This window comes from Azonexus sp. (genome assembly GCF_047638095.1).
In the GTDB taxonomy this organism is placed as follows: Bacteria; Pseudomonadota; Gammaproteobacteria; order Burkholderiales; family Rhodocyclaceae; genus Azonexus.
On record NZ_JBLJBW010000012.1, the window covers coordinates 1 to 57,553 of the forward strand.

General features: G+C 58.8%; 48 protein-coding genes and 1 tRNA gene (1 of these 49 cut by a window edge). 22 read left to right on the forward strand and 27 right to left on the reverse strand.

What is annotated here, in order from left to right; genetic code table 11:
* Positions 1-121: 121 nt before the first annotated feature.
* The 3 genes from ACM62Q_RS04675 to ACM62Q_RS04685 form a co-directional block, all read right to left on the reverse strand.
* Positions 122-1,057, reverse strand: a complete 936-nt coding sequence (locus ACM62Q_RS04675; protein ID WP_415034074.1) for a Wzz/FepE/Etk N-terminal domain-containing protein — start codon at positions 1,055-1,057, stop codon at positions 122-124.
* Positions 1,058-1,104: 47 nt separating this feature from the next.
* Positions 1,105-3,219 (reverse strand): YjbH domain-containing protein, encoded by a 2,115-nt coding sequence (locus tag ACM62Q_RS04680; protein ID WP_415034076.1) that lies wholly within the window; start codon positions 3,217-3,219, stop codon positions 1,105-1,107.
* 95 nt (positions 3,220-3,314) lie between these two features.
* Entirely contained in the window at positions 3,315-6,092 is a 2,778-nt protein-coding gene (locus ACM62Q_RS04685; RefSeq protein WP_415034078.1) for an SLBB domain-containing protein, read from the reverse strand.
* Positions 6,093-6,184: 92 nt separating this feature from the next.
* On the opposite strand from ACM62Q_RS04685, the gene ACM62Q_RS04690 reads away from it, so the two are divergent.
* Entirely contained in the window at positions 6,185-6,847 is a 663-nt protein-coding gene (locus tag ACM62Q_RS04690; protein ID WP_415034080.1) for a YjbF family lipoprotein, read from the forward strand.
* Positions 6,848-7,079: 232 nt separating this feature from the next.
* On the opposite strand, the gene ACM62Q_RS04695 is transcribed toward ACM62Q_RS04690, so the two are convergent.
* On the reverse strand, positions 7,080-7,379 hold the full coding sequence (locus ACM62Q_RS04695; RefSeq protein WP_415034082.1) for a hypothetical protein: 300 nt from the start codon (positions 7,377-7,379) through the stop codon (positions 7,080-7,082).
* A gap of 181 nt (positions 7,380-7,560) precedes the next feature.
* On the opposite strand from ACM62Q_RS04695, the gene alaS reads away from it, so the two are divergent.
* Entirely contained in the window at positions 7,561-10,188 is a 2,628-nt protein-coding gene (alaS, locus tag ACM62Q_RS04700) for an alanine--tRNA ligase (protein ID WP_415034084.1), read from the forward strand.
* A 186-nt stretch (positions 10,189-10,374) separates the two neighbouring features.
* Here alaS and ACM62Q_RS04705 read toward each other — a convergent pair whose 3' ends face one another.
* The 6 genes from ACM62Q_RS04705 to ACM62Q_RS04730 all read right to left on the reverse strand — a co-directional run bounded on the left by ACM62Q_RS04705 (position 10,375) and on the right by ACM62Q_RS04730 (position 14,625).
* Complete coding sequence (locus tag ACM62Q_RS04705; protein ID WP_415034086.1) at positions 10,375-10,758, reverse strand: type II toxin-antitoxin system VapC family toxin; 384 nt, start codon at positions 10,756-10,758, stop codon at positions 10,375-10,377.
* Complete coding sequence (locus tag ACM62Q_RS04710) at positions 10,755-10,961, reverse strand: AbrB/MazE/SpoVT family DNA-binding domain-containing protein (RefSeq protein WP_415034088.1); 207 nt, start codon at positions 10,959-10,961, stop codon at positions 10,755-10,757. Before ACM62Q_RS04710 ends, ACM62Q_RS04705 begins: the two co-directional genes overlap by 4 nt.
* A 330-nt stretch (positions 10,962-11,291) precedes the next feature.
* Positions 11,292-11,450, reverse strand: a complete 159-nt coding sequence (locus ACM62Q_RS04715) for a hypothetical protein (protein ID WP_415034090.1) — start codon at positions 11,448-11,450, stop codon at positions 11,292-11,294.
* Between the two features lie 182 nt (positions 11,451-11,632).
* Positions 11,633-12,505, reverse strand: a complete 873-nt coding sequence (locus tag ACM62Q_RS04720) for a spermidine synthase-like protein (RefSeq protein ID WP_415034092.1) — start codon at positions 12,503-12,505, stop codon at positions 11,633-11,635.
* A 42-nt stretch (positions 12,506-12,547) separates the two neighbouring features.
* Positions 12,548-13,444 carry a 50S ribosomal protein L3 N(5)-glutamine methyltransferase gene (prmB, locus tag ACM62Q_RS04725; RefSeq protein ID WP_415034094.1) on the reverse strand — a complete coding sequence of 299 codons (897 nt, stop codon included), beginning with the start codon at positions 13,442-13,444 and terminating at the stop codon, positions 12,548-12,550.
* The gene (locus ACM62Q_RS04730) at positions 13,441-14,625 is read right to left on the reverse strand and encodes a PilT/PilU family type 4a pilus ATPase (RefSeq protein ID WP_415034096.1); all 1,185 of its coding nucleotides are present in this window, start codon (positions 14,623-14,625) and stop codon (positions 13,441-13,443) included. Before ACM62Q_RS04730 ends, prmB begins: the two co-directional genes overlap by 4 nt.
* 109 nt (positions 14,626-14,734) lie before the next feature.
* Between ACM62Q_RS04730 and smc the strand changes: the two genes are divergently transcribed.
* From smc to ACM62Q_RS04760, 6 genes are read left to right on the forward strand one after another with little or no spacing between them, the layout of a single operon-like run.
* Positions 14,735-18,232, forward strand: a complete 3,498-nt coding sequence (smc, locus tag ACM62Q_RS04735) for a chromosome segregation protein SMC (protein ID WP_415034098.1) — start codon at positions 14,735-14,737, stop codon at positions 18,230-18,232.
* Positions 18,229-19,539 (forward strand): cell division protein ZipA C-terminal FtsZ-binding domain-containing protein, encoded by a 1,311-nt coding sequence (locus ACM62Q_RS04740; RefSeq protein ID WP_415034100.1) that lies wholly within the window; start codon positions 18,229-18,231, stop codon positions 19,537-19,539. Before smc ends, ACM62Q_RS04740 begins: the two co-directional genes overlap by 4 nt.
* The gene (gene ligA / locus ACM62Q_RS04745) at positions 19,539-21,917 is read left to right on the forward strand and encodes an NAD-dependent DNA ligase LigA (RefSeq protein ID WP_415034102.1); all 2,379 of its coding nucleotides are present in this window, start codon (positions 19,539-19,541) and stop codon (positions 21,915-21,917) included. Before ACM62Q_RS04740 ends, ligA begins: the two co-directional genes overlap by 1 nt.
* On the forward strand, positions 21,914-22,477 hold the full coding sequence (locus ACM62Q_RS04750; RefSeq protein WP_415034104.1) for a hypoxanthine-guanine phosphoribosyltransferase: 564 nt from the start codon (positions 21,914-21,916) through the stop codon (positions 22,475-22,477). Before ligA ends, ACM62Q_RS04750 begins: the two co-directional genes overlap by 4 nt.
* The gene (locus ACM62Q_RS04755; protein ID WP_415034106.1) at positions 22,474-23,214 is read left to right on the forward strand and encodes a hypothetical protein; all 741 of its coding nucleotides are present in this window, start codon (positions 22,474-22,476) and stop codon (positions 23,212-23,214) included. The genes ACM62Q_RS04750 and ACM62Q_RS04755 overlap by 4 nt, the downstream gene beginning before the upstream one ends.
* Positions 23,215-23,218: 4 nt before the next feature.
* The gene (locus ACM62Q_RS04760; protein ID WP_415034108.1) at positions 23,219-23,989 is read left to right on the forward strand and encodes an S-methyl-5'-thioinosine phosphorylase; all 771 of its coding nucleotides are present in this window, start codon (positions 23,219-23,221) and stop codon (positions 23,987-23,989) included.
* A 98-nt stretch (positions 23,990-24,087) separates the two neighbouring features.
* Here ACM62Q_RS04760 and ACM62Q_RS04765 read toward each other — a convergent pair whose 3' ends face one another.
* Both ACM62Q_RS04765 and ACM62Q_RS04770 read right to left on the reverse strand, forming a co-directional pair.
* Positions 24,088-25,620 carry a fumarate hydratase gene (locus ACM62Q_RS04765; RefSeq protein WP_415034110.1) on the reverse strand — a complete coding sequence of 511 codons (1,533 nt, stop codon included), beginning with the start codon at positions 25,618-25,620 and terminating at the stop codon, positions 24,088-24,090.
* Positions 25,621-25,634: 14 nt separating this feature from the next.
* A complete protein-coding gene (locus tag ACM62Q_RS04770; protein WP_415034112.1) occupies positions 25,635-26,171 on the reverse strand; it encodes a TIGR00645 family protein in 537 nt (178 codons plus the stop codon).
* Positions 26,172-26,465: 294 nt separating this feature from the next.
* Here ACM62Q_RS04770 and acs point away from each other — a divergent pair, with 294 nt between their 5' ends.
* The 10 genes from acs to ACM62Q_RS04820 all read left to right on the forward strand — a co-directional run bounded on the left by acs (position 26,466) and on the right by ACM62Q_RS04820 (position 39,403).
* Complete coding sequence (gene acs / locus ACM62Q_RS04775) at positions 26,466-28,430, forward strand: acetate--CoA ligase (protein ID WP_415034114.1); 1,965 nt, start codon at positions 26,466-26,468, stop codon at positions 28,428-28,430.
* 127 nt (positions 28,431-28,557) lie between these two features.
* Positions 28,558-28,752, forward strand: coding sequence for a hypothetical protein (locus ACM62Q_RS04780; protein ID WP_415034115.1), 195 nt, complete (start codon positions 28,558-28,560; stop codon positions 28,750-28,752).
* A complete protein-coding gene (locus ACM62Q_RS04785; RefSeq protein WP_415034116.1) occupies positions 28,752-31,463 on the forward strand; it encodes an ATP-binding protein in 2,712 nt (903 codons plus the stop codon). Before ACM62Q_RS04780 ends, ACM62Q_RS04785 begins: the two co-directional genes overlap by 1 nt.
* Positions 31,464-31,479: 16 nt before the next feature.
* On the forward strand, positions 31,480-31,848 hold the full coding sequence (locus tag ACM62Q_RS04790) for a response regulator transcription factor (protein WP_415034118.1): 369 nt from the start codon (positions 31,480-31,482) through the stop codon (positions 31,846-31,848).
* Positions 31,849-31,890: 42 nt separating this feature from the next.
* Entirely contained in the window at positions 31,891-34,047 is a 2,157-nt protein-coding gene (locus ACM62Q_RS04795; protein WP_415034120.1) for an exonuclease domain-containing protein, read from the forward strand.
* A 53-nt stretch (positions 34,048-34,100) separates the two neighbouring features.
* A complete protein-coding gene (locus tag ACM62Q_RS04800; protein ID WP_415034122.1) occupies positions 34,101-36,068 on the forward strand; it encodes a DUF294 nucleotidyltransferase-like domain-containing protein in 1,968 nt (655 codons plus the stop codon).
* Position 36,069: 1 nt separating this feature from the next.
* The gene (locus ACM62Q_RS04805) at positions 36,070-36,732 is read left to right on the forward strand and encodes a hypothetical protein (protein ID WP_415034124.1); all 663 of its coding nucleotides are present in this window, start codon (positions 36,070-36,072) and stop codon (positions 36,730-36,732) included.
* A gap of 55 nt (positions 36,733-36,787) precedes the next feature.
* Entirely contained in the window at positions 36,788-38,818 is a 2,031-nt protein-coding gene (locus tag ACM62Q_RS04810; protein ID WP_415034126.1) for a sodium:solute symporter family protein, read from the forward strand.
* A gap of 10 nt (positions 38,819-38,828) precedes the next feature.
* Positions 38,829-39,089 carry a DUF4212 domain-containing protein gene (locus tag ACM62Q_RS04815; protein ID WP_415034128.1) on the forward strand — a complete coding sequence of 87 codons (261 nt, stop codon included), beginning with the start codon at positions 38,829-38,831 and terminating at the stop codon, positions 39,087-39,089.
* A 17-nt stretch (positions 39,090-39,106) separates the two neighbouring features.
* Positions 39,107-39,403, forward strand: a complete 297-nt coding sequence (locus tag ACM62Q_RS04820; protein WP_415034130.1) for a hypothetical protein — start codon at positions 39,107-39,109, stop codon at positions 39,401-39,403.
* Positions 39,404-39,495: 92 nt separating this feature from the next.
* Here ACM62Q_RS04820 and ACM62Q_RS04825 read toward each other — a convergent pair whose 3' ends face one another.
* A complete protein-coding gene (locus tag ACM62Q_RS04825) occupies positions 39,496-39,819 on the reverse strand; it encodes a hypothetical protein (RefSeq protein ID WP_415034132.1) in 324 nt (107 codons plus the stop codon).
* Positions 39,820-39,889: 70 nt separating this feature from the next.
* Positions 39,890-40,045: a hypothetical protein gene (locus ACM62Q_RS04830; protein ID WP_415034134.1), complete on the reverse strand. Its 156-nt coding sequence runs from the start codon at positions 40,043-40,045 to the stop codon at positions 39,890-39,892.
* Positions 40,046-40,260: 215 nt separating this feature from the next.
* Between ACM62Q_RS04830 and ACM62Q_RS04835 the strand changes: the two genes are divergently transcribed.
* Positions 40,261-41,718, forward strand: coding sequence for a DEAD/DEAH box helicase (locus ACM62Q_RS04835; RefSeq protein WP_415034136.1), 1,458 nt, complete (start codon positions 40,261-40,263; stop codon positions 41,716-41,718).
* 169 nt (positions 41,719-41,887) lie between these two features.
* Here the strand turns inward: ACM62Q_RS04835 and ACM62Q_RS04840 are convergent, their stop codons facing one another.
* Positions 41,888-42,673 carry a PP2C family protein-serine/threonine phosphatase gene (locus tag ACM62Q_RS04840; protein ID WP_415034138.1) on the reverse strand — a complete coding sequence of 262 codons (786 nt, stop codon included), beginning with the start codon at positions 42,671-42,673 and terminating at the stop codon, positions 41,888-41,890.
* 108 nt (positions 42,674-42,781) lie between these two features.
* Here ACM62Q_RS04840 and ACM62Q_RS04845 point away from each other — a divergent pair, with 108 nt between their 5' ends.
* The gene (locus ACM62Q_RS04845) at positions 42,782-44,080 is read left to right on the forward strand and encodes a diguanylate cyclase (RefSeq protein WP_415034140.1); all 1,299 of its coding nucleotides are present in this window, start codon (positions 42,782-42,784) and stop codon (positions 44,078-44,080) included.
* Between the two features lie 3 nt (positions 44,081-44,083).
* On the opposite strand, the gene otnI is transcribed toward ACM62Q_RS04845, so the two are convergent.
* Entirely contained in the window at positions 44,084-44,857 is a 774-nt protein-coding gene (otnI, locus tag ACM62Q_RS04850; protein ID WP_415034142.1) for a 2-oxo-tetronate isomerase, read from the reverse strand.
* Positions 44,858-45,064: 207 nt separating this feature from the next.
* Here otnI and ACM62Q_RS04855 point away from each other — a divergent pair, with 207 nt between their 5' ends.
* Both ACM62Q_RS04855 and ACM62Q_RS04860 read left to right on the forward strand, forming a co-directional pair.
* Positions 45,065-45,682, forward strand: a complete 618-nt coding sequence (locus ACM62Q_RS04855) for a cob(I)yrinic acid a,c-diamide adenosyltransferase (RefSeq protein ID WP_415034144.1) — start codon at positions 45,065-45,067, stop codon at positions 45,680-45,682.
* A 99-nt stretch (positions 45,683-45,781) separates the two neighbouring features.
* The gene (locus ACM62Q_RS04860) at positions 45,782-46,000 is read left to right on the forward strand and encodes a hypothetical protein (protein WP_415034146.1); all 219 of its coding nucleotides are present in this window, start codon (positions 45,782-45,784) and stop codon (positions 45,998-46,000) included.
* A 27-nt stretch (positions 46,001-46,027) separates the two neighbouring features.
* On the opposite strand, the gene ACM62Q_RS04865 is transcribed toward ACM62Q_RS04860, so the two are convergent.
* The 11 genes from ACM62Q_RS04865 to ACM62Q_RS04915 form a co-directional block, all read right to left on the reverse strand.
* The gene (locus tag ACM62Q_RS04865; RefSeq protein WP_415034148.1) at positions 46,028-46,729 is read right to left on the reverse strand and encodes a Crp/Fnr family transcriptional regulator; all 702 of its coding nucleotides are present in this window, start codon (positions 46,727-46,729) and stop codon (positions 46,028-46,030) included.
* 132 nt (positions 46,730-46,861) lie between these two features.
* Positions 46,862-47,800 carry a tRNA (adenosine(37)-N6)-dimethylallyltransferase MiaA gene (gene miaA, locus ACM62Q_RS04870; protein ID WP_415034150.1) on the reverse strand — a complete coding sequence of 313 codons (939 nt, stop codon included), beginning with the start codon at positions 47,798-47,800 and terminating at the stop codon, positions 46,862-46,864.
* Between the two features lie 21 nt (positions 47,801-47,821).
* Positions 47,822-48,091 carry a hypothetical protein gene (locus tag ACM62Q_RS04875; RefSeq protein ID WP_415034152.1) on the reverse strand — a complete coding sequence of 90 codons (270 nt, stop codon included), beginning with the start codon at positions 48,089-48,091 and terminating at the stop codon, positions 47,822-47,824.
* A 125-nt stretch (positions 48,092-48,216) separates the two neighbouring features.
* Positions 48,217-48,960: a fused MFS/spermidine synthase gene (locus ACM62Q_RS04880; RefSeq protein ID WP_415034154.1), complete on the reverse strand. Its 744-nt coding sequence runs from the start codon at positions 48,958-48,960 to the stop codon at positions 48,217-48,219.
* A 12-nt stretch (positions 48,961-48,972) separates the two neighbouring features.
* Positions 48,973-50,028, reverse strand: a complete 1,056-nt coding sequence (gene selD, locus ACM62Q_RS04885; RefSeq protein ID WP_415034156.1) for a selenide, water dikinase SelD — start codon at positions 50,026-50,028, stop codon at positions 48,973-48,975.
* A 310-nt stretch (positions 50,029-50,338) separates the two neighbouring features.
* Positions 50,339-51,523, reverse strand: a complete 1,185-nt coding sequence (locus tag ACM62Q_RS04890; RefSeq protein ID WP_415034158.1) for a DUF3322 domain-containing protein — start codon at positions 51,521-51,523, stop codon at positions 50,339-50,341.
* Positions 51,520-54,912: an ATP-binding protein gene (locus tag ACM62Q_RS04895; RefSeq protein ID WP_415034160.1), complete on the reverse strand. Its 3,393-nt coding sequence runs from the start codon at positions 54,910-54,912 to the stop codon at positions 51,520-51,522. The genes ACM62Q_RS04890 and ACM62Q_RS04895 overlap by 4 nt, the downstream gene beginning before the upstream one ends.
* Positions 54,905-55,582: a DUF4194 domain-containing protein gene (locus ACM62Q_RS04900; protein ID WP_415034162.1), complete on the reverse strand. Its 678-nt coding sequence runs from the start codon at positions 55,580-55,582 to the stop codon at positions 54,905-54,907. The genes ACM62Q_RS04895 and ACM62Q_RS04900 overlap by 8 nt, the downstream gene beginning before the upstream one ends.
* An 18-nt stretch (positions 55,583-55,600) precedes the next feature.
* Positions 55,601-57,055, reverse strand: a complete 1,455-nt coding sequence (locus ACM62Q_RS04905) for a DUF3375 domain-containing protein (protein ID WP_415034164.1) — start codon at positions 57,053-57,055, stop codon at positions 55,601-55,603.
* Between the two features lie 128 nt (positions 57,056-57,183).
* A tRNA-Arg gene (locus ACM62Q_RS04910) sits at positions 57,184-57,258 on the reverse strand.
* A 62-nt stretch (positions 57,259-57,320) separates the two neighbouring features.
* On the reverse strand, positions 57,321-57,553 hold the 3' portion of the coding sequence (locus tag ACM62Q_RS04915) for a hypothetical protein (protein ID WP_415034166.1). It continues 103 nt past the right edge of the window; the window shows 233 of its 336 coding nt (coding positions 104-336); its start codon lies off the right edge, out of view — the gene reads right to left on this strand; the stop codon is at positions 57,321-57,323.

Here is a 57,553-nt window from a genome sequence, read left to right on the forward strand (position 1 = left end):
AAGGTAGGGGTAGCGCGATTCCGGCGCTGTCCATGCGGCGGCGAGCCAGAGCAGAAGGAATGAAGCAATGAGAGCGGATGCCGTGATTTTCATGGGATACCTTGCCGTTTTGTCGATGCAGTTACACGTTGTTTTCTGAGGGGTTGGCTTGAAGCTGCATCGCCTGGTTCTTGTGGTTTTTGAAGGCTTTGCGGATGAAGACAACGACCACACCTAGAAACAGACCGCCCATGAATCCAAGGGCAATGATCAGTGGGCGCTTTGGTTTGACGTAGGCATTTTCATCAACCGGCATGGCGGGGTCAATGACCTTGAAGGCAAACTCATCCTGGGTATTGGCCATCATCATGGTTTTGATCTGGTTTTCCATGACTTTGAAGATGGTGTTCTGTACGTCCACCACGCTGGTTTTGGCGAGTTCCTGGTTAAGGTAATCTAGGCTGCGCTGGGTTTCCTCTATGGTGCGTTGGCGCAAGGTTTCATTTGCTGCTTTCATCAAGCCATTGGCCCAGGCAACGGCCTGTTCGCGATCTTTCCACTGTACGGTCAACGTGATGATGCTGGTTTTTTTGTCCTGGCTGACGCTGAGGATTTTTTCCGAGAACAGTGAGTAGGCGTTCCAGAGAGAGGGCTCGCTGTCACCTTCCTGCCAGAACTTCCAGGCGGGAGGCGCTTTCCAGCGTTTGGCTTCTTCATCCCAATTGCTGGCGAAAAGTACCGGGAGAAGCTGGTTTTCGGTAATGAATTTTTCAATGAAGCCACGCGAGGTCAGGTAGGCATAGTTGGCGCTGCTGTCACTGCTTCCGCCGAGGCTGACGCCCGCAAGCTCAAATTGACCGGCGAGCAGGCTGCCGCCGCTTTTTTCCTGGCCGGCAAAACTGGCGGTAACCTTGGCCTCATATTTCGGAGTCATCAGGAATGCTGCAGCGGTCGCCAGCAAGGCGAAAATGATGCTGCAGCCGATGATGAGCATTTTGCCGTCAACCAGGGTTGCCCAGAGTTCAAACAGGTCGATTTCGTCATCATTCATCTGATTCTGCATTGGGTTCTGTTCCATGATTTTGTCCTGCGTAAGGTTTGGATTCATTTGTCAAACAACAATCATCAATCAAGTACTTCCGACCAGTCGCGTAACAGATTTTCGCGGCCTGTGCCTGCAACCAGCGGGTAGAGTCGTTTGTTCTGGATCAGGCGCTGGCCGCCATCGCGGGTCAGTGGGCGCCAGCCGATGCCGAAGGTGCTGCGGTTGGAAAATACACTCAGGAAGTCGAAGGGAATAGAAATGAAGGCGCCTTTGTCAAACGAGCCTTCACCAAAATCTTTCGCAGAGACATTGGTTTTTGTGGCGAAAACGCCTACTTCAGCACCACTATCGAAGCGTCTGGTCAGGGTGAATGTGGCGCCACGGTCACCAGCAAGGTATTGCCCCAGGCTCAACTGAGCCGTGATGTTGTAGAAGGGCAGACGGTAATAAAGATCGACGTGGCCGGTAGTGACTTCGTAATCCCTGAAGGAAAAACGTTTGTCGTAGTCGCGCTGGCGCACCCGATAGATGTCGGCGCCGATGGCCCAGCGTTTGCCAAAAGGTTGGTGGAGAATTTCGCCACCGAAGCCACCAAACATGTCTTCAAAGAGGCCTGCCGAGGCGCGGGCCCAGGTTTGTGAATTGAGATTGGTCAGGTAGTCCAGTTGCAGCGAAGTAATTCCGTTCTTGCCTTCTTTGAGGTATTCCTTGATATCGCTGCGAACATGCGGCAAAACACTGTTGGACGAGAGTTTAAGGTCGTCGAAATTGTTGGTGAGGTTGATGCCGATTTCCCCGCTCAGGCTCAGGTGTCGGCTGAGTTGCAGATCGCTCCAGCCGCGTAGATAGATCTGGTAAAAATAGGGGTCATCCGGGCCGCCGATGTGGTGGCGCATTGCGGGTGCCCAGCCCCAGTCCAGCTTGGGATAGAGTGTGTCGTTCTCTACGGCGGACGAATCGGTTTCAGGAGGACGGACTTGCAGGTTGCTCGACATTTCTTCTGGACTGCCTTCGTGGCGTGTGGCTTTTTCCAGATCCTTGCGCAGGATGGAGACGAGTTGCGTGTCGAGTCCATTCTGGCGGTCAAGCACCGTCAGAACTTCAACTTCTGGCGGAGCTGCATTGGCCATGGCGCGAGCGGCGCGTCCTATGGCTTTGGCACGGTTGCGGAAAGTGGATTGGCTGACGGCGGCAACCATTTCCTTGTCCTTGATTGCTACGGACTCGATTTGATAGTCGAGTGACTCCAGCGAATAAGACATCCGGCCGATAAACTCTTGGGGTGTATTGTTCTGGTGTTGTCGGCGATATTCAGCGATATCAGCGCTTAGGTCGCGTGGTTTGATCGCTTCTGGAGCAGGGTCGGACTTTGGTAAGCCGCGGTCGGTCTGGAGATTGCCTTTCAGGCTGATCTGCGCCATGAATTTGTCGCCACGCTCATAACCGAGGGAAAAATCCAGCCAGTCAGCGTAGGCGTAGGTGAGGCCGAAGTTGAGAGGCGAACGAACTTTTTGGCGGTTGTTCATCGCTTCCTGGCGGTAATCGTTGCCGTCGTACTCCAACTTGAGCGTCAGCCCCGGCAGCGGGGTTTGGTAGCTGATGCCACCAAACAGGGAAATATATTCGCCTTTGAAAAAATTGATGCTGGAAACCGCACCTGGGGTGCCTGCCGTATTGGGTCGATTGCGAAATCGATCCGAAATGCGTGCGAAAGGGTTTTTGATATGCCCGCGCGACCCCATGTTGCCCCAGCCAAGGCCGAAGGTGAAATCGAAATCGTAATAGCGTTTGCTGAAGGCGAGATATTCGCTGGAAAAGAGGCCGGTACCGCCAATGTCACGCATGCCGAGCGCAACCTGGGGTTGGTATTTCGACTCTTCGATCAGCTTGATCTTGATGTCAACGCCCCGATCCTTGTAATTCTGGTTGCCGGAGAAGTTAGGGTCATTGCTGTAGAGACGGTTACGGACAGCGGTATAGCGCAGAACGCCTTCCAACCAGGGGAGGCCCTGAATGGTGATGGCTGTACGTTGGTATGGTTCAACAAGGCTGGTACTGACTCCGATTTGCCCTTGTGGAGCAAATCGCGCCGTGGGCATTTGTAACAGACCGACGCCGCCGAAATCACCGTAGCTGTCAAACTTTGGTGGTGCCGGCACAAACTGCGCGCTGGCCTGTGTAGGCATGAGCAGCATGCAGGCAGCGATTGGCAGCAGGCGAAGCACACTGGGGTGAGGCGCCCAGCGTGCCGGCTTGGTCAAGGACATCTGTGTTGATTCGGTGTTGTCGATTACTTGTTGCCGATGACGCTGAGAGAGGCAGCCGTCAGGGCGAGATCCTTGACGATCTGCATGGTCAGTTTGAGGATGTCGATCTTGGTCGTGGTGATGGGCTCACGAGCGACGTAGATGGCTGAACCCGGTGGTAGCAAGGTTGGCGTGAAGTTCCAGCTTGATAGTTTGATCGGTTCGGCACGGCCATTCGGGTAAACCGCGATGATGTAATCTTCGTCCGCAAACTGGTTCAGGCCACCCGCTTCGCGGATGTAGTCGTCAGCTTTTTTGCCGGATACAAACTGCACAGCGCCGGGATTGAGCACTTCACCCATGACCAGGATGTTGCTCGGGCGTCGTGGGATGATGATTTCATCTCCGGGCTGCAACATGACGTCGAGTTCGGGTCGGACCTGCAGGACGGTTGGGTCGCTTTCAACTACCATCCGGCCAATTGGGTCGGTCGCCTTGATTTGTTCTGCAATTTGCAGGATGCCCGAGGTGGCGCTGGCGCTTTGTCCGCCACCATCGGCACGGTCCCGGCTCAGCGCGAACAGTGCGTTCTGCATGATCTCGTTGGCGGCTTTGGCGTAATACTGGCGCTTTTCTTCCTTGACGCTCGGACGCAGGAAGACGGTACCTTGCGGATAGGCAAATTGCGTCAGACCGCCGGCGCGAGCGAGGAGCTCCGAAAGTTTTTCACCTTTGCGAATTTCGTAGGCTCCTGGGTGGGAAAGCTCTCCGCTGACACGAACCAGGCCGCGATCTTGCTCGGTGGCGCGTTTGCGAACCTGGACGATGTGGCCGGGCTGGAGCACGATTTCACCGAGAACGGCGCTGCTGGCAATGCGCTCCCGGACGACCTTGGTTTGCTTGTCCCCCTGCTCCAGTTTGTTGATTTCGATGCCGCCGAGGTCGGCGGCGCGGGTCAGGCCGCCGCGGCTACGCAGGGCAATGTCGAGGGGGAGTTCTTCTGGGATGGGGAGAATACCGGGGTCCCGGACTTCGCCGCGCAGGGCGATCGCATTTTCGAGAAGAAAAGGCAGGAGAGGCGGGTTTCGTTCAAAGATATCGGGGCAGGGGATCGATTTGACCAGTTGTCGCCCGTCTTCGGCGTAGGCACCGGCAAAGATGGCAGAGCGGAAACGGTCATTGCCTTCGTTGGCGATGATGTGTGAAAGCTCGATCAAGCTGCGGCAGGTATCGCTGGCGGTAGCGATCTTGCCACTGGCTTTGATGTCGCGCCCGCCAGCGTCAAATGACGTTTGGGTTGTTTCGAGTGCTGACTTGTTGGCGCTGGCGGCCTGGGCGTCGATGATAACGCCGGGGGTATTGATTTTTTTGGGGGCCAGCCGGCCTGAGAGCACCTGCTGGACCTGGGCACCGGAAAGGAACTCGATTTCTCTCTGGCTGAAGGTAAAGACACGGTCGTCACGCTGCAGCGGGACCTTGGCCTTGTTGATGATGACGTCGATCAGGTTGACGGTTTTGTAGTAACGGGCACCGGTGAGCGGGTCGAGGCGGTCGATGACGGCAAGCGGACGGTAGGTGTCGAGGTCGAGTTGTTCGTAGCGAGGTATCAACTGGCTGAGATGGCTGTCTTCAGCCCAGGCGTACGTGCCGCTGGACAAAAACTGGCCTTCGAGCGTAATCGTTGGGAAACGATAATCGGCCGGGGAGGGGGATTGGGTCTGTACGACTGGGGGAATTTCGAAGATGTCACCATCGTGAAGTGGCAGGCCTTGTTCCTTTGGGGTATTCAGTGAGAGAAGGGAGGTACTTCGTTCCCAGCCTGAGCCGATGCGGTTCATCTTGCTCGACTTTGCGTAGGCGGTGGGCTTCAAACCTCCGGCGAGGCGAATCAGGTCGCCAGCAGTCTTTTCGTTGAGCAGTTCGTAAATTGCCGGGCGCTGGACTTCGCCGTCAATGGCGGCCCGCTTGCCGACTGTGGGGACGAATATGACGTCGCCGGATTGCAGGCGTAGCTCTCCGGCATCGCTGCCCTTGAGCAGGCTGTTGTAAAGGTCAATGCGGGAAATCACCTTGCCCTGGCGGCGGATTTCGACCCGGCGCATTGAGCCTGATGTCTTGATGCCGCCCCCGTACATCAGGGCATTGGAAATGGTGGTGAGGGCGTCTGTGGTAACTGCGCCGGGGAAATTGACATCCCCCATGAGGAAGATCTGGATCGAGCGTAGCGGCCCCATGCTGACCGTGGCTTCGACGCCAATTTTCTGCTTGGCAATGCGTTCGAGCAGCATTGTCCCCATGTTTTCCAAGGTCAGGCCGGCGACTGAGATGGAGCCGATTTCCGGAATGGTGATGCTGCCATCACGCTCAACGGGCAGGCGCATGACCCGGTTTTCTTTGCCGAAATAGCGGACTTCGACCGTGTCGCCAATGCCGACGATGTAGTCAGCAGGGACAGGTAGGTCGGTAGGGGAGACGTATTTGTTGCGTGAGCGAGAAAAAAGCTGGGCACCGAAGGGCTGCAACTTCGCACCGAATTCCGGAATGCCCGTAAGTTTGGAATCTGCCGCATCTCCAGGGGCTTCAGAAAGCGGGGCGTTTTTTGCACTAACTTGGCCGTCGGTTCTTTGCGTTTGCTGTATGGCATCAACATTGATGCCTTGTGCCTGGGCGGCGGAGATTGCCGCAGCCATTGCGGCTCCGTTCATTTCTTGTGCCAGCAACTGTCCAACAGGCAGGGCAAACGCTGCCAAGGACAGCGAAATTCCTGATAGAGGAATTTTTTTGAGCCAGTTTTTGGTCGTCGGAAATTGTGCAGCGTGCATGGCGAAAATTCTCGTCGTTGGCAAACCGGCGATTGTAATCTTTCTTGCTGTTTCTGTCATAATGTTCACATGTTTATCTATTTGGTATAGCCATGACTTTGTGTCGCCGCCATTTTTGTGCTGCTTTGGGTGCAGTTTTCGTCAGCGTGGGGTGCGGCAAAAATCTGTCTGTCAAGACGGTGGAGGTGGCACTTGAAAACTTTTCGGGGCGAGATGCTTTTGATGCGGATTATCCGGACCGTTTGCCTTATGCCAGCATGGCGGTGCTGTTGCCCAATTTGAAGCGTGGTCTGGTCATTCTGGGCAAAGTGGACGGTGACGAGTTGCACTGGATAACAGCGGATCGCGGTGTATTGGTAACCCGCTTTGGGCGGCTGGTTCGCAGTGCTGGGTTTCCAGAGAATGTGGCGAGAACCGAATTTATCGACCCGGACTTTCTGGATCCTGCGGTGCCTTTACGCGATGGCATGACTTGTCGTCGGCAAGTGGATTTCGTGCCCGGCAATTATTACGGGGCAATAGTAAACTCGACGTTGCGTGTGGCGGGCGAGCATCAGCTGATTGTGGGTAAGCGTCAGATGAACTTACGCTTATTTGAGGAAACGGTGTCAGTGGACAGCTTGGGCTGGAGTTACACGAATCGGTTCTGGGTAGATAGCAAGCGTGCAGTCTGGCGTAGCGAACAGTTTCTGGCCCCAGGGCACCCGCCAATGACGATCGATGTGATGAAACCTTATGCTGGGGTGCAAGGCTGAGTGAAGGCTGAGTATTGGGCCGAGGGATGAGGGGCTGAGGCTGAATTTGCTGCTTGTTCTGTGTGGCGTCGGGATGGGGCTGATCGGGATGCGCTAGATCATGTAGTGTTTCTGGCGCGCGTGCTGGGTGTTTTTGCCAAAAACAGTGTCAAGGTTTGATGTTGGATTTAGGGTGTGGCGATATGAAAAAAGCTGCCAATGGGCAGCTTTTTTGAATTGAGGTTTGTTTTGCTTATGGCGTGGTTGCCGTAGCAGTAGAGGTCGAGCCACCGCCACCACCGCCGCCACCCGCTGCGGCAGCAGCAACGCCGGCTGCTACGGCAACGCCCACTGCAATTTGAGTGGCAGTCATGCCGCCAAGAGCGGATTTTCCTGCGACACTGGCGTCAGCAGCGCCGCCAGAGGCACTATTTCCTGCATTGCTGGCCTGGTTGTTATTCGCATTTTGCGCGTTATCTTGTGCAAAAGCAGGCGCTGCGGAAGTGACCGCCAGTAAAGTGCTTGCCAGCAAAGCGATGAGTTTTTTCTGCATGAATGAGGCCTCCTGAAATTTGTGTTGCTGAAGATCTGATGTTTTTCAGCCCTCGATTCTCTTTACATATTGTGCGCTTGTCAAGGTTTTTTGCAGGGGAGACTCTCTTGGCTGGGTTTAAGTGCCCATCCCGCCTGCCTTTGATTTAGAATTGCGGGTTTCGTCTTTACGCTGGACCATCATGAAAAGCGCCGAAATTCGCCAGAAATTCCTTGATTTTTTTGCTGCCAAGGGTCATCAGATCGTGGCTTCCAGTTCGTTGGTGCCGCATGAGGATCCGACGCTGTTATTCACCAACGCCGGCATGAACCAGTTCAAGGATGTGTTTCTCGGTTTCGACAAGCGTCCCTACAACCGCGCCACTTCTTCGCAAAAATGCGTGCGGGCGGGCGGCAAGCACAACGATCTGGAAAATGTCGGCTATACCGCGCGCCACCACACCTTTTTCGAGATGCTGGGCAATTTCAGCTTCGGCGATTATTTCAAGCGCGACGCCATTCAATACGCCTGGGAGCTGCTGACCGAGGTCTATAAGCTGCCCAAGGAAAAACTCATGGTCACGGTGTATGCCGAAGACGATGAGGCCTACGACATCTGGCACAAAACGATCGGTCTGCCCGCGGAAAAGATCGTGCGCATCGGCGACAACAAGGGCGGCCGCTACGCTTCCGACAATTTCTGGATGATGGGCGACACCGGCCCTTGCGGCCCCTGTACGGAGATTTTCTACGATCACGGCCCGCAACACTGGGGCGGCCCCCCGGGATCGCCAGAAGAAGACGGCGACCGTTTCATCGAAATCTGGAACAACGTTTTCATGCAGTTCAACCGCGACGAGGCGGGCGTCATGCATCCGCTGCCCAAGCCCTCGGTCGATACCGGCATGGGGTTGGAGCGCATCTCCGCCGTTTTGCAGGGGGTGCATGCCAACTACGAAATCGATTTGTTTCAGACCTTGATTGCGGCGGCAGCACGCGAAACGAGCGGGGCGGACATGCATTCGCCTTCGCTCAAAGTGCTCGCTGACCATATCCGCGCCTGCTCTTTTTTGCTGGCCGACGGTGTCATCCCGGGCAACGAAGGGCGCGGTTATGTGCTGCGCCGCATCATTCGCCGCGCCATTCGTCACGGTTACAAACTGGGCGCGCGCGCTGCCTTCTTTTACAAAATGGTGCCCGACCTGGTGGCGGAAATGGGCGAAGCCTATCCGGAATTGAAGGAAAACCAGGCCAAGTTGACGGCGACCTTGAAGCAGGAAGAAGAGCGTTTCTTCGCCACCATCGAAAACGGCATGGCGATTCTGGAGGCAGAGCTGACCAGCATGGCGGCCAGCCAGCTCAAGGTCTTCAATGGCGAAACGGCGTTCAAGCTGCACGACACCTATGGTTTCCCGCTCGATTTGACCGCGGATATTTGCCGTGAGCGCACTGTCACCGTCGATGGTGCTGCCTTTGATGCGGCCATGGCGCGCCAGAAAGAGCAGGCGCGGGCGGCAGGTAAATTCAAAATGGCGGCCAACCTGGAATACGCCGGGGCGGAAACGGTGTTTCATGGTTACGAGGTTTTGGAAACCCGCGCTGCGGTGCTGGCGCTTTATAAAGACGGCGCAGCGGTCGATGCTCTGCACGAAGGCGATTTGGGCGTCGTGGTGCTCGATGACACACCTTTTTACGCCGAGTCTGGCGGCCAGTGCGGCGATCGGGGCGAATTGAAGGGCGGCGGCGGTATTTTCGCCGTGGAAGATACGTTGAAGATTCAGGCTGCGGTTTTCGGCCACCACGGTGTGGTGAAAACCGGCACGCTCAAGCTCGGCCAGGAAGTCAGTGCGCGGGTGGATGCCGCGGCGCGCTCGGCAACGGCGCGTAACCATTCGGTCACCCACCTGATGCACAAAGCCTTGCGCCAGGTGCTCGGCCAGCATGTGCAGCAAAAAGGCTCGCAGGTCGATCCCTTGAAAACCCGTTTTGACTTTGCCCACGCCGCGCCCATGAGTGCCGAGGAAATTCGCGAGGTGGAAGAAATCGTCAATGGGGAAATTCTTGCCAACACCGCCTGCGTTGCCGATGTAATGGATTTTGAAGCGGCCCAGAAATCCGGAGCGATGATGCTTTTCGGAGAAAAATATGGCGATGCCGTGCGCGTTTTGAGCATAGGCAGTTCCAAGGAATTGTGTGGCGGTACGCACGTTGGTCGCAGCGGCGACATCGGTCTGTTCAAGATCGTTTCTGAAGGCGGTGTGGCGGCGGGCGTGCGCCGGGTGGAAGCGGTGACAGGCATCAATGCCTTGACCTGGGTGCAGGAACAGGCGACACGCGTGGCCGGGGTTTCGGCCTTGTTGAAAGCCCAACCCGAAGACATCGCCGAGCGTATCGTTGGTTTGCAGGAGAGCCAGCGGCAGCTGGAAAAAGAACTCCATCGTCTGAAATCCAAGCTGGCCAGCGCCCAGGGCGATGATCTGGCAGATCAGGCGCTCGCGCTGGGCGAAATAAAGCTTCTGGTCGCCCGTCTGGACGGTGCCGACATCGGCGCACTGCGCGAAACTCTGGATAAGCTCAAAGACAAGCTGCAGCGCGCCGCCATCGTGCTGGCCAGTGTTGCCGAGGGCAAGGTGACGTTGATTGCCGGGGTGACGACCAAGGAAACGCAGCGTTTGAAGGCCGGCGAACTGGTCAATTTCGTCGCCCAGCAAGTCGGCGGCAAGGGCGGTGGCCGCCCCGACATGGCGCAGGCCGGCGGCACCCAGCCAGAAAACCTGCCGGCAGCGCTGGCTTCGGTACGCGCCTGGGTGGAAGGCAAGCTGGCCGGTTAAAAGGCCGGGGCAAGCGCATGAACGGGGATGTTTTGCCCTTCAAGGGCGGCAGGCGGGATTGTGCGGAGCGCCGCTCCGCGCGGTCTGCCTTGACGCGTTAAGCCGACGTTTTCGCGTGGTGTCAGATACCCGGCGTCAGATACTCGGTGTCAAATGCGCGCCTTCCCGCCCTTTTTCCCCCGAGTTTTATTGATTCTTGGGCAGGAAGTGCACGTCTTCGATGGCTGCGAAGTGCGCATCCTGTGTCCATAGCCGCGCTCCGTGGTGACGGGCAGAGTAGAGGATGATGCTGTCGGCGAGCGGCAGTTTCATCTCGAATGAAAGGCGCGCCGCGCCCACGGCCAGAGTATCGGAAAGTTCGATCAGCCGAGCCTGTCGCATCAGGGCGATGGCGCGCAGGGCATCCGCTTCACTGCGCTGTTGCAGGATGCGTTTGAACACCTCGAACAGGGTGAGGCTGGGTACCAGCAAATCTGCGGTGGCTTCGATGGCGGGCGCAAAAAAGTCGGCATTGGTGCCATTGGCGAAATATTCCAGCCAGCCGCAGGAATCCACGACATTCAAACTCATGTGCGATCTGCCTCGCGCGGCACGTCGGTGGCAATGCCCGCCAGAAAGCCGCGCAAGGCTTGCGGGCTTTCCATCGGCAGCAATTCGATGCGCTGCCCATAGGTCAGTACCTGTAGTTTTTGCCCGGCTTCGATATGCAATTGTTCACGCACGGCCTGCGGAATGACGACCTGGAATTTTGGGGAAACGGTCACGGCCAGCACGGCAAACTCCTCGTGTGCAAAAGATTTGATCGATATTGTATGCGTAATACGATCGATGGATCAATCAAGTCTGAGGTCAGCGCCCGCGCAATTCCTTTGCGTGGTTGTTCAGCCAGCGCCAGCGCGGCTCGAAACCAATCCATTGCAATCCAAGAAACCATTTGGACGCGGATGGCGCGGATTAAATCGGATTAAACCAAGCGAAAAATTAGGCTTCTGCGCCAAGCAGCCGATTTTTTCGCCTTTATCCGCGTTCATCTGCGCCTATCCTTTTCAATCCGCGTTCAAAGCAGTTCTGAGTAAATCCAAACTGTTCACGCCAAGCGAGTTTTACCGCCCGCGCAAAGCCTCGCGCTGGGCGTAGTTGAGTTTGCTGGCGCGCTCCATTTTGTGCGCGAAAGCCGGAAAATCCAGCCCCAGGCGGGCGCGCAGTTCCTTGGCGTGGTTGTTCAGCCAGCGCCAGCGCGGCTCGAAACCAATCCATTGCAATCCAAGAAACCATTTGGACGCGGATGACGCGGATAAAATCGGATTAAACCAAGCGAAAAACCAGGCTTCTGCGCCAAGCAGCCGATTTTTTCGCCTTTATCCGCGTTCATCTGCGTCTATCCTTTTCAATCCGCGTTCAAAGCAGTTCTGAGTAAATCCAAACTGTTCACGCCAAGCGAGTTTTACCGCCCGCGCAAAGCCTCGCGCTGGGCGTAGTTGAGTTTGCTGGCGCGCTCCATTTTGTGCGCGAAAGCCGGAAAATCCAGCCCCAGACGGGAACGCAGCTCCTTGGCGTGGTTGTTCAGCCAGCGCCAGCGCGGCTCGAAATGGCGCTCTTTGAAGGCGTAGAGGATGTGGTTGCCATCGTCCGGTACGGAAATGACGATGACCTGATCGTCAAACACATTCATGATGCGTCCAATCACGCCGGTGTACATTTCCTGATCGCCGGCCAGATTGGCGACCAAAACGCCATTGCCGGAGAGCTTGGCGTAGGCGGTGGCAAAGAAATCCTGACTGGCGAGTGCCGGGGCAAAACCGTTGCGGTCAAAAGCATCGAGCAATAAGGCGTCGATGCCTTTCTCGGCGGTGTCGATGAAATCCGCCCCGTCGCCCTGGACGATATGCAGGCGCGCATCGTCGGGCGGCACGAAAAACGCCTCGCGCAGCGCGATCACGTCCGCATCGAGTTCGACGGCGGTGATGTGCACGCCGGGCAGGCGGCGGTGGCAGAACTTGACCAGCGAACCGCCGCCCAGGCCGATCTGTACGATGCGCCTTGGGCGCGGATGAAAGAGCAGGAAGCCCAGCATCTTCTGCGTGTAACGTAAAACCAGATCGTGCGGCGTTTTGAGCGCCATCTGGCTTTGCATCAGGCGCACGTTGAAATAGAGGTAGCGGAATTCGCCGTCGTCGATGACGAAGGGCTTGGCATAGCTTTCATCGAGCAGTTGCGCGCGCAACTCGCCCGCCCGCGCCCATTCGGGTTCGAGCATCAATACCGTGCCGGTTTCGATCTCGAAGGGGCTGGGCAGGGCGTAGAGTTTTGGGGGCAAGGTGTGCGTGGGGGGCGTGCCGGGAAGGGGCGAAGTCGCGAATTACCCCGGCAAATCTTCCGCCCGCAGCATGAAGACGTATTCATCGCCTGCCGCCGTGTCGAGCCAGGTGAAGGGCAGGGTGGGGTAAGCCGCTTCGAGCGTGGCGCGGTTGTGGCCGATTTCGACGATGAGCAGACCGTTCTCGGTCAGGTGTTTTTTGGCTTCGGCGAGGAGGACGCGGGTGAAGTCGAGGCCATCCTCGCCCGAGCCGAGCGCCATTTCTGGCTCGTGCCGGTATTCCGGCGGCAGCGCCGCGACGGACTGAGCATCGACGTAGGGCGGGTTGGAGACGATCAGGTCGTAACGCTTGCCGGAAAGCGCGGCGAAGGCGTCGGAGTGGATGGGGTGTACGCGTCGGCTTAATTGGTAATCGGCGATGTTGCGGCGGGCGACGTCGAGGGCATCCGGCGAGAGATCAACGGCATCGACCTGGGCGTGAGGAAAGTTGAGCGCCAGCTTGATCGCCAGACAGCCGGAGCCGGTGCACAGATCGAGCGCCTGCTCAACTGCCCAGGGGGCGTCCACCCACGGAGCCAGTTGTTCGTCGAGCAGTTCGGCAATGAAAGAGCGCGGCACGATGACGCGCTCGTCGACGTAGAAACGATCCTCGCCCAGCCAGGCTTCCTGGGTGAGATAGGCGGCGGGCAGGCGTTCCTGGCAGCGGCGGCTATAAATGTCGAGCAGGCGGCTGCGCTCGTCCGGCAAGAGGCGGGCATCGAGAAAAGGTTCCAGGGAATCGAGCGGCAGGTGCAGGGTGTGCAGCGTCAGATAGACCGCCTCGTCCCAGGCGTTGTCGCTGCCGTGGCCGAAGAACAGGCCGGCGGCGGTGAAGCGGCTGACCGCGTAGCGCAGAAAATCGCGCAGGGTGTGCAGTTCGGTGAAGGCGGCGGTGCTCATTGCGCAGGGGTTTCGTCGTCGAGATTGAGCTGGAATTCCTTGAAGGAGGCACCTTCTTCATCGGTACTGTCGAAATCCATGGCGACATCGCCGAGTTTTTCTTCCTTGCCGCTGTTGATGTTGAATTCGGCGTTGTTGATCAGCCACGACAGGTTGGTCGGCGAATCGGAATTGGCCAGCGCCTCGTCGATGGTGATCGCGCCTTCGTGGTAGAGGCGGAACAGATCCTGCTCGAAGGTCTGCGAGCCGGGGGCAAGGGTTTGCTCCATGGCGTCCTTGATCGCCTGCACTTCGCCGCGTTCGATCAATTCGCTGATGTGGCGGGTGTTCAGCATGATTTCGCAGGTCGGGAAGCGTTTGCCGTCAGGTTTTTTGACCAGGCGTTGTGAAACGATGGCGCGCATGGCAACGGAAAGATCGAGGAAGAGCGCCGGACGATTTTCCAGCGGGAAGAAATTGATGATGCGGTTGAGCGCGTGGTAGGAGTTGTTGGCGTGCAGGGTGGCCAGGCACAGGTGGCCGGTCTGGGCATAGGAAATGGCGGCCTGCATGGTGTCGCGGTCGCGGATTTCGCCGATCAGGATGCAGTCTGGCGCTTGGCGCATGGCGTTTTTCAGGGCGCTCGACCAGTCGTGCGTGTCCATGCCGATTTCGCGCTGGTTGACGATGGATTTTTTGTGTTTGAACAAAAACTCAATCGGATCTTCGACGGTGAGAATGTGGCCGGCGCGCGTGGAGTTACGGTGATCCAGCATGGAGGCGATGGTGGTCGATTTACCCGAGCCAGTCGCCCCGACGATGAGAATCAGGCCGCGTTTTTCCATGATGAGCTCCGCCAGTAGCGAGGGGAGTCCCAGGGTGTCGAGCGGCGGAATGTTGCCGAGAATGAAGCGGATGACGATGCCGATCGAGCCGCGCTGGCGGAAGATGTTGATACGAAAGTTCCCCACCTGCGGCACGCCGAAAGACAGGTTCATTTCGCTGGTCGCCTCGAAGGTCTTGGCCTGCTCCGGCGACATCAGCTCATAGGCGATTTTCTCGATCATGTCCGGCAGCATCATTTGCTGATTGACCGGCATGGTTTCGCCCTGAATCTTGATGTGGATCGGCGTGCCGGCAGAAATGAAAATGTCGGAGGCCTGTTTTTCCGACATCAGCTGGAACAATTTGTCGAGGATCATGGTGCGGGCCCAGAAGGGAAAATGAATAGGCGAGGATGCTATCATACGCGCCCCGCTGCGGGCCGCTGCGCCTTGCGTTCACCTCGTTTCGACCAGAAGTTTTTCGCGCATGCGCCTGACCAAACTCAAACTTGCCGGTTTCAAATCCTTCGTCGATCCGACGATGGTTTCCCTGCCCGGGCAGTTGGTCGGGGTGGTCGGGCCAAACGGTTGCGGCAAGTCGAACATCATGGACGCCGTGCGCTGGGTACTGGGTGAATCGAAAGCCTCGGAGTTGCGCGGCGAATCGATGATGGACGTCATTTTCAACGGCTCCACCCAGCGCAAACCGGTGTCGCGCGCTTCCGTCGAGCTGATTTTCGATAATTCGCTCGGGCGGGCGATGGGCCAGTGGTCGCAGTACGCTGAACTCTCGGTCAAGCGCGTGCTGACGCGGCAGGGGCAGTCGGACTACTTCATCAACAACCTGAAGGTGCGGCGCAAGGACATCACTGATTTGTTCCTCGGCACCGGCCTCGGGCCGCGCGCCTATGCCATCATCGGCCAGGGCATGATTTCGCGCATCATCGAGGCAAAACCGGATGATTTGCGCGTTTTCCTCGAAGAGGCCGCCGGAGTGACCCGCTATAAGGAACGGCGCAAGGAAACGCAAGGGCGCCTGGAAGACACGCGGGAAAACCTCTTGCGTGTGGAAGATATCCGCGAAGAGCTCGGCCACCAGATCGAGCGCCTGGCAAGCCAGGCCGAGGTGGCGCGCCGTTACCACGCGCTGAACGAGCAGATGGTGCAGAAACAGCAGCTGTTGTGGTTGCTGAAAAAACGCGAGGCAGAAGCCGAACGCCAGCGTCTGGCGCTCGACGTGGCGCGGGCGACGACCGAGCTCGAAGCGCAGAGCGCCGCGCTGCGTGAAACCGAGGCGCGCGCCGAACTTTTGCGCGAAGCGCATTTTGCTGCGGGCGACGCGCTGCACGCCGCGCAGAGCGACATGTACGCCGCCAACGCCGAGGTCGCCCGCCTGGAAGCAGAGATTCGCCACCGCCGCGAATCGCGCAGCCAGCTCGAAGCGCGCCTCGTCCAACTGGAAGACGAACTGGCGCAATGGACGCAAACGGCGCAAACGCTGGCCGCCGACCGGATGCACTGGGAAGAAGCGCAGGAGATGACGCAACTGCGCGTGGTGGAGGCTGAAGAGCGCCTGCACGAACAGATGCAGCTTGCGCCGCAGGTGGAAGAAGACCACGCGCAGGCGCAGGAAGAATTGCAGCGTTTAAAAACGCGCACCGCCAACGGCGAGCAGAAGCTGGAAGTCGAACTGACCAACAAGGCGCATGCCCAGCGCGCCCTGAGCGCTCTGACCCTGCGCCGCGAACGCTTGCGCGGCGAGGATGGCGGCGAGGCGCCGGATGCGCTGAGGCTGGCCGAAAAAGAAGAAGAGCTCGAACTTTTGCGCGAAGAACTGGCAGGCGATCAGGAACATTTGCAGCAGTTGCAGGAAGAACTACCCGCCCTGAATGAGGCGCGCAAGACCTTGCACGCCGAAGTCCAGCGCCTGGAACGCGAACTGGCAGCGGGCGAAGCGCGCCGCGCCGCGCTCGAACAGATGCAGGCGAAAACGGCCAAGCAGGGCGAATTGCCGGAATGGCTGGCGCGGCATCAACTGGCTGACGCGCCGGCCTTGTGGCAGCAAATCCACGTCGAAGCGGGCTGGGAGGAGGCCGTGGAAGCGGTGCTGCGCGAGCGTCTTTCCGCCATTGCCTGCACTGACCCGGCGCGGCTCGACGCCTGGCGGCACGACCGGCCACAGGCGCGCTTGAGCGTGCTGCTCGGCGATGTTGCAGCGAGTGCCGCGCCGCCGCAAGATAGTCTGGCCGCCCGCGTGCGCTGCGATTTGCCGCAGGTCCGCGCGGCGCTGGAGGATTGGCTCGGCGGTGTCGAAACCGTGGCGACCCTGGCCGACGCCCTCGATCGGCGCGCCCAGTTGCCGCCGGGTGCGGCGCTGGTGACGCAGGGCGGCGACCTGCTGACGCGCAGCGGCATCACCTTCTTCGCGCCGGACCAGGGTGAGCACGGCCTGCTCGAGCGCCAGCGCGAAATCGAGGCGCTGGCGGCAGGCATTGCGCTGGCGGCGGAAAAACTCGCTGAACTGCGTGCGCGCGAAACCCTGCTCGACGAGCAATGGGCTGATAAACAGGAAGAAATCGACGAAACCCGCCAGTACGTCACCGACCGCCAGCAGCGCGTGCATCAGGCGCAGTTGCAGGTTATGCAGTTGAGCCAGGCGCTGACGCGCTACCGGGAAGCGCAGGAACGGATGAGCGAGCAGCTCGCCGAACTGGCCGAGGAAGAAGAAAGTGAGCGCGAGCGCGAAATGGCGGCGGACGAGCGCATCGAGGAAATTCGCGAAGGCTTGTCGCGCATCCGCGTGCTGGTGGCCGGGGCGCAAGGCCGGCTCGACGAATGCGAGCGGGCGGTGCGCGCCGAGCGCGAGAAAAACGCCGACTTCGACCGGGCGCTGCGCGAAGCGCAGTTTTCCGCCCGCGAAGCCGCCAGCAAGTTGCAGGATATTTTTGCCCAGCAAGCCACCGCCCAGCGCGAACTGACGCGCATCGAGCGCGACCGCGCCGCCTGCGCCGAGCAGGTGGTGGCTGCGCCGGCCGATGTCATGGAAGAAAGTCTGCAAGCGGCTCTGGAAACCCGCGTGCAGGCGGAAACGAAGCTGGCCGAGCGGCGTAACGCGCTGGAAGAAGCGGCGCAGAATCTGCGCGCGCTGGATGAGCAACGTCTGAAAATCGAGCAGGGCTTGGAGCCTTTGCGCGGGCGCATCGGTGATTTGAAGCTGAAAGAGCAGGCCGCCGCGCTGAATGCCGAGCAATTTGCCCTGCAGCTGCTCGAAGCCAACGCCGATGAAACGGCGCTGCTGCCGCTTTTGGGTGAATCCCGCCCGCCGTCGCTGCAAGGCGAAATCACGCGTCTGAGCAACGCCATCGCCGAACTGGGCGCGGTGAACATGGCCGCCTTGCAGGAGCTGGAAACGGCGAGCGAGCGTAAGGGCTACCTCGACATGCAGGCCGCCGATCTGACGGAAGCGATGGAAACCCTGGAAAACGCCATTCGCCGCATCGACCGGGAAACGCGCGATCTCTTGCAATCCACCTTCGATGCGGTCAACGGCCATTTCGGCCAGCTCTTTCCGGAACTGTTCGGCGGCGGGCGCGCTGAACTGGTGATGACCGGTGAGGAGATTCTGGACGCCGGCGTGCAGGTCATTGCGCAGCCGCCGGGCAAGAAAAACTCCACCATTCACCTCTTGTCGGGCGGTGAAAAAGCGCTGACCGCGATCGCGCTGGTGTTTTCCATGTTTCAGTTGAATCCGGCACCTTTTTGCCTGCTCGACGAAGTCGATGCGCCGCTGGACGACAGCAATACCGAGCGTTTTTGTGCCATGGTCAAAAAGATGTCGGGTGCAACGCAATTTCTTTTCATTTCCCATAATAAAATTGCCATGGAAATGGCCGAACAACTGGTCGGCGTCACCATGCAGGAAAGCGGCGTGTCGCGCGTGGTGGAAGTGGATATCGAAGAAGCCTTGAAAATGAGGGACGCATGAGCGAACTGCATTGGGGATTGGCCGGCCTGAGCGTGATCGTGGTCGGCGGCGTCTATGCTTACAACAGCTGGCAGGAATATCGCCACCGCAAGGTGGCGGAATCGGTGTTGCGACCGGAGCACGACGATGTCTTGCTCAAGGTGGCAGCACCGCGTGCGCGCGCCGAAGAGGAAAGCATCGAGCGCCTGGAACCGGTGTTTGCCGAAGACGGCCCGGATCTTTTGGCCGCCAAGCCGGACGCCGATTACGCTGAAACGGCGGTTTATGCCGAATCGCCGGAAATCGTGGTGGATTTTGCCGCGACGCTAGCGCCTGAAATCGGTACGCCATCTGCCGCAAACCCGCCGTTTGAAACGCTTGCCGAAGTCGATGCGCCGGTGCCGCCAGTGTCCGAGACGGTGTTCGAAGCGGTGCCTAAAGTGCTGCAAGAGGCTGCAGAAAGCCCCGCCCCGGCGGCAGAGGCTGCGCTCGTGCCGGGGGTGCCGGTGGAATTGCTTGACCCGCGCATCGAATACATCGTCACCTTGGAAATGCTTGAGTCCGTGCCGGTGCGCCAGATCTTTGCTTCGCAGCGGGAGAATCTGCAAAAAGTGAATAAACCGGTGCATTGGATCGGCTTTAACGAAGGCAGCCGTGAATGGATACCGCTGCGCGGTGACGAAGATCTGAGCGTGCGCCGTCTGCGCATCGGCCTGCAGCTGGTGAATCGCCTGGGGCCGCTGGCGGCAGCGGATCTGGTGGGATTTACGGCTGCCATGCAGGCGCTGGCCGATGAGTTGACGGCGGTGGCCGACCTGCCGGCGGCGCGGGTGCTCGATCAGGCGGCGGAAATCGACCGTTTTTGCGCCGAGGTCGATCTGGAAATCGGCCTGAATCTGGTCAGCCGGGGCATTGCCTTCCCCGGTACCAAGATTCGCGCTCTGGCCGAAGCGGCCGGCATGGTGCTCGGGGTGGGCGGCATGTTCACCCGCTATGATGACGACGGCCAGCCGCAGTTTTCTCTGCAAAACTATGAAAACACGCCGCTTACCGCCGACGGCCTGCGCAACCTGAGTACCCACGGGCTGACTTTTTTGCTCGACGTGCCGCGTGTCGATCACGGCGAGCGGGTTTTTCAGCAGATGACCGAATTGGCACGCCGTTTTGCCGACACCTTGCAAGGCGCGCTGGTCGATGACAATCGCCAGCCGCTCGGCGAAGCGCAGCTGGAACACATCCGCCGTGAATTCATCGGCAAACCGCAAGCGGCGATGCGCCAGTACGGCATTGCTGCCGGTTCGGCCCAGTCGCGCCGCTTGTTTTCCTGATGGCAAATTCTGCGGCGGAACGCGCGGCCTGGCTGCGCGCAGAAATCACGCGCCACGACCACGCCTATTACGTGCTCGATGCGCCCAGCATTCCGGATGCCGCCTACGACGCGCTGTTTCAGGAATTACAGGCGCTGGAAAGGGCGCATCCCGAATTGCGCGATGCCGCCTCGCCGACGCAGCGGGTCAGCGGGCAGGTGCTGGCGCAGTTTGCGCCGGTCACGCACGTGGTGCCGATGCTGTCGATCCAGACCGAAACGGATACCGGCCCGGCGGGGGCGCTTAATTTTGATGCCCGCATCCGCCGCGAGCTCGATTTGTCGGCAGCGGCTCCCGCCGTTGACTATGCAGCAGAGCTGAAATTCGATGGTTTGGCGATCAGCCTGCGCTACGAAAACGGTGCCCTGGTGCGCGGCGCAACGCGCGGCGACGGCACGACGGGCGAGGATGTGACGCAGAATCTGCGCACCATCGGCCAGATTCCCCTGTCTTTGCAGGGTGAGCCACCCCCGGTGCTGGAAGTGCGCGGCGAGGTGTATATGTGCCGCGCCGATCTGGAAAAATACAACACCGCCGCCGCCGCGCGCGGTGAAAAAACCCTGGTCAATCCGCGCAACGCCGCCGCCGGCAGCGTTCGCCAGCTCGACCCGGCCATCGCCGCCAGCCGTCCGCTCAAGTTCTTCGCCTATGGCCTCGGCGCGGTCGAAGGCTGGGCCGTACCGGCGACGCACGCGCAGGTGCTGGATGCGCTGGCCGCCTTCGGCCTGCCGGTCTGTGAGCATCGCGCCGTCCTGGCCGGGGGCGCGGCGCTGGCGCAATTCCATGCGCGCATCGGTGAATTGCGCGAAACCCTGCCGTTTGATATCGACGGCGTGGTGTACAAGGTCAATGCACTCGCCGTGCAAGAGCGCCTGGGCTTTCGCTCGCGCGAGCCGCGCTGGGCGGTGGCGCACAAATACCCGCCGCAGGAAGCTTTGACTGTGGTCGAGGCGATCGACATCCAGGTCGGGCGTACCGGGGCGCTGACGCCGGTGGCCCGCCTTGCGCCGGTGTTTGTCGGCGGTGTCACCGTCACCAATGCCACCTTGCACAATGCCGACGAAATCGAGCGTAAAGGCGGCCTGTGCGTGGGCGATACGGTGATCGTGCGCCGTGCTGGCGACGTGATCCCGGAGATTCTCGGCGTGGTGCTGGAACGCCGGCCTGCTAGCGCGCAGTCCTTCGCCATGCCCGCTGTCTGCCCGGTGTGCGGCGCACATGCCGTGCGCGAACCGGGCGAGGCGGCGACGCGCTGCTCCGGCGGTTTTTCCTGCCGCGCCCAGCGTATTCAGGCAATTTTGCACTTTGCCGGGCGGCGCATGATGGATATCGAAGGCTTGGGCGAGCGCTATGTCGAGCGCCTGGTGGAGTTCGATTACCTGAACAGCGTGGCCGACATCTACCGCCTCAGCTTGGATGATCTGCTCGCCATGAAACGCCAGGCCGATGCGCGCGATGGCATCACGCCGGAAACGCTCAAGGCCGGACAGGTGGCGACCCGCTGGGCAGAAAACCTGCTGGCCGGCATCGCCGCCAGCACATCGCCGCCGCTGGCCCGCCTGCTGTTTGCCCTGGGCATCCGTCACGTCGGCGAGTCCACGGCAAAAACCTTGGCGAATTGGCTGGGCAGCCTGGAGCGCGTGCGCCGTGCGCCGGTGGCGCTGCTCGCCGTATTGCCGGATATCGGGCGCACGGTGGCCGAAGCGATCGCCGCCTTTTTTGCCGAAGAACACAATAGCGCAGCCCTCGAAGCCTTGCTCGCCGCCGGTGTGCGTGCCTGCGATGAGGGGGGGCCGTCGCCGCATTTGCGCGAGAAACTTGCGTGGGAAAATTTATACGGCGCGCTCGAGATTCCTCGCTTGACAGCTTTGCGCGCGCGTCAGCTGGCAGCATTGGTCGACGGTGAGCGCCTGGCGCAAGAGGGGCTGGATGCGGCGTATTTGTCGGCGCAAGGCCTGCCGGCAGAGACGATCAGCGCCCTGGACAAGTGGTTGCAACAACCCGGCCGGCGCGGCGCGCTGGCGAGTTTGGCGGCGTATCGAAAAAACCTGCTGGCGCAGATTCCGGCGCTTCCGGAAATCGGGCAAAGCGCCGCGAGCCCCCTTGCTGGCAAGGTATTTGTGCTTACCGGCACCCTGCCCACGCTCAAGCGCGACGAAGCCAAGGATAGAATCGAGGCTGCCGGCGGCAGGGTAAGTGGCGCAGTATCGAAAAAAACCGATTACCTGGTGGCCGGCGCAGAAGCTGGCAGCAAACTCGATAAAGCGCACGAACTCAATATCCCCGTACTCGATGAACAGGCTTTACTGGAATTACTAAAAGGAGTGGCCATAACATGACCAAAGAAGTGATGACGACCGAGAAAGCGCGCGCCATGCTGGCTGACTCGGAAGTGATTTTCAGCGCTGAACAAGTCACTGCCGCGCTTGATCGCATGGCTGGCGAGATCAAGGCTCAGCTGGCGGAAAAATATCCGCTCGTCTTGTGTGTGATGACCGGCGGCGCAGTGTTCTGCGGCAATCTTTTGCCACGTCTGGATTTTCCGCTCGACTTTGATTACCTGCACGCCACCCGTTATGGCCCGGAAACCCAGGGCGGCAAGATTTCTTGGCGCGCCGCGCCGTGGACGCCGGTCAAGGGGCGTAGCGTGTTGGTGGTCGACGACATTCTCGACGAAGGTCTGACCCTGGCCGCCGTGCGCGAAAGCCTCTTGCGTCTGGGCGCAGCCGAAGTGTTGACGGCGGTGTTCAGCGATAAGGACAACGGCAAAAACAAACCGCTGAAGGCTGATTTTGTCGGCCTCAGCTTGCCGGATCGTTTCGTCTTTGGCTTCGGCATGGATGCCGGCGGCTCCTGGCGTAATCTGCCCGCCATTTACGCCCGCAAAGACAAGGTGTGAGCACGCGCGCAGCGGCAAGCGGCTCGACTTCGGATGCCGTGCAAGATTTTCTCGCTTACTGGCAGGCCGAGGGCGCGCGTTACGCACGCCAAGGCGATTACGCCTGGATGGCAGCGCAAATCGCTGCGCCGCGTGTGCTCGAGATCGGCTGCGGGCCGGGTTTTGGCACGCAGGCTCTGTGCGCGGCAGGAAAATCGGTTCTGGTGCTGGAAAACCTGCCCGAGTGCATTGCTGCCGCCCGTGTATTGGCACCCGCCGCCGATTTTCTCGCTGCGGACGTGACGGCGCTCGGTGCTGAAAATGAGGCAGCGATCCGGAATTTTTCGCCGGACAGCGTCCTGTGTTGGCTGATGGGGGTGCCGGCAAACGCCACCGGCGCACAAGCGACTGATGCCGGGCGCTCGGTGGTGGCCTATCGGGAAAAAATCCACCGTGCGGTCGCCGAGTTGGCGGCGCGCCTGCCCAGTGTGCGCCAGCTGCATTTCGTTGATCGTAGCGCCCTGGCCTGGCAAGCCAAAGAAACCGGGCGCAGCGTGCTGGCCGCGTATCATCTGGGCAAAACCTTGCTCGATCTGCCTTTTACGACAAGCGCGCGCTGTGCGCTGTACCGCAAGCTGGATGCAGCGTCTGCGGCGGGCGTGCAAAACAAGTTGCCGCCAGGCAGTGTTGCTGTGCTGGCTTCCTTGCTGATCGAAAAAACAATTTCTGATTCTATTCATCCTTACCCCGCGGAGTAGATGCATGCTTGCAATCATTGGCGGCAGCGGCCTGACCACCTTGTCCAATCTCGACGTCTCGCATCGCGAAGTGGTGCGCACGCCCTATGGCGAGCCTTCCGGCGCGCTGGTGTTCGGCCAGATCTGTGGCCACGCGGCGGTGTTTTTGCCGCGCCACGGCTACGGTCACACCATTGCGCCGCATATGGTGAATTATCGGGCCAATATCTGGGCGCTGCAGCAGGCCGGCGTCAGCGGCATCATTTCGGTGGCTTCTGTGGGCAGTATCCGCGCCGATCTCGATCCGGGCGATTTGATCATTCCAGATCAGATCATCGATTACACCTGGGGTCGCCAGTCTACTTTTTTCGATGGCCCTGGCGCGCCGGTGCGCCACGTCGATTTCACCTTCCCTTACGATGCGGATTTGTCCCGTCGGATCATCGCTTCGGCAAAAAAACTCGCCATCGAATTACATGTGGGTGGCATTTATGCCGCTACCCAGGGGCCGCGCCTGGAAACGGCGGCGGAAATTAACCGCTACCAAAACGACGGCGCCGACGTGGTCGGCATGACCGGCATGCCGGAAGCCGTGCTGGCGCGTGAGATGGAGATTCCTTACGCCGCCATCAATCTCGTTGCCAACCACGCCGCCGGCCGCGGCAGCAGTCAGGAAGGTATCCATTTCGAGAGCCTGGAACAGGTGCTGCGCGAAGCCATGGGCCGCGTGCGCAGCATCATCGAAGGCACCGTGGGATGCAGCGATGCCTGCCCGAGCATGGGTATGTCGGTATAAGGCAGGCGCTCAGCTTTTATGCGCCGCCAGCTTGCGGCGGCAATAAAAAACCGGCCGCAAGGCCGGTTTTTTGTGGGTATGGGTTTTACTTGGTCGACTCAGCCTTTGAGCGGAATTTTGCCAATCTTGATTTGCCATTCTTTCGGCCCGGTTTCATGCACGCTGCTGCCGGTAGAGTCGACCGCGACGGTGACGGGCATGTCCTCGACGTCGAATTCGTAAATGGCTTCCATGCCCAGATCGGCGAAGCCGACGACCTTGGCCGCCTTGATCGCCTTCGAGACGAGATAGGCCGCACCGCCCACCGCCATGAGATAGGCCGATTGGTTGTCTTTGATGGCTTCAATGGCGACCGGGCCGCGCTCGGACTTGCCGACCATGGAAATGAGGCCGGTTTTTTCCAGCATCATGCGGGTGAATTTGTCCATGCGGGTGGCGGTGGTGGGGCCGGCGGGGCCGACCACTTCATCGCGTACCGGGTCCACCGGGCCGACGTAGTAAATCACGCGGTTGGTGAAATCGACCGGTAGTTTTTCGCCCTTGGCCAGCATGTCGGCGATGCGTTTATGCGCCGCATCGCGCCCGGTGAGTAGCTTGCCGTTGAGGAGCAGTTTCTGGCCGGGTTTCCAGGCGGCGACTTCGGCCTTGGTGAGTGTATCGAGGTTGACGCGGGTGGCCGATTTCAGATCCGGCGTCCAGGTCACGGCCGGCCAATCTTCCAGCTTCGGCGTGGGCAGCACGGCGGGGCCGGAGCCATCGAGCGTGAAATGACAGTGCCGCGTGGCGGCGCAGTTGGGAATCATGGCAATCGGCAAAGAAGCCGCATGCGTGGGGTAATCCATGATTTTCACGTCGAGCACGGTGGTGAGGCCGCCCAGGCCTTGCGCGCCAATGCCAAGTGCGTTGACCTTTTCGTAGAGTTCCAGGCGCAGTTTTTCCACGCTGCTGAGTTCAGCGCCGGATTGCTGCTTGGCGATCAGGTCTTGAATATCCACCGGCGCCATCAGGGATTCCTTGGCGAGCAACATGGCTTTTTCCGGCGTGCCGCCGATGCCGATGCCAAGAATGCCCGGCGGACACCAGCCAGCCCCCATTTCGGGCAGCGTTTTGAGTACCCAATCGACGACCGAATCGGAGGGGTTGAGCGCGTAAAACTTAGTTTTGTTTTCCGAGCCGCCGCCCTTGGCCGCGCAAATGACGTCCACCGTGTCGCCGTCGACGATGTCGAAATGCACGACGGCCGGGGTGTTGTCCTTGGAGTTTTTGCGCCCGCCGGCGGGGTCGACCAGCACGGAAGCGCGCAAGGGGTTGTCCGGGTTCATGTAAGCGCGGCGCACCCCTTCGTTGATCATCTCGTGCACGCTCATGGTGGCGTCCGGCCAGCTGACACCCATGCCGATTTTGATGAAGACGACGCCGATGCCGGTGTCTTGGCAGATCGGGCGGTGGCCTTCGGCGGACATGCGCGAGTTGGTGAGAATCTGCGCAATCGCATCCTTGGCGGCAGGCGATTCTTCACGCTCGTAAGCCTCGCCCAGCGCCTTGATGTAGTCGAGCGGGTGGTAATAGCTGATGTACTGGAAAGCGTCCGCGACGGACTGAATGAGATCTTCTTGCTTGATGGCTGCCATGGTGGTCTCCGTTTTTAGTGGTGTTTGTTGTGTTGCAGGATGAGGGTCTGGGTCATGACCTTGTCGACCAGGGCCATGATCAGCGCGGAAAAAAGGAAGACGAGGTGAATCGCAACCTGCCACTTGAGCGTATGTTCGCTGACGTTGGCGGCATTGATGAAGCTCTTCAAAAGGTGGATCGACGAAATACCGATAATCGCCGTCGATAATTTGATTTTGAGCACGCCGGCATTGACGTGCGACAACCACTCCGGCTGGTCTGGATGTTGATCCAGGTCGAGACGGGAAACAAAAGTTTCATAGCCGCCGACGATGACCATGACGAGCAGGTTGGCAATCATCACCACATCGATCAGGCCCAGCACCAGCAGCATCACTTCGGTTTCGCTGAAATGGGCGCTGTCAAAAGCCTGGTGCACCAAATGGCTGAGTTCGACCATGAACAGCCAGCAATAAACGATTTGCGCGACGATCAGACCGAGATAGAGCGGTGCTTGAATCCAGCGGCTGGAAAAAATCAGCCGTTCCATGGGGGAGATGACAGATTTCATGGTGCTGCGTTGAAAAGTAAGGCGCGCAGTTTAGCACGCGGAGTGCGCCGGATTTTGGCGTGCCCGCCGGGTTTGAATGCCTTCGCTCAAGTAGGGCAATACAGCGTCAATGCTGCGCCGCAGCGTGATTTCGTAAGGGCTTTGTAAGAATATCGTCGTGTAATGAGCCCCGGCCACCGACGCGGAGGGTTGTTCGTTCGGTGGGAGCGGTTTATTTGTGCCGGGAGGTTTTTCTCCCGGTTCGATCGGTTGTTTCAATCAACATAATTGCGAAGTGCCGCAGAGGAGAAAAATATGTCGAATGAGTCCGTGCAGTTCTACTATCCGTCCGAAGAGATTGTGAAGAACGCAGCGGTTTCCGGGATGGACGCCTACAAGGCGCTGTGCGCGGAAGCGGAAGCCGACTACGAAGGCTACTGGGGCAAGCGCGCCCTGGAAATGGTGAGCTGGAAAGAGCCCTTTACCAAGGTGCTGGATGAATCCAATGCGCCGTTCTACAAGTGGTTTACCGGCGGCAAGCTGAACGTTTCGTACAACTGCCTGGATCGCCAGATCGAAGCGGGTAAGGGCGACAAGGTCGCCATCATCTTCGAAGCCGACAACGGCGACGTGACCAAGGTCACCTACAAGGAATTGCTGGCCAAAGTTTGCAAAATGGCCAACCTGTTGAAGAGCAAGGGCGTCAAGAAGGGCGACCGGGTCGTCATTTACCTGCCGATGACGATCGAAGGCATCGTCGCCATGCAGGCTTGCGCCCGCATCGGCGCTACCCACTCGGTGGTGTTCGGCGGCTTCTCCTCGCAATCCCTGCGCGATCGTATCAACGATGCCGGCGCCGTCATGCTGATTACTGCCGACGGCCAGTTCCGCGGCGGCAAAGCCATTCCGCTGAAGCCGATTGCCGATGAAGCCTTCGCGCTGGGCGGCTGCGATTCCTGCAAAAACGTCATCGTCTTCAAGCGCACCGGTGCCGAAGTCAATATGGTGGCCGGGCGCGATTCCTGGCTGCACGACGGTCTGGAAGGCCAGCCGGAAACCTGCGATCCGGAATGGGTCGAGGCCGAGCATCCGCTCTTCCTGCTCTACACCTCCGGTTCCACCGGCAAGCCGAAGGGCGTTCAGCACTCCACCGGCGGCTACCTGCTGCATGCCGTGCTGACCATGAAGTACACCTTCGATATCAAAGATAGCGACGTTTTCTGGTGTACCGCCGACATCGGCTGGGTCACCGGTCACACCTACATCACCTACGGTCCCTTGGCCTGCGGCGCGACCGAAATCGTTTTCGAAGGCGTGCCGACCTTCCCGAACGCCGGTCGTTTCTGGAAGATGATCCAGGATCACAAGGCCACCGTGTTCTACACCGCGCCGACCGCTATCCGTTCGCTGATCAAGATGTCCGAAGCCGATGCCGCCGTGCATCCGAAGAGCTACAACCTGTCGTCGCTGCGCATCCTGGGTTCGGTCGGCGAGCCGATCAACCCGGCGGCCTGGACCTGGTATTACGAAAACGTCGGCGGTTCGCGCTGCCCCATCGTCGATACCTTCTGGCAGACCGAAACCGGCGGTCACATGATCACCCCGCTGCCGGGCGCGACGCCGATGGTGCCGGGTTCCTGCACCCTGCCTTTCCCGGGTATCCAGTTCGCCGTGGTCGATGAGACCGGTGCTGAATTGCCGTGGGGCCAGGGCGGTATCCTGGTCTGCAAGAAGCCGTGGCCGTCGATGATCCGCACCATCTGGAACGACGACGAACGCTTCGTCAAGTCCTACTTCCCGGCCGACTTCCAGGGCAAACTTTACCTGGCGGGTGACGGTGCCATCCGCGATGCCAATACCGGTTACTTCACCATTACCGGGCGTATCGACGACGTGCTCAACGTTTCCGGTCACCGCATGGGCACCATGGAAATCGAATCGGCGCTGGTCGCCAACCCGCTGGTGGCCGAGGCTGCCGTGGTGGGCCGTCCGGACGATCTGACCGGTGAAGCCATCGTTGCCTTCGTGGTGCTCAAGGGTGCCCGTCCGACCGATCCGGAAGCCACCAAGAAGCTGGTCAAGGAACTGGCCGACTGGGTGGGCAAGGAAATCGGCCCGATCGCCAAGCCCAAAGATATTCGCTTTGGTGACAACCTGCCCAAGACCCGTTCCGGCAAGATCATGCGTCGCCTCTTGCGCGGCCTGGCCAAGGGTGAGGAACTCACGCAAGACACCTCGACTCTGGAAAACCCGGCCATTCTGGAGCAGTTGCGCGGCTAAGCATTATCAGGGCGAGAGGAGACGAAGAACCGCCGATGTAGCGGTTCGCATGTAGTCGAATGACTGCAGGCCCCAATGGCTGGTGCGCATTGCGTACCAGCCATTTTTCTTAGCGAAGGGGGGTGTGATGCGCCGTAGTAGTCCAACACGACAACGCCTGACGGCGCTGGGGCTGTGCGCTGCCGTTTTGCTGACCTATCCGCTCTTGGGTTTGGCGCAAGGTCAGTGGGCCGACTGGCCGGCGGTGGTGCTTTATTTGTTCGGCGTCTGGGCGCTGGTGATTGCCCTGGCTGCCATGATTGCCGAAAGCCGGGGGCGCTGATGTTATCCGGCACCCTGGTGGCATTTTTGTCGGTGCTCTATCTGGGCGCTTTGTTTGCCATTGCCCGGTTTGGCGATGCCCGCGCCGATGCTGGCCGCTCCATCATTTCTGCCAATGTTTACGCCTTGTCGCTGGCGGTGTATTGCACCTCGTGGACGTTTTTCGGCAGCGTCGGGCGAGCGACCTCGGGTGGGCTGTCTTTTTTGACGATTTATCTTGGCCCGACCCTGATGCTCCTGTGTGTGGGTGTGTTGGTCAAAATGTTGCGTATTGCCAAGGCGCAGCGCATTACCACGATCGCCGATTTCATCGCGGCGCGCTATGGCAAAAGCGCCTGGCTGGCCGGCCTGGTGACGGTGATTGCAGTGGTCGGCGTGGTGCCTTACATCGCTTTGCAGCTGAAAGCGGTGGCCGCCAGCCTGGAGGTTTTGTTCGATCAACCCGGGCAGGCCGTGCGAGTGGCGGGGATCGATTCCACCCTGCTGGTGGCGGCAGTGCTGGCGGCCTTTACGATCTTGTTCGGCACGCGCCACCTCGATGCCACGGAGCGTCATGAGGGCATGGTGGCCGCGGTGGCCTTTGAATCCCTGGTCAAATTACTGGCTTTTCTGGCGGTCGGGTTATTTGTCACCTACGGCATGTATGACGGTTTTACCGATCTTTTTACCCGCGCCGCCCAGCATCCGGAATTGCAGGCCTTGCTCACGCCACAAACCCCCAAACCGAGTGCCTGGGCGGCGATGATTGTGCTCTCGGCTCTGGCGATCATTTTTTTGCCGCGTCAGTTTCAGGTATTGGTGGTGGAAAACGTCGATGAGTCGCATTTGAAACGGGCGGTGTGGTTGTTTCCGCTGTATTTGCTGCTCATCAATATTTTCGTTTTGCCGGTAGCCTTGGGTGGCCTGTTGCATTTTGGCGGCGGGGTGAATCCGGATGTTTTCGTGCTCACCTTGCCGCTGGCAGAAAAAGCCGAGGCCCTGGCGCTTTTTGTTTTCATCGGCGGTTTGTCGGCCGCCACCGGCATGGTCATCGTGGAAACCATCGCACTGTCGACGATGATGTGTAACGACCTGGTCATGCCTATTTTGCTGCGTTCGCACTGGTTGCACCCGGAGCGTCGCCCGGATTTGTCCGGCCTGCTCATCGGTATCCGGCGTCTGGCCATCGTGCTGGTGTTGTTACTGGGCTATGTTTATTTCAAGGCGGCCGGCGAAGCGCACGCCCTGGTGGGTATTGGCCTGATTTCCTTCGCCGCCGTGGCGCAATTCGCGCCGGCTTTGTTTGGCGGCATGTACTGGAAGCAGGGGACACGCGCCGGCGCGCTGGCCGGCTTGCTGACCGGCTTTGCGGTGTGGCTCTACACCTTGCTCTTGCCGGCGTTTGCCAAATCAGGCTGGATCGATGCTGCCTTTTTGACACAGGGTTTATTTGGTATCGAGTTGCTGCGCGCCCAGGCTTTATTTGGTTTGAGCGGTTTAGACGAGATTTCGCATTGCTTATGGTGGAGCCTGCTGGCCAATCTTCTGGCCTATGTCACGGTGTCGCTGATGAGCGAGGCTGATGCCATGGAAGTGCGTCAGGCGGAATCTTTTGTCGATGTTTTTCGCCATGCCTGGCAAACACCGGGCAGCCGGGCGTGGCGGGGGAATGCTTCACTCGCCGAGATTGCTGGCCTGTTGGAGCGTTTTTTGGGGCCGCTGCGGGCGCACATGCAGTTGCAGGTTTATGCGCGCGCGCGTGGTGTTGCCGAATGGCGCAGTCTGGTGCCGGATGCTTCTTTCGTCGAGTTTGCTGAAAATGAGCTGGCCGGGGCGATTGGCTCGGCCAGTGCGCGCGCCATGGTGGCGAGCGTGGTGCGCGAAGAAGACCTGGGGCTGGAAGAAGTGTTCGAGATTCTCGACGAAGCCAGTCAGATTCGCGCCTATAGTCGCGAGCTGGAAGATAAACAGCGGGCGCTGGAGGCAGCGACTGCCGAATTACGCGCCGCCAACGAACGCTTGCGCGAGCTGGACCGGATGAAGGACGATTTCATCTCTACGGTGACGCACGAATTACGCACGCCGTTGACCTCGATTCGCGCCCTGTCGGAAATGCTGCACGAAGACCCGGAGCTGGAATTGGCGCAGCGCAAACGTTTTCTCGGCATCATCGTCAGCGAAACCGAGCGCCTGACGCGTCTCATCAATCAGGTGCTGGACATGGCCAAGCTCGAATCCGGGCGGGCCGAATGGTCGCCCACCGTGGTTGCGGTAGATCAGGTGGTGGCTGAGAGTATTGCTGCGCTGGAGCCCTTGTATCGCGATAAAGGCGTGCGTTTGACGCAGCAGATCGCCACGGGCTTGCCCGGTGTATTGGCCGATCGTGATCGTTTGATGCAGGTGGTGGTGAATTTGCTGTCAAATGCGGTGAAGTTTGTCGCCGCGCAGAACGGGGTGGTCGAGGTCGATGTCCGCGCCGACAAGGGCATGGTGCGTGTGGCGGTGGCCGATAACGGTCCGGGGCTGACGGCAGAAGAATGTCGCAGCGTTTTCGAGAAATTTCGCCAAGGCGGAAATACGCTCACGGATAAACCGCAGGGTACGGGTTTGGGACTGCCGATCAGTCGGCAGATCGTCGAACACTTTGGTGGTAAGCTCTCGGTGGAAAGTGCGCCGGGAGCAGGTGCCACCTTCGTTTTCACGATTCCTGCAGAGGTTTCGGAAGCACAATAACTGGAGACTAAAAAAGATGGTTCAAAAAATATTGATCGTCGACGATGAGCCGAATATCGTCATTTCCCTGGAATTTCTCATCAAAAAAGAGGGTTTTGCGGTCGCTGTGGCGAACGATGGGGAAGAAGCCTTGAGCAAGGTGGCGGAGTTTGCCCCCGATTTGATTTTGCTCGATGTGATGATGCCGAAAAAATCCGGTTTTGAAGTCTGCGAAGCGCTGCGTGCCGACCCGGCGCAGGCGGGGCTGAAAATCATCATGCTCACCGCCAAAGGGCGTGATACCGAAATGGCCAAGGGTTTGGCCTTGGGGGCCGATGCTTATATGACCAAACCTTTTTCCACCAAGGATTTGATCGGGCGTATCCGCGATGTGCTGGCGGCCTGATGTGCAGCCGCTGCCGTTTTCCTTCTTTTTTGATGCCACACCATGAAAGCTAAAGCCCGTTTCCTGCTGGCGATTGCCGTGCTCGGCCTACTCATGACCGGCCCCTTCATGATTACCGTGCTACTCGTTTGGGTGGGGATGGAGGAGGCCGAGCACCAGAAATTGCTCGATCTTTTACTGCCGCATCTGCCGGTGGGAATTTCCATGACGCTGTTCGGTTTTATTGTCGGCGTGGTCGTCTTGCACAAGTTGTTCAAGCAATATGTCGAAGGTTTGCTCGGCATGGCGGAGCAGTTGCACATGATGCTGGCGGCCAACCGGAATTTTCGCGTCAAACAAGAGGGGCCGCCGGAAGTCGAAAATCTGGCGAAGGCGGCGAATGATCTGGCGGCGCAGCGCGATGCCCTGCTCGACGATGTGGAATTGCGCATCGCCCAGGCCAATGCTTCGGTGGAAGAAGAAAAAAACCGTCTGGCGGCACTCATGTCGGAGTTGGCGCAGGCCGTGGTGGTATGCAATCTCGATGGCCGCATCCTGCTCTATAACAACCGCGCTCGCTTGCAGTTCAAGGCGCTGTCGCAAGGGCCGACTTCGGTGAGCGGCGGCACCTTGATCGGTTTGGGGCGCTCAATTTTTTCCATTCTGGAAAAAAGCCAGGTCGAGCATGCGCGCGAAATCATTTACCAGCGCCTGGCCAAGCATCAGAGCCCCTTGGCAAATTTCGTCACCACCACGCCCGGCGGGCAACTTTTGCGCATCCAGATGGTGCCGGTGTTTGCCGCCGGCAGCGAAGAGGCCGAGCGGGCCATGACCGGCTATGTGCTGACGGTGGATAACATCACGCGCACGCTGGAAGAAGAAGCGCGCCGCGATCACGCCCTGCATGCTTTAACCGAGGGCAGTCGGGCGGCGCTGGGCAGTATCCGTGCGGCGGTGGCCAACTTGATCGATTATCCGGATATGGATGCTGAACTGCGTGAGCGCTTCGTCAAGGTGGTGGATGACGAGGCCGCGCAGATGAGCCTGCGTCTGGACGAAACCATGAGCGAATTTTCTGATTCCGCGAAATCGCGCTGGCCGCTGGAGGACGTGCTGGCGGTCGATATCATCGGTGCCGCACAGCGACGGATCGAAAGCAAGCTCGATCTGGTGGTGCTGATCGAAGATGTCGATGACAGCCTGTGGATCAAAGCCGACAGTTTTTCCCTAGTGTTTGCGCTGACCTTCATTGCCGAGCGCCTGCTCGATCATTACCAGATCCGCGATTTGCGTTTTCGTACCAGCCGCGAAGGTAAATTGGTCTATCTTGATGCGATTTGGGTGGGGCAGGCAATTTCCTCGGAGACTTTTTATTCTTGGGAAATGGAAACCATGCAGGCCCTGGGCGAAACCTCGTCCTTGTCCTTACGCGATGTGATCGACCGGCACGGCGGCGAAATCTGGTATCAGCGCGAACGCGCCGCACACCGCGCGTATTTCCGCTTCGTTTTGCCGCTGGCGACACCTGGTGTGGAACTGGCCGATGAGCGGCGGGCCACGGGGCGGCCAGAATATTACGATTTCGATCTATTCAAATTTGAAGACAAATCCATCGACCTTGATCGTAAACTCTCGGAGCTTGCCTATACCGTTTTTGACACGGAAACCACCGGGCTGGAGCCGTCCAAGGGCGATGAAATCATCCAGATCGGTGCGGCGCGCATTGTCAATAACCGGCTTTTGCGCCAGGAGACCTTTAACCAGCTGGTCGACCCGGAAGGGCCGATTCCGCCGCAGGGTATTCCCATTCACGGCATCCGTGATGACATGGTGCGCGGTCAGCCCAATATCGACGTGGTTTTGCCCGCTTTCCACGCCTTTTGCGAAGACACTGTCCTGATTGCCCATAACGCGGCCTTCGATATGCGTTTTTTGCAGTTGAAGGAAGAGCGCACGGGGACCCGCTTTACCCAGCCGGTGCTCGATACCTTGCTCCTTTCGGCGGTGGTACATCCGCATCAGGAGTCGCACAAGCTCGATGTGATTCTGGAACGTCTGGGTATCCAGATCGATACCCGGCATAACGCACTGGAAGATGCTTTGGCGACCGGCGAGGTGTTTTTGAAATTACTGCCGCTCCTGGAGGAAATGGGGGTGGTCACCGTGCGCCAAGCCTTGGAGGCGGCAGAAAAAACCTATTTTGCACGGGTAAAATACTAATTTGAACAGCTTAGTCGTTTGATTCTTCAGAAATAAATAATAAAGGGATGTTTATGAGCACAGCACAAGAGGGCACGCACGAGACGAGTGCGCTCAGTGTCCGCCTGCAGCAAGAGGGGCAGCGCCGGGCAGTGGCCAGTACGGTGGCTTTTCTTTCGCGCCATGCGCCGTTCAACAAAATGGACGCGGCATCCTTGCAGTGGTTTGCGGAAAAAGCCCAGATCGTTTTTTACCCGGCCGGTAATCTCATCGTTGGGGCGGATTCCGGCAATGTGCGTTATTTTTATTTGATCGAATCCGGCAAGGTGCAGGCGCGTCAGGCAGGTGAGGTGGTGGTGACGGAGTACTCCATCCTCAGTCACGGCCCGGGCGAGAGCTTTCCCATCGGTGCGGTAACCGCCGGGCGGCCCTCGACCAATGATTACACGGCGCTGGAAGACAGCTTTTGTTATTTGCTGCCGGCCGAAGATTATTTGGTGTTGATGGCGAAAAGCCCGGAGTTCAACCTCTTTTGCACGCAATACATCGCCAGTCTGCTCGATCAGTCGCGCCGCCAGTTGCAGGCGCAATTTGCGCAAAAGGCGAGCGAACAGCAAACGCTCAATTCGCCCCTGTCCGGCATCGGAACCCGCAGTCCACTGGCGGTGCTGCCGGAAACGCCGCTGCGCGAAGCTTTTCAGGCGATGTCGCAAGCCAATGTCGGCTCGGTGATCGTGGTCGATACACAGAAAAAACCGCAGGGCATTTTCACCCGTAGCGATTTGCTCGATCGCGTGGTGCTCGCCGAATTGCCTTTGACTACGGCGATTCGTGAGGCGATGTCGGCCACACCCGCCACCCTGAACGAACACGCCACGGCCTACGATGCCATGCTGCTCATGGCCAAGGAGGGCATCCGCCATGTCCTCATCACTGACCATGCTGGTGCTTTGAGCGGCATTGTGTCCGAGCGCGACTTGTTCGCCCTGCAGCGCGTGGGGCTGCGCCAGATTCGTCAGACCATCGAGGCCGCCTCCGATGTGGACGCCCTGAAAACCGCAGCTGCCGATGTGCGCCAGTTGTCCTTCAACATGCTGGCGCAGGGCATAGGGGCGGAGCAGTTGACGCAGTTCATTTCCGCCTTGAATGACGCGCTGACGCGGCGCGTGTTGCAGCTCAATCTGGAGCGCCACGATTTTTCCGGTATCGACTGGTGCTGGCTGGCCTTCGGTTCAGAAGGGCGCGATGAGCAAACTTTCAGCACCGACCAGGATAACGGCATCGTCTATCAGGTGCCGGTGGGCGAAGATCAAGCGAGCTTGAAAGCACGGCTCCTGGCCTTCGCTTTGGATGTGAATAAGGCGCTCGACCAGATTGGTTTCCCGCTGTGCAAGGGCGACATCATGGCGAGCAATCCGCAGTGGTGTCTGACGCTGGATGAATGGCGCAGCCAATTCACCGAATGGATCCGCGTGCCGGAACCGGTGGCGCTCTTGAATGCCAGCATTTTTTTCGATTTTCGCCCGCTGTATGGCAAGGTCGAGCTGGCCGACAGTATGCGCCGCCACCTCTTGCATCAGGCACAGGCGATGCCGGTTTTTCTGCAGGCGATGGCGCGCAATGCGCTCGACGTGGCCCCGCCGCTGGGCAAAATCCGCGATTTCCTCACCGATCTGGAACCCGATGCGCCCGGTAAAATCGACCTGAAAAAATACGGTTCGCGGATTTTTGTCGATGTGGCGCGCATCTACGCGCTCTCGGCCGGGGTGCATAGCACCAATACCTTGCAGCGTCTGCGTTTGTCGGCGCAGAAAATGAACATTCGCGGCGATGAAATCAATGCCGTGCTCGATGGTTTGAATTTCATCCAGTTTTTGCGCCTGCAACATCAACATCTGCACGGCGAGCCGGGGCGCCAGGGGGATAACCTGATCGACCCGGAAAAGTTGAACGAGCTCGATCGCCGTATTCTGAAAGAATCTTTCCGTCAGGCACGCAAAATCCAGTCGCGCCTGAAACTGGATTATCAGGTGAATCACTGACATGTTCGGCATCAAGAAAATTTTTTCTGCGACGCCCGATGTGGCGAGTTTGCCCGCCGACGTACAGGCGACGCTGGCCGATTGGCAGGGGCGGGTGGTCGATGATCTGGAATCCACCCATTTTCTGACCCGTTACGTGGTGCTCGATGTCGTCACCGACGGCCCGGACCCCGAGCGCAACCGCTTGACCGGCCTGGCGGCGACTGAAGTGCATCGTGGCGTGCTGGTGCCAGCGCGCAGCGTTTATCTCGATCTTTCAAAGCAGGAAGATGCGGCAGACAAGGCCCGCGGTTTGGCAGCCTTTTTGCAGTTCATCGGCAAAGCGCCGCTGGTGGTGTTTTACGCGGCCCACGTCGGCGGTTTTTTACTGCCGGCGCTGCGCCAGCAATTAGGCCTGTCTTTCCAGCCGCGTTGGGTGGATCTGGCCTGGCTGCTGCCGGCCTTGTTTGCAGAAAAAAACCATCAACCGATGCCGCTTGATGACTGGCTGGAGGTTTTTGGGCTGGATCTGGGCGAGGGGCGGCGTAGTCCCAATGAAAACTGTCTGGCCTTGGCACGGATTTTTCAAATGTTGGTGGTGCGGGCGCACAGCAAGGGCATCGATACGGTGGCGGAATTGATCGATGAATCTCGGGCGAGCAGCCATTTGCGGCGCAGTCATTAAGCGCGCACGACGGTGATTTTCCTGCCCGACATTTCATTCAAGGCGGCGTGATCTCGTGCAACTGACACGGCTGCAGCGTTACTACCTCTATTACACCGGGGTTTTTCTGCTGTTTACCGGTTTTTTGGCGGTGCTGGAAAACCATGGCATGCCGCCGCGCTGGATCGGCTATGCGTTTTTGGTGTTTACCGTGTCGATGTACGCCACGATCGGCGTCTTCAGCCGGACCTCCGATGTTTCCGAATACTATGTCGCGGGCCGGCGTGTGCCGGCTTTTTTCAATGGCATGGCGACGGGTGCCGATTGGATGAGCGCGGCCTCTTTCATGGGGCTGGCCGGCACCTTGTATTTGCAGGGGTTTCAAGGATTGGCCTACATCGTTGGCTGGACTGGCGGTTTTGTCCTGGTGGCCTTGTTGCTGGCGCCCTATTTGCGCCGTTTCGGTCAATTCACCATTCCGGATTTTCTCAGCGCCCGTTATGGCGGCAATGCGGTGCGTTTGATTGCCGTGTTCGCGGCGATTCTGGCTTCTTTCGTCTATGTCGTGGCACAGATTTACGGCGTCGGTGTGATCACCAGCCGCTTTGTCAGCCTGCAGTTTGAAATTGGTGTTTTCGTCGGTCTGGCGGGGATTTTGGTGTGCTCCTTTTTGGGCGGGATGCGGGCGATTACTTGGACGCAGGTGGCGCAATACCTGATTTTGATTGTTGCTTATCTGACGCCGGTCGCCATTCTTTCCTACAAGGTGACCGGAGTGCCGGTGCCGCAAGTGGTGTATGGCGGCGTGCTGCAGCAGGTGACGGCGCTGGAAACTGAATTATTTGCCGCGCCGGCCGAAGCCAAGGTGCGTGACCTGTATCGGGAGCGGGCCGCAATTTTTGCTGAAAAAATCCAGAAACTGCCGCATTCCTTGCAGGAAGAAAGCGCCTATTACGCCGCCGAGGTCGAGCGCGTGCGGGCCAGTGACGCACAGATGCGCGAAGTGGTGGCGCTGGAGCGACAGCGCCGCGAACTGCCGAAAACCCCGGAAGAAGCAAAAATACATTGGGAGCGCGCGCAGCGCGATGCGCTGGCGCGCAGCCAGATGCCGCGTCCGCACGCGGAGGCTTTTCCCGGTGAGAGTGCGGCGGAACGCAATGTGTTGCGCAACAATTTTCTTGCCCTGGTGTTCTGCCTGACCATAGGCACGGCGGCCTTGCCGCATGTGCTGATGCGTTACTACACTACGCCCAGCGTGGCGCAGGCACGTCAATCGGTGTTCTGGTCGCTCTTGTTTATCGGCATCTTGTACGTCACCGCGCCGGCTTACGCTGTATTCGCCAAGTTCGAAGTGCTGTCCAATCTGGTTGGTATTCCCATCGCCAAATTGCCCGGCTGGGTGATGGCCTGGGCGAAAATCGGCTTGATTACCTTCGAGGACATCAATGGCGATGGCCTGCTGCAATTCGCCGAACTGTCGCTCAACCCGGACGTGATCGTGCTGGCAACCCCGGAAATCGCCGGTATGCCCTATGTGGTTTCCGGTTTGGTGGCGGCGGGCGGTTTGGCGGCCGCTTTATCTACGGCAGACGGTTTGTTGCTGACGATTACCAGCGCCTTGTCGCACGATGTGTATTTCCGCGTGTTTCGCCCGCAGTCTTCGACCCAATTTCGTTTGGTCATCGCCAAAATTCTGCTTTTGGTGGTGGCCTTGATGGCCGCGCTGGTGGCCGCCCAAAAACCAGGGACGATTTTATCGATGGTGGCCTGGGCCTTTTCCATCGCTGGTGCGGCGCTCTTTCCGGCCTTGGTGCTGGGGATTTTCTGGGTACGCGCGACGCGCGCCGGGGCGATTGCCAGCATGTTGGTGGGTTTGAGCCTGACCCTGTATTACATCGCCCGCATGGAATTCGGCGGACACGCCTGGTTGGGCTTGGGGGAGGAAATGCTGGGGCCGTGGTTTGATCTGCATTCCACTTCTGCCGGCGTGTTCGGCATTGTGGCGGGCTTTGCCACCCACCTTGTCGTCAGTCTGCTGACCCCGGCCAATCCGGAAACCGCTGAGTTTCTCGCTTGTGTGCGCCAACCCGGCGAGCGTGGCGTTTAGGGGGCGATTGATGACAAAAAATACAACGCGTGTTTCGGTGTATTGGCAGCAAACGCGCCGTTTGACCGGGGGTTTGTTGCTCCTGTGGTGTGTGTTGACCTTTGGCATGATCTTTTTTGCCCGTGAATTAAATACTTTGACGGGTTTTGGTTTTCCGCTCGGATTCTATTTTGCGGCGCAAGGCGGGTTTTTCTGCTACCTCGGTATCGTGGTGTATTACAACCGCAAAATGCAGGCCTTGGACGATGCCCATGGCGGGGCAGCCGGGTAGGCGCTGTGGCGTAGGACATGGCGACGCTTTCGTCTGCGCTGTTGTTTTTTATATCGGCCTGGCGCGCCATACTCGAAATGCTGGGTTGGGCGCTTTTGGCGCAAGCCGCACTGGCTTTACTGGCCGGTCGGGCGCGCGCGGATAATCTGATGTACCAGCTCTTTGCCTTAATTACCCGCGGGCCGCGCCACGCTTGCGGCAAGCTTTTGCCGGGGCCGCGCCGCCCTTGGGGGGAAGGCGTGCTGTGTTTCCTGCTGCTTTTGGTGGCCTGGCTCGGTTTGGCGTTTTGGCGTTTGCATCTGCTCGCCTCTTGAGATGCCCGGGAGGCAAGCTGTTTACGGTGCTTGAAAAAACGCCTGAGTTTACCGAGCAGGATCGATGCGGCGCTGTTGCTGTCGGGTGGGCTTTAATCGCGCAGTTGGTCGAGCGCTGCCGCCAGTTGGTGTGCGTTTTCGCTCAGTTCCGGCAGGAGTAAATCAGCGGCATCGCCCAGGCCGTTTTGGCTGAGCGTGGTGATTTCATTGGCCAGGGCATGAAAACGTAGGTGCAGGGCGATCAGTTCGGGCGGCGCATTGTGCGCTTCGAGGGCCCCGGCCAGGGTGCAGCTGCGGTGCTCCGACAAAGGCATGTCGGCGTAGTTGCCGCCGGCAAACGCATTGAAGAATTGCCGCCGCCACTTGCCGTGCAAATGAATGGTTTCTTCGATCTGGCTCGATTTGAATTTGGCCACGCTGCGCGCTCCCCGGGGCTGGCGGTTGAGTTCTGATGCGCCATATTATGCCGCAGCGGGCCTCTTCTCTTCAATGTGCGCCATTGCGCCGCCAGCAGGCGGGGATTTCGAAATGTGACAAATCCGGTTGCGGGGCATTGAAAATAGCGTGCGCGCGGGCCAGACGTTCTTGTTCGGCGGCGTTGACTCCGACCAGGGCAGTGAACCATTTTTGTAGACTTTCCATGTTATCTCTCCTCAAGTATCGCGCCGTACCAGGCTCGGGTTTTTTGCCATCCGTGAGCAAGTTGCGCACAAACTGGTTAAAAACACAGTGTTTGCAAGCTTAAGCGTTAGCTGTGTTTTTGTACAGTGTTTTATTTTTAATAGCTCGTTTTGGCTCAAACTGGGTGCGAAAAAACCATAAAAAAACAAGCCTTGGCGCGCGTATAATTGCGCCCCATGTTAGAAAATACGACTCCTGACGCTGCCTTGGCGGCACCCGAAACCACGTTTTCCGATCTGGGCTTGGCGCCCGAATTGTTACGTGCCTTAAACGATCTTGGTTACAGCAAACCCACGCCGATTCAGGCAAAGGCGATTCCTTTAGTGGTGGCGGGCCAGGACATCATGGGCGGGGCGCAAACCGGCACGGGAAAAACCGCTGCCTTTACGCTGCCCATTTTGCAGCGCATTTTGCCCTTTGCCAGCAGCAGCCCATCGCCCGCCCGCCACCCGGTGCGCGCCCTGATTCTTGCGCCGACGCGTGAATTGGCCTTGCAGGTCTATGAGTCGGTGGTGGCCTACAGCAAACATACTTCTTTGCGCGCCATGTGTGCTTTTGGCGGCGTGGATATCAAACCGCAAATTGCTGAATTGAAAAAAGGTGTGGAGATTTTGGTGGCGACGCCGGGGCGTTTGCTCGACCATGTGGAATCGAAAAGTGTCAGCTTCAATTCGGTGCAGGCGCTCGTGCTCGACGAGGCCGATCGCATGCTGGACATGGGTTTCATCCCGGATGTGACGCGCATTCTCAAAATGCTGCCGGCGCAGCGCCAGAGCCTGCTGTTTTCGGCGACTTTTTCCGACGACATCAAAAAGCTCGCCGACAGCATGTTGCACAACCCGGTGCTGGTGGAAGTGGCGCGGCGCAATCAGGTTTCCGAAACCATCACCCATCGCGTGCATCCGGTGTCGGAGTGGGGTAAGCGCGGTTTGCTGATCAAGCTTTTGAAATCAGGCGATATTCGCCAGTGCATCGTGTTCATGCGCACCAAGCAGGGTTGCTCGCGCCTGTCGCGCGAATTGCAGCGGGCCGGCATTCATGCCGACGCGATTCACGGCGACAAGAGCCAGCTTGAACGCATCAAGGCGCTCGATGCCTTCAAGGCGGGCGGCACGCAAGCCCTGGTGGCGACTGACGTGGCGGCGCGCGGCCTGGATATCGATGATCTGCCCTACGTCATCAATTATGAATTGCCGCACGTGCCGGAAGACTACGTGCACCGTATCGGGCGTACCGGCCGTGCTGGGCGGCAAGGCAATGCGATTTCGCTGGTCAGCGCGCACGAGGTTGGCTATTTGGTCGAGATCGAAAAACTGATCAAACGCCCCATCGAGCAAATCGAAATTGCCGGTTTTGAAGCGGAAGCCGAGTATGAATATCCGCCGGGCAACAAGAAAAAGCGCCCGCCGCCCTTGCGCGCTCCGCTGGTCGAAAAACCCGTCCGCCCCGTGCGTAAAGGGCGGCGCGACGCAATGATCGCCGCCGACGGTTTCGATTTCAGCAAACCTTACGAGCCGCAAAGCAGCCTGGGCGCGGGGACGGACGCTGCCCCGGCAACAGTGAAAAATGTGCTGACCAAACCGCGCAAAGTGGTGGCCGCGCTCTTGGGCGGGATGGGGCGAAAAGCAGGTTAAATCCGAAGGCGTATTGATTTGAATCGATAGGCTTTTAAGCTAAGGCTCAGGGTGCCAGGCAGCATGAGCGTTAGATTAGGCCCTCTCTGAACACAGCCCCGTCCGGGTTAATTTCGTGCGCGCTTGCGATAGGGCCGGGACGCACGCTTTTACGCTTTGCTGTAGGGCTTCAGGGATTCCCGTGTTTCGCGCTACTGGCGGGTTTTTTTGCGACGTCCTGCAAACGGATCACCGCCAAAGATAAATTGTCGCCGCTGCCGTTGGCGCGTTCGCGCGCCAGGCGGATGATTTTCTGGCAGGCTTCGCGCGCTGAATGCTCGTTTAGCAGGTATCCTAATTCATCGTCGCTGAAATAGGCCCAGATGCCGTCGGAACAGAGCATGAAATTGTCGCCGGCAGCAGGAAGGTGGTTTTCGGAAAAATCGAAGCGTGGCGCATCCTGCCCGCCCAGGGAAGTCATCAGCACGTTGCGGTTGGGGTGGGTGAGCGCCTGTAGCGGGGTGATGCGCCCGCTGGCGATGAGGTGCTCGACGTAAGAGTGATCGACGGTGCGCGTTTGCAGGCGTGCGCCGTGAAAATGATAGAGACGGCTGTCGCCGCAGTAACCCCAGGTGGCGCGCCCCGGTTGCAGCACCATGGCGACCGCCGTGCTGTGCGGGTCTTTTTCGTTGATGAAGCGCGAGGCTTTGATCATGGTGTGCGCTTCCTGCATGCTGTGTTCCAGCAGATAACGCGGGTTTTCTTCGCCTGGTGAGAAATGTTCGAGGTTGCTGCGTGCCGTGTGCACCACCTGTTCTGCCGCCAGTGCGCCGCCGGTGTGCCCGCCCATGCCGTCGGCCACGATGGCGAGCAAAACGCCTTTATGGCGTGGGTGCGGCAAGATGGCGACACGGTCTTGCTGTTCTTTGCGATCCCCTTGGTGCTGGGCGGCGCAGGCGTCGATGGTGAGTGGCATGGCATTCCCTAGTGGAGGGCGAATACTAACGCAAAGCCCTTGTTCTGCGGCGGGTTAATCCACATTGTGACGGGGTATAATGCGCCGTTTCTCGGAAAATTCTGACCCATGACACAAACCATGCCACTGCCGGATTGGCGAGCCCCGGAAAATCGCGCTTTGCTGGCCCGTTTGCTGCGTGGACTGGATCGAGGCGTGGGGCAGGAAACCCTGGCCGAAGGGGCCTTGGTCATCGAACGCACTTATGCCGCCTGGCCGAAGATCAGGGCGTGTTTGCTGGCCTCGCTGACCGACCCGAACGATCCGGATTGTCAGAAAATCATCGAGCATCTGGCCGATACCAATACGCCCTTCATGCTCTTTGCGCACCAGTTCGGCGTCTTGCGTAATCTGGTGCTGAAGGAGGCGCTGGCAGAGCGCAATATCAACGAAGCGGCGCAGGTGATGGCTTTGTTCGAAGCCATGGAAGAAGAGTTTGCGGCGGTTTATCTGGCGATCTTCCTCAACCGTCTGGGTACGCGCAATCATGTGCGTCTGGGCCATATCCGGGCGCTCAACGACAAAAACCTGCTGTCGTATTTCGAAAGCCATCTGGAATGGATGGAGCATCTGATTGAAGCCGTGCGCCTGCGCCGGCAGGGTGATCTGCCTGAACTCGACCCGACCCGTTGCCAGTTTGGCCAGTGGCTGCACTCGGAAGGTCTGCAGTTGATTCGTGACCGCAGTCATGTCCGGCAGATCAAGGAATTGCACGAAACCATGCACCATATCGTGGCGGAAATGCACGATCTTCTGGCCCTGCCGCATACCAGCAGCCCGTTGTACGCCTTGCTGAGAAAGGCTGAAATCTATTCGCTGGAATTGGGCAACGAGATTTCCCTGCTCAACAACGTGGTGATCATGAACGTGTACAGCAAGGATGCGTTGACGGGTTTTCTCAGCCGGCGTTTCCTCGATCGCGTCCTGTTCGGCCAGATGGAGGTCGCCAAGGCCACCGAAGTGCCATTCTCCATCATCATGTTCGATCTCGATCATTTCAAGGTTTTGAATGACACCTACGGTCACCAGGTGGGCGACAAGGCCTTGATGCACATCGCCGATCTGGTGCGCGAAACCTTGCGCCAGTCGGATCTCGTATTTCGCTACGGCGGCGAGGAATTCATGCTGGTGTGCCCTTCGACCAATCTGTTGCAGGCGCGGCAACTGGCGGAAAAACTGCGCCAGAAGATCGCAGCGACGCCGCTGTTGCACGATGTGCAGATTTCGATCAGCGCGAGTTTTGGCGTCAGCGAGGTGGCACCGGATTCCTATCAACTGGTAGATAGCCGCCTGATCGAGGACCTCATCGCTGCCTGCGACGGTCAGCTCTATGCGGCCAAAAGGAATGGGCGCAACTGTGTCGCCTGAGCTTTATTCAGGCCGCCAGCCGAGGCTGGCGAGCGTGTCGCCGCGTGGTTTGTACTCGCAGCCGATCCAGCCGTCGTAGCCCAGTTCTTCAAGCAAGCGGAAAAGATAGGGGTAGTGAATTTCCCCTGAGCCCGGTTCGTGCCGCCCGGGATTGTCGGCAATCTGGATATGCCCAATCTGCCCAATATGTGTTTCCAGGGTGCGCGCAAGGTCGCCGTGCATGATCTGCAGATGGTAAAGATCGAGCTGCAGTTTGACATTGGGGGCGTCAATCGCTTCCAGCATGTGCAGCGCCTTGGGCAGGCTGTCCAGCCAGTAGCCGGGCATGTCGATGCGGCTGTTGATAGGCTCGATTAACAGCGTGATGCCCAGCGGCGCCAGGTAGGCCGCCGCCTGGCGCAGATTGTTGATGTAGGTGTTTGCCAGGCTGTCTTCACAGGCTTGGGCTGGACGTAGGCCGGCTAAAGCGTGCAGGCGTGGGCAATTCAGCGCCTGGGCATAGTGCACTGCCTGGGCAAGGCTTGCGCCAAATTCGTCTTCCCGCCCGGGAAGACAAGCCAAGCCACGTTCCCCTGCGGCCCAGTCGCCGGCCGGGAGATTGAACAAGATCTGTTGCAGGGCATTTTGTTGCAGCCTGTGGGCAAGTTCGGTGGCGGCAAAGTCGTAGGGAAAGAGAAACTCCACCCCACGGAACCCCGCGCTCGCCGCCTGCTCAAAGCGTTGCACAAAGGGATGTTCGGTAAACAGAAAGCTCAGGTTGGCGGCAAATTTCAGCATGGCGAAAGTCGTGAGAAAGGCGGAAGGCGGAAGGGGGGCGGTGAGGTGGTGAAAGTATAATCCGCCCACGCAAACGAAATCGGCGCTTGCCTTCCATGCACCGGGACGGCAAGAAAATGGCGTGTGAAAACACGGCCAAAAACAAAGCAATATTGTCACCCGCGCGCAGATAAAAATGCGCTCATAAACCGGAAGAAGGAGAACACCATGGAAAAAGAAAAAACGGCTACGCCGATTGCCGGCAGCGCTCTGGCAAGTGGCGAGCGCAAGGGGAATCGCCTCTCGAAAATCGTCACTCGCACCGGCGACGGTGGCACCACCGGTTTGGGCGATGGCAGCCGTACCACCAAAGACAGCTTGCGTATCCACGCGATTGGCGAAGTCGATGAGTTGAATTCCAGTTTGGGCGTGCTTTTATGCGAAGCATTGCCCGCGCCGGTACGGGCGGCGCTGCTCGATATCCAGCACGATCTTTTCGATCTGGGCGGCGAGTTGTGTTTGCCCGGCATGGCGGTGATGCAGGATGCGCAGGTGGCGCGTCTGGAAACGCTGACTGAAGAATTCAACCGTGAATTGTCGATGTTGAAAGAATTCATTTTGCCCGGCGGCACGCGCCCGGCAGCGATCGCCCATTTGTGCCGCACCGTTTGTCGTCGCGCAGAACGGGCCATGGCTGCGCTGCATCATGCGGAAACCCTGTCTGACCCGGCCCGTCGCTACATCAATCGCTTGTCGGATTGTTTGTTTGTTCTCGGACGGCATTTGAATAAAACCGGCGGGGGCGGCGATGTGCTTTGGCAAAAAGGCAAAAATGCCGCGCATTGAGAAAATTATTGCCATTTCTTGCTTGCCTCCAGGCTTGGGCTGACCGGATAATCGGCCCATTCCTGTTTTTTCGTCGCACGTCCACCTTGGGTTTTAGTCGTGTATCGCGTCGTTACCACTTACCGCAATGGCAGCCCGCGCCCCGTCGTCGAACGCGGGCCGTGGCATGTTGCGCAGAAAACGGCGGATGACTGGGCGCAGATTCTGCGCGCTCTGGGCTATGCGGTGCATGTCGAAGCGCAAAACGGCATGATCGACGCGGGCGGCGAAGCCGGTGGCAATGATGATCTCATGGCAGCGCTCGCCAGCATGGCTTGAGCGCTGTCGCCAGCGCATTAAAAAGCTTTAAACGTTGGCCGGAACGTAGGCCTGTAGAGCGTTGACGGCAGGAATTTCGATGCGCCGGCCGTTTAGAACGATCAGCCCGAAGCGGTGCAATTCGCTGAGAATCCGGGAAAAATGTTCCTGCGTCAGATTGAGCTGGGAGGCGATCAAGCCTTTGGCGATATCAAGGTTGACGACGCCGCTGTTGGCCCCGGCGGTGCTGTCCATTTCAAGCAGAAGATAGCGCACGATGCGCTCGGACGCGCTATGCAGGCGCACGGACTCGAAATCCACGATCAGTTGATGGTAGCCATCGGCCACGCCTTGCATGATCTGCTGCATGAAGGTGACGTTACTTGCCATGACGGCGTGCAAAGACTGCTTGTTGATGTGTAAAAGCAGGCTGTTGCGTACGGCCTGGGCAAAAAAAGCGTAGGGGCGCTGCGCGTAGAGCATGGCTTCGCAAAAACTTTCGCCGGGGCGAATCACCTGCAAGACTTTTTCCTGCCCCTGGGGTGAGGCAAAAGCCAGCTTGATCTGGCCGCTGAGTAGGAGATACAGGCCGGTGCAGGGGTCACCTTGTTGAAACAGTATCTTCCCCTTGTCCACCAAAGATTTTCCGGTGGCGCGCATGAGCGTTTCGCGCTCGGCTATGGTCAGCATGGAAAATTGCGGCAGGCAGTCGAGCCAGCGCGACAAATCCCTCAACTCCCCTTCGTGCATTCTTCCCTCGTAATCTGTCACAGTGTCGTGAACTTAGCACGGGGTCAGTGAGTTTGATATAGGTCAATTCCGAGAGGGAATAGGATAGGCGTGAAACAGGTCGCAGAAACGGGCTGCAAAAACAGGCTGCACTTACGCAGCGAGAAAGCTTTGCACCCGGGTCAGAATGGCGCTGTCGAGCTGGGGGTCGAGACAGTCGAAAGTTTCGGCTTCGAAGCTGTTGCCAAGCCAGGTGATTTGTCGCTTGGCCAGTTGGCGGGTGGCGTAAATGCCGCGTTCGCGGCATTCCTGCGCTGAAATCACGCCGTCGAGCGCTTCCCAGGCCTGCCGGTAACCGACGCATCGCATCGCGGGCAGTTCGGCGTGCAGATCGTAATTGCGCCGTAATTGGCGGGTTTCGTCGAGCAAACCGGCCTGCAGCATGGCATCGAAGCGCTGGGCAATACGTTCGTGCAGCACGGCGCGCGTAGAAGGCAGCAAGGCGAGTTGGAGAAAATCGTAGGGCGGTTTTTCTGCCGTGCTGGCGGCGAGCAAGTCCGACATCGCCTGGCCGCTTGCCAGGCAGACTTCCAGGGCGCGCTGAATCCGCTGACTATCGGTGGGGTGTAGGCGCGCTGCGGTGACCGGGTCGAGCCTCTGCAAGCGCTGATGCAGCGCGGGCCAGCCGTATTGCGCGGCATCGGCATCGATTTGTGCGCGCAGCGCAGCATCGGCCTGTGGCAATTCAGCCAGGCCCTGAAGCAGCGCACGAAAATACAACATGGTGCCGCCCACCAATACTGGCACCCGGCCGGCTGCGGTAATTTCGGCCATGGCCGCCAGCGCATCGCTACGAAAGCGGGCGGCGGAATAGCGTTCTTCTGGCGTAATGAGGTCGATCAAGCGGTGTGGATAGCGCGCCAAGACTGTCGCATCCGGCTTGGCCGTGCCGATATTCATGTCGATGAAAACCTGTGCCGAATCGACGCTGATCAACTCCACCGGCAAGGCGTCATACAAGGCCATGGCCGCAGCGGTTTTGCCGGATGCGGTCGGGCCCATGAGCAAAATGGCGGGAGGCAGATGATGCATGGGCGGTGCTTTGTTTTTCGGTCAGAAATGTGTCGGCAAAGGGTGGCTGCGTTTGAGGTGCTCGTAGATTTCCATCAGCTCAAGTACGCGTTCGTTTTTTTCTTGTTCGAGCGCTTTTTTCATACATTCGACTAACATCATATGCAAGCGGCAGACACCTTCGGGCGAGCATAGCAGGCCTTCGCTTATTTCGGCAGCAACGATCATGGGGACGCCGGTATGGTCGGCGATCACTTCGATGACGTCGTCGTTGAGGTCGCAATAATCGAGAATATCTTGCATGGAGAGCATGATTTCCTCCAGTTTTGGGCGGGGCATCGGGATCCGATCGACCCTCCTTGTTGTTTATTATAGGTGGAGGCGTTACGCTTTATTTATAACACGTTGGGTGGTAAATGCAAGGCTGGGTGGGCGTTTCAGAACGAAATGCCATTTTCGGCAAAGGCTTTCAAGAGGCCAGAAAGCGCGAGGCGGCTGTGCTTTTGCAGTGCGTCCATGCGTGTTTTCAATGTGTCAGGATCAAGCGTGACGGCTTCTTCTCCACGGCCAAAAACTAGGGTGTTGCCGCTGGTGCACGGGGGGAAGACGCTGCATTGCTGGGAAAACGCGCGCTCGATCGCAGCAATTTGTTCGCGCCAACCGGTTTCGCGTAACACATTGACGCAAAAGACACCCTTGCTCGTCAGGCGGGCGCGGCAATGGTGGTAAAAGTCCGCAGTTGCCAGTGCGCCAACCTGGCCATCAGGGGCAAAACCATCGACCAAAATGAGATCGAAACAGTGTTTGCTGCGGGCAAGGTAGTCTGCACCGCAGGCGATCTGGATATTGAAACGTGGGGAGGTGGGGGGTAACTTGAAATATTGGCGGGCGACAAATTCAACCTGCGGGTTGATTTCGACGACCGTGACGCGACAGTTTGGCGCGTAGCGGTGGATGAATTTTGCCAGTGTGCCTGCCCCCAAGCCGATCAATACGGCGCTGCGCGGCCCGCGCTGGAGCTGCTCGCCGTGCTCACGCATCAGTAAGCTGGCCAGCATGAGCTGCGTGTATTCGAGCACCGGTGCGTCCGGTCGGGCGATGCGCATGGCCCCTTGTACCCAGTCGGAACCAAAATGCAAACTGCGGATGCCGGCGCTTTCGCTGATTTCTATGGGGTGCATCTTCAACGCGGTTTAAGTCATGTCGATGCGCAAGGCGCGCTCACCCGCCGCTTCGACGTGGCCGATGCAGGCAGCTTCGGCAAAGCCGTGCTCACGGAAGATGCGCAGCACCTCAGCGCGGCTGTCTGCGCTGCAGCTGACCAATAAGCCGCCGCTGGTCTGCGGATCACTCAAAAGTGCTTGGGCGTTTGCTGGAAAGTTTTCCGGCAAGGTGATTTCATGGCCGTAGGCGGCAAAATTGCGCCCGGAAGCGCCAGTGATGCAGCCTTGCGCCGCCAGTTCTGGCGTTTGCGGCAGAAAGGGTACGTTTTTCCAGTGGATCACCAGCGTACTGGATGCTGCCCGCGCCATTTCCAGGGCGTGGCCACCGAGGCCGAAACCGGTGACATCGGTCATGGCATGTACGCCGGGCAACTCGGCCAAGTCCGGGCCGGGGGTGTTGAGGCGGGTGGTGGCATCGATCATGGCGGCGTAGCCGGGGGCATCGAGAGCGTCTTTCTTCAAGGCAGCAGACAAAATCCCCACGCCCAGCGGTTTGCCCAAAATGAGCGCATCGCCGATTTGCGCTGCGCCATTACGCCGCAGTTTTTTCGGATGCACCAGACCGAGCGCTACCAGGCCGTAGATGGGTTCCACAGAGTCGATGCTGTGTCCGCCGGCAATCGGAATACCTGCCGCCCGGCAGGCCGCCGCGCCGCCTTCCAAAATGCGGGCGATGGTTTCGGGCGGTAACACCTTGATCGGCATGCCGACAAGCGCCAGCGCCATGATCGGCCGCCCGCCCATGGCGTAGACGTCGGAAATCGCGTTGGTGGCGGCGATGCGCCCAAAATCGTAAGGGTCATCGACGATAGGCATGAAAAAATCGGTGGTCGCCACCAGTGCCTGTTCTTCATTGAGTTGATAAACCGCCGCATCGTCTGCCGTTTCTATGCCCACCAACAGTTCAGCCGGAACCGGGAAACCGCTGATGCCCTTGAGCATGTCGGCGAGCACACCGGGCGCAATCTTGCAGCCGCAGCCGCCGCCGTGGGAAAGAGAGGTCAAGCGGGGAGAAGAGGCAGTCATGAATCATCCATTGCAAAAGCATCGATAACGCCGCACTAAAAGCTTCGGCAGACATCGTTGCGGGGATTGAGAGCGGTGGGGTTTGCTATGTTTGCAACTTTTACAACTGGCGCATCCGGTGGAATTGAATCACTTATTCGCCCTGGGGAGGTGGCCGCTTGTAATTTATCAAAGCCTTGTAAACACAGGGCTTGGGCGGCATTGTAAATGGAAAAGCGCACAATGTAGCACCCAAAATTCAGCACAGATCGAAATGCTGTGATTCCGAGAAAAGACGTTGCATTGCCGGGTGGCGGCGAGCGACCACCCCTCAAAGATGCTGCAGGCGATGGCTTAGCCAGTGAAAGCCGACCTGCTCCTGTTCTAGCCGCAGCCCAGGGCGAATGCGGTTGTCGCGCAGATCGTCGTAGAGACTTCTTTCCTCGGGGGTGAGTCGGTGTAAATCGATGCGAAGAGGTTTGTCTTCGCTGCCCCAAAAATCAGCATGCGTATCGAGCGTTGCCCTGTCCATCAAGAACGAAACCACGTGTTCAAAGTGGCTGCGAAGCTGATCCAGAATGCCAAAGCCATGCGTGTCGATATCGCCCCAGTAATGGATCGAGCGGTTCTTCAGCCAACGACTGCGGGCCAGCGCCTCCCAACCGTAACCCGCACCAAAAATCACGATAGCCTTGCGTACTGGTGGAAAGGCCAGAAAGTTGGTTTCGTTTTCAGTGATGAATAAGCGTTCTACATCGAGATCCAGGCGGCTGAAGCTGTCGGCATCCAGAGTCAGGTCGGGTGATGTTGCGCCGGAGACGATCTGAATCGCCGGATCAAGCGCACGAAAGCGAATGCGTGCCGGTTTTTGCAGAAAGCCATAGCGCGCTGCAAACTGGCTGATGCCGGTTTTGTCGGAGTCTACTGCGCTATCCGGCAAGGCCAAATCAAGTAATTCCGCCAGTACGCCGCGATGGGTTTCGATGAATTTGCTGTGAACCCCCGGTAAATCCACCTGCCGCAAGTAAATGCCGGGGCGCGGATGTTCCATAAGCCAGGTCACCACAGCCAGCAATCGAGGCCATTCGGCGGATAGTTCCAGCGCCTGCAGCGGGCGTTTCTCCAACCAGGGTAATAAGCCAGGGTGGGTTTGCCGGGTGATGGCAAGCTGCGTCGAAAAACGCTCCCAATCTTTGCGTTTTCCCAACCAGGTCAGCGCATCTTCAAGCGTCTCGATCCACACGCAAACCGGCAATTTTTGTGCGCCCTGGACGCGGTGGCGAAGTTCTTGCCACTCCACGCGCACTAAGTTCGTCGCAGCCGATTCGGCGGCCAATTCGGCGGCCCATGCGCGAACTTCGTTAAAGCGTTCGGTAATGTCCGCTGAATTCGGCGACTTGAGAGACATGCGTAAAGGAAAACGCACATGACCTGTCACGGTGTCGCGCAGCAGCTCGCCGCGCTCCCAAAGCCTCGTCAACTGCGCTTTTAATTCTTTTCGCCCCGTCCAGCTCATGGTTCAGAATCCTGGGCAGATTGAGGTGGCACCAAGGCCTTCTGCGTCCGGTATTCTTCGATCGACAGATTGCGCAGCTTCGAAACCCGCCCACCTTCGTTATGGACGAAGCCGACACTGGAGACATAGGGTTCGATGATGTGAATTTTCTGCAGCGGCGTCACGATCAAGAGTTGCAGGTTGAGTTGCCGAAATAAGCGCAATCCGTATTGGGCGGATTCATCCGAGCCGCGCCCGAATGCCTCATCAATGACCACGAAGCGGAAGGAGCGAGAGCGCACCACCCCCCACTCCAAGCCAAACTGGTAAGCCAGGCTGGCGGCCAGAATCGTGTAGGCCAGTTTTTCTTTTTGCCCACCCGATTTGCCGCCGGAGTCGGAGTAATGCTCGTGTTCGCTGTTGTCCTCGCGCCAACGTTCGCTGGCGGCGAAAAGGAACCAGTTGCGCACATCGGTGACCTTGGAAGTCCAGCGGCGGTCCTGTTCGGACAAGCCTTCGCGGCCCCGGAAACGGTCGATGATGGCCTTGACCTGCAAAAACTTGGCCTCGGAATATTGTGCGTCGTCCGAGCCGGTGACCGCGCCTTCGGTGCACGCGCGCAATTCCTGCTGGAAGTCGCGAATTTCCGCATCGGGGCTGGTCTGCGATTCCAGCACGATGTAGCGTCCGGGGTTGTAGTCGATCTCGCCCAGCGATTTATTGATGTGGGCGATACGTTCTTTGATGGTTTCGCGCTCACGGGCCAACTGCGCATTGAAGTTGGCGATTTCGTTAATGGTGTTGACGTTGAGCAGTTCCTTGAATCGTGAAACAAAGCGCGGCAGGTCGTCGCGGTTCAACTGTGTCAGCAGGTTTTCATATTCAAAGGCCGCTTCAAGGCTGGCATCGATCTCGGCTGTTTCCAGCTTGAAGGTCTCTTTGAAGGAGACCATGGCTTTGATGATTTTCTCTGCCAGGCGTTTGAGTTTCTGGTCTTCGGCGTCAATGCGTGCCTGCAGCCAGGTGCGCAGGTCCTGCTCGCGGTTATCGCAGGATTCAACGGTGAGTTGGTGTTCGCCCAAGGCATCGGCGCGCATGGTTTCGAGTTTTGCCAGCACAATATCGTCGATGACGATATCCTGAATCAGCGCTGCGGTTTGCTGCCGAAGTTCTTGCGCGTCAGAGCGCCGCTGCTCCACTTTGGCGCGCTTTTCGCGCGCAGTCTGCAGCGCCTCCTCCGTTTCCTTCTGCGTTTTTTGCATTGTGCGCAGGTTATCGTTCAACTGCTTGAGCACATCCGAGGCGGATTCCAGTCGGCTGCGTTCATCGGCCAATTGTGCAATCTCGGTGGCGACGCTGGCCCAGTCCAGCTCATCGAAGGCTGAAAATTCTTCGAGGCGGCTCAGTGCATCAAGGCGATTGGCCAGTTCAGCACGCTCTTTTTGAATGACACCGATCTGACTGCCGACCTCGCCGAGCTGGATTTCCAGTTGCTGGCGCTTGGCCTCCAACACCGCGATTTTGGCGCTGTTGCTCCAGCCCAGAATGTAGCGACTGCGATCGTCGATGCGGTGCCGGTCGTCCTTTTCGTGGCGGCCGCTCGGGTCTTTGATTTGGCCCGTGCGGGTAATGGCGCGTGTTTCACGCCGGAACTGCTCTTGTGTGGCGCAACAGGCAACATCAAAGCGATGGGCAAGCTCGCGTTCGAGCCAGTCGTAGTGCGGGGAATCGGGCTTGATCGCCAGCTTGCGGACTAAGGAATCACGGTGCAGCTCAGGCAATTCGGCGGCCTTGCGTGAGCGCACATGGAAGTACACCAAGCGGCCACGCAGATGGGCAGCATCCACCCATTCGGCCACGGCCTTGTAATGCACATCCGGCACCAGTAACGCCAGGCCGAAACCGCGTAGCAAACGTTCGGCAGCGCCTTCCCAGTCGCGCTCATCGTCACGCACCTGAATCAATTCACCGGCGAACGGCATGTCATCCACATTCAGGCCCAGTGCCGCACACAGTGCCGCGCGGATCTGGATCTGCTGGTCATCGATGTTGCTGCGCCGACGTTTGAGGCTGTCAATCTCCAAACTTTGCTGTTCGTGCGCTTGCTTACCCTGGCGCAAGCGCACGCTGTGTTCGGTGAGTGCATTTTGCAGGTCGGCATCGCGGTTGCGTGCCTCTTCGCGCCCGCTTTGATACTTGCCACGCTGCGCGGCGAAGCTGCTGGCATCCGTCGCCGGCGGCTCGCCCAGGATGGCGGCCAGCGCACCATAGCGGCTGGCTTTGGCCTTGCGCGCATCGCGTAACTGCTCTTTTTTGCGAATTTCGACGGCCAGGCGTTCCAGTCGGTCGCCGCCGTTGTCGTGGATGGCCTGCTTCAGTTCCTCTATTTGTTGGCCTTGATTCTCCTGCACCGCATCGAGTTTTTTTACTTGGGCATCGACACGCTCCCATTCTTCTGCCAACAAGCCTAGGCGCTTATCGATCAGGCCAAGCTTCAGGCCTGCAAAATGGGGCCGCAGACTCTCCCGGCAGCCACGCAAGTTCTCGAGCTCGGCGACCAATGCACGATGGCGGGTGCAATCGGCGATCAGAGGCGTGAGCAATTCCACCTGTTGCTGGGTTTTCAGCACGGCCTGATGGGCGCGATTGAGATCATCGAAATGGCCGATCAAGGCGTGCAGGCGTGGGCCAACCTCAAAGGGTTCAAGCATGTGGCTGCGCACAAAGTCGGTCAGGTTGCCCACCGACTTCATCGACACGGTTTGGTGGAACAGCTCGAGCGCCTGGTCGTTTTCAATGCCGAAGCGTCGTCGAAACCACGCCGCATAGGGCGGAAAGCTGTCGTGCAATTCAGCACCGAGACCCCGCAGCTTCTTGCGCAGCTGGGTAATGTCCGATCCAAAATGGGCGAAGTCGGCCGTAATCGATAGCGCACGCTCTGCCCCCAGAAAAAACCGCGCGGGCTGCCCCTGGGCTTCTTTCATCCAGAACACCTGGGCCAGCGTGACAGTCTGGTCGTAGCCGGCGTTGTGGAAAACACCCAAGATCACCGAGTAGCTGTTGTGGTCGCGCAGGCTCACCGGCTTGGCTGCGCCGCTGACCTCGTTGCGCTCGGATTTGTAGTGTCCGAGCACATAGGAACGCAGCGTCCTTTCCTTGTTGTCGGCACCGGCCGCCTTGTTGTAGGCAATTCGATTGGCCGGTACCAGCAAGGTGGTGATGGCATCCACCAAGGTGGATTTGCCCGAGCCAATATCACCCGTGAGCAGGGCATTTTTGCCCTCCAGTTGCAGCGTCCACACCTGGCTGTCGAAGGTACCCCAGTTGAATACTTCCAATCGCGCCAGCCGAAAGCCTGACAGCGTGTCATCGGCACAAAAATCCAGAGCCAATGCTTGCGGATCATTCATGGTCGGCTCCTTTTTTGGCCTGGCTCACAGCGGGCAGCTGAGACTGATAGGCGGCCAGGCGGGCATCGAATTCGGCCAGCCATTGGGCGTCGACAAAGGCCTTCAGAATGCGCCGCACTTCGTAAGAGGCAGGCCCTGGCGCAGTGCTGCCGGCGGGTTTGAGTTTTTGCAGAAAACCCAGTTCGGCCACCTTGTTGATCGTGGTTTCGATCTGATCGATGAGTTTGGCTTCATTCGGCCCATCGGGCAGAAACACCCGTACCAATTCCACGATCTCGTCGCGAGAGAGCACCAGCCGCGTATCGCCGCCGCCGGCATCGAATTCGGCAAGTTTCTTGCGCAGCAAGGCGAGCAGCAAACTCACAGCAAAAGACAGCGGGCGGCGCGCCACCAAACGCGGCAAGCGTGGGGACGGATCGTCCTCGGCAGGCTCGGGGCGGCTTTTCAGGAAGGCATAGCCTTCTGCTTCATCCAGCACCAGTTCAAGGTTCAATACCACCACGTAATCACGCACCCGCGCTTGCAGATTCAGCAGTGCCGCCCATTGGCGTTCGTCGTCATCGCGGTAGAGCACGCTCTTCAGTAAGCCGATCAACAATGTCGATAAATCAGCGGCCGGGGCTACGGTTGATGGTGCGCTCAGTGTGGTGTTCAAGAATTCTTCTTCCATCTCTTGCCTCAGTTTTTTTCAGCGCATGAAAATCACGCGGGGCAATCGCGCGCTGCGGGTAATGGTTTGGCCATTCGCCGCCACGGTCTGCCAGCAGATGGGTTCGGGCGTGTCTTCATCGACCACACTGCTGAATGTCTCACTACCCAGTTGCAGATAGGCCACCAGTTCGGCCAAGCCGTGTAACAAGGGTTGCTTCATCACCAGTTCGCTCAAGGTGATCTGGGTGTGGTTTTGCAAGGCGTGGCGGATATGGCGGCTGAGTCGTGCCTTGTCGACGACCACTTGCTCGAACAGTTTTGAGGGGTCGATGTCTTCATCGCCGGCTTGCAAGGTCAGGTTGGCAATCACCGGCTTGATGGCCGGGGTGAATAAGGGCCGTTCCATCGCCAGTTCGATATCCGCGCTGGCGTCAGCCATTTCCATCAGCTTGCCAGGGGGAGGGCTATCGCGCAGGGCCAGCGCTTTGCTCTCGATGCCGTGCAGAATGTCCATGATGCGGCGGTTTTCCAGCCAGGCTTGGTCATCCAGAAAACGGCGTAATTGCTGCGACAAGGCGGCGACGGTGCGCTGGGTGTGCTCCCCCGCTTCCATCCAGTCGTAGTGCACGCGGCGGGTGCGAGTGTCCGGGTTCAGATCCGCCACCGCAGGCAGTGCGAGTACGCGATCCAGCAGTTCAGTCAATTCTTCCTGACGACGGCTGGACAGTAGAAAATCCCAGAAGGCGCGAAAACTCTTACCCTGGTCGGAATCGGCAATGGCATCGCGCTCGCCCATGATGTCTTCCAGCAGCGCGCCCTTGCTGCCCTCCCACAGCGCGATGCGCTCGCGCACGCGCCGGTCCAGCTGACGGAAGTTGTGTTCCACCTCGCGAAAGTCCGTCAGCAGTTCGCGGGCCCCCTGCATGAACTGTTGAAAACGATCTTTCACCGCCGTCTCATCCAGTAGCGGCGCGTTGCCGGATAACACCCGGGCGATCTCGGCGTCGATTTCATCACGTTTTTTGTGCAGCTCGGCGATGCGCTTAGCTGGATCGGCTTCGCTGCCCTCGCTCATTTGTTTGAGCAGATCAAACAGTGTGAGCAGGCGGGATTCCGTGCCCACGAACTGCCGTTCGCTAAGCTGTGCCAGCCAGGCAATGGCTTTTTCGGTGGCGGGAGTCAAATCGAACTGCGCTTCGTCCGTGCCGGGGCGGTAGAACTTGCGCAGCCAGCCTTTGTCGGGCGCGGCCCAATCGTTCAGGTACTCCAGCGCAGGTTTGGGAAAGCTGCCTTCGCCCAGGTGCAGGCGCAAGGCATACAGCTCGTCCTCCAAGGCTTCCGTCAAATCTGCCGCTGCCATGACACGCACATTTGGTGCGACGAACACCCGCTGCAGAAAGCTTGCCACCAGCGGCGCATGGTCAGAACGCAACAGCCGCCACGCCGGGTGGTAACTGCGTAGAGCATCGAGGCTGGCGTAGTCGAGGCTCATGCGGCGCGCGGTTTTGTGGGCGTGAGCCGGGCGGCCACATTTCGAGGTGCCAGAACCACTTGCGCGTCGTATGGCTTCTTCAAATCGGCAAGAATCAGGTCGTGGCGCATAGGCGGAATAGGGGGGAATGGCGTCCCCGGCCGGAATCGAACCAGCATCTAATTCTTAGGAGGAACTTGTTCTATCCATTGAACTACGGGGACGGCGGGCGCATTGTACCGCTTGAGCCGGATTTTGCATGCAGCGGGCGCGCGCCTGGGAGGCTTCAGGGGCGGGTGCGTAATATGCCGTAGATCAGGATGTGGCGCTTGAGTCGCGGGTCAAAGGCGGCGGGGACGATGGCCAGCGGGTAGGTGTCGCAGCATAGTCCTTGTGTGTCGAGCCAGGCGCTGGCGGCGGCATGGGCATCGCTAAAGCGGCTAAACAATGCTTCCAGCGTTGCATCGCGCATAGGTAAAAACAGCTGGCGCTTGCGGTCGAGCAGTTGGTCGTGATCCA

Bases quoted from the DNA above. Each gene is read 5' to 3' on its own strand.
- ACM62Q_RS04675 (WP_415034074.1), bottom strand. From the start codon at position 1,057: ATGGAACAGAACCCAATGCAGAATCAGATGAATGATGACGAAATCGAC.
- ACM62Q_RS04680 (WP_415034076.1), bottom strand. From the start codon at position 3,219: ATGCTGCTCATGCCTACACAGGCCAGCGCGCAGTTTGTGCCGGCACCA.
- ACM62Q_RS04685 (WP_415034078.1), bottom strand. From the start codon at position 6,092: ATGCACGCTGCACAATTTCCGACGACCAAAAACTGGCTCAAAAAAATT.
- ACM62Q_RS04690 (WP_415034080.1), top strand. From the start codon at position 6,185: ATGACTTTGTGTCGCCGCCATTTTTGTGCTGCTTTGGGTGCAGTTTTC.
- ACM62Q_RS04695 (WP_415034082.1), bottom strand. From the start codon at position 7,379: ATGCAGAAAAAACTCATCGCTTTGCTGGCAAGCACTTTACTGGCGGTC.
- alaS (WP_415034084.1), top strand. From the start codon at position 7,561: ATGAAAAGCGCCGAAATTCGCCAGAAATTCCTTGATTTTTTTGCTGCC.
- ACM62Q_RS04705 (WP_415034086.1), bottom strand. From the start codon at position 10,758: ATGAGTTTGAATGTCGTGGATTCCTGCGGCTGGCTGGAATATTTCGCC.
- prmB (WP_415034094.1), bottom strand. From the start codon at position 13,444: ATGAGCACCGCCGCCTTCACCGAACTGCACACCCTGCGCGATTTTCTG.
- ACM62Q_RS04730 (WP_415034096.1), bottom strand. From the start codon at position 14,625: ATGATCCTCGACAAATTGTTCCAGCTGATGTCGGAAAAACAGGCCTCC.
- smc (WP_415034098.1), top strand. From the start codon at position 14,735: ATGCGCCTGACCAAACTCAAACTTGCCGGTTTCAAATCCTTCGTCGAT.
- ACM62Q_RS04740 (WP_415034100.1), top strand. From the start codon at position 18,229: ATGAGCGAACTGCATTGGGGATTGGCCGGCCTGAGCGTGATCGTGGTC.
- ligA (WP_415034102.1), top strand. From the start codon at position 19,539: ATGGCAAATTCTGCGGCGGAACGCGCGGCCTGGCTGCGCGCAGAAATC.
- ACM62Q_RS04750 (WP_415034104.1), top strand. From the start codon at position 21,914: ATGACCAAAGAAGTGATGACGACCGAGAAAGCGCGCGCCATGCTGGCT.
- ACM62Q_RS04760 (WP_415034108.1), top strand. From the start codon at position 23,219: ATGCTTGCAATCATTGGCGGCAGCGGCCTGACCACCTTGTCCAATCTC.
- ACM62Q_RS04765 (WP_415034110.1), bottom strand. From the start codon at position 25,620: ATGGCAGCCATCAAGCAAGAAGATCTCATTCAGTCCGTCGCGGACGCT.
- ACM62Q_RS04770 (WP_415034112.1), bottom strand. From the start codon at position 26,171: ATGAAATCTGTCATCTCCCCCATGGAACGGCTGATTTTTTCCAGCCGC.
- acs (WP_415034114.1), top strand. From the start codon at position 26,466: ATGTCGAATGAGTCCGTGCAGTTCTACTATCCGTCCGAAGAGATTGTG.
- ACM62Q_RS04780 (WP_415034115.1), top strand. From the start codon at position 28,558: ATGCGCCGTAGTAGTCCAACACGACAACGCCTGACGGCGCTGGGGCTG.
- ACM62Q_RS04785 (WP_415034116.1), top strand. From the start codon at position 28,752: ATGTTATCCGGCACCCTGGTGGCATTTTTGTCGGTGCTCTATCTGGGC.
- ACM62Q_RS04790 (WP_415034118.1), top strand. From the start codon at position 31,480: ATGGTTCAAAAAATATTGATCGTCGACGATGAGCCGAATATCGTCATT.
- ACM62Q_RS04795 (WP_415034120.1), top strand. From the start codon at position 31,891: ATGAAAGCTAAAGCCCGTTTCCTGCTGGCGATTGCCGTGCTCGGCCTA.
- ACM62Q_RS04800 (WP_415034122.1), top strand. From the start codon at position 34,101: ATGAGCACAGCACAAGAGGGCACGCACGAGACGAGTGCGCTCAGTGTC.
- ACM62Q_RS04805 (WP_415034124.1), top strand. From the start codon at position 36,070: ATGTTCGGCATCAAGAAAATTTTTTCTGCGACGCCCGATGTGGCGAGT.
- ACM62Q_RS04815 (WP_415034128.1), top strand. From the start codon at position 38,829: ATGACAAAAAATACAACGCGTGTTTCGGTGTATTGGCAGCAAACGCGC.
- ACM62Q_RS04820 (WP_415034130.1), top strand. From the start codon at position 39,107: ATGGCGACGCTTTCGTCTGCGCTGTTGTTTTTTATATCGGCCTGGCGC.
- ACM62Q_RS04830 (WP_415034134.1), bottom strand. From the start codon at position 40,045: ATGGAAAGTCTACAAAAATGGTTCACTGCCCTGGTCGGAGTCAACGCC.
- ACM62Q_RS04835 (WP_415034136.1), top strand. From the start codon at position 40,261: ATGTTAGAAAATACGACTCCTGACGCTGCCTTGGCGGCACCCGAAACC.
- ACM62Q_RS04840 (WP_415034138.1), bottom strand. From the start codon at position 42,673: ATGCCACTCACCATCGACGCCTGCGCCGCCCAGCACCAAGGGGATCGC.
- ACM62Q_RS04845 (WP_415034140.1), top strand. From the start codon at position 42,782: ATGACACAAACCATGCCACTGCCGGATTGGCGAGCCCCGGAAAATCGC.
- otnI (WP_415034142.1), bottom strand. From the start codon at position 44,857: ATGCTGAAATTTGCCGCCAACCTGAGCTTTCTGTTTACCGAACATCCC.
- ACM62Q_RS04855 (WP_415034144.1), top strand. From the start codon at position 45,065: ATGGAAAAAGAAAAAACGGCTACGCCGATTGCCGGCAGCGCTCTGGCA.
- ACM62Q_RS04865 (WP_415034148.1), bottom strand. From the start codon at position 46,729: ATGCACGAAGGGGAGTTGAGGGATTTGTCGCGCTGGCTCGACTGCCTG.
- miaA (WP_415034150.1), bottom strand. From the start codon at position 47,800: ATGCATCATCTGCCTCCCGCCATTTTGCTCATGGGCCCGACCGCATCC.
- ACM62Q_RS04875 (WP_415034152.1), bottom strand. From the start codon at position 48,091: ATGCTCTCCATGCAAGATATTCTCGATTATTGCGACCTCAACGACGAC.
- ACM62Q_RS04880 (WP_415034154.1), bottom strand. From the start codon at position 48,960: ATGCACCCCATAGAAATCAGCGAAAGCGCCGGCATCCGCAGTTTGCAT.
- selD (WP_415034156.1), bottom strand. From the start codon at position 50,028: ATGACTGCCTCTTCTCCCCGCTTGACCTCTCTTTCCCACGGCGGCGGC.
- ACM62Q_RS04890 (WP_415034158.1), bottom strand. From the start codon at position 51,523: ATGAGCTGGACGGGGCGAAAAGAATTAAAAGCGCAGTTGACGAGGCTT.
- ACM62Q_RS04895 (WP_415034160.1), bottom strand. From the start codon at position 54,912: ATGAATGATCCGCAAGCATTGGCTCTGGATTTTTGTGCCGATGACACG.
- ACM62Q_RS04900 (WP_415034162.1), bottom strand. From the start codon at position 55,582: ATGGAAGAAGAATTCTTGAACACCACACTGAGCGCACCATCAACCGTA.
- ACM62Q_RS04905 (WP_415034164.1), bottom strand. From the start codon at position 57,055: ATGAGCCTCGACTACGCCAGCCTCGATGCTCTACGCAGTTACCACCCG.